Annotated in this window: 51 protein-coding genes; 17 read left to right on the forward strand and 34 right to left on the reverse strand. The window is 74.5% G+C overall.

Going from position 1 to position 46,349, the window contains the following annotated elements:
• The first annotated feature begins 267 nt into the window (after nt 1-267).
• Entirely contained in the window at nt 268-786 is a 519-nt protein-coding gene (locus AC0B61_RS33595; RefSeq protein WP_471745735.1) for an AAA family ATPase, read from the forward strand.
• A 76-nt stretch (nt 787-862) separates the two neighbouring features.
• Here AC0B61_RS33595 and AC0B61_RS33600 read toward each other — a convergent pair whose 3' ends face one another.
• Nucleotides 863-1,822, reverse strand: coding sequence for an SDR family NAD(P)-dependent oxidoreductase (locus AC0B61_RS33600; protein ID WP_471745737.1), 960 nt, complete (start codon nt 1,820-1,822; stop codon nt 863-865).
• Nucleotides 1,823-2,256: 434 nt separating this feature from the next.
• The gene (locus AC0B61_RS33605) at nt 2,257-2,799 is read right to left on the reverse strand and encodes a cysteine hydrolase family protein (protein ID WP_471745738.1); all 543 of its coding nucleotides are present in this window, start codon (nt 2,797-2,799) and stop codon (nt 2,257-2,259) included.
• Nucleotides 2,800-3,019: 220 nt separating this feature from the next.
• On the opposite strand from AC0B61_RS33605, the gene AC0B61_RS33610 reads away from it, so the two are divergent.
• Both AC0B61_RS33610 and AC0B61_RS33615 read left to right on the forward strand, forming a co-directional pair.
• Nucleotides 3,020-4,048 carry a phosphotransferase gene (locus AC0B61_RS33610; protein WP_471745740.1) on the forward strand — a complete coding sequence of 343 codons (1,029 nt, stop codon included), beginning with the start codon at nt 3,020-3,022 and terminating at the stop codon, nt 4,046-4,048.
• A 71-nt stretch (nt 4,049-4,119) separates the two neighbouring features.
• Nucleotides 4,120-4,956, forward strand: a complete 837-nt coding sequence (locus AC0B61_RS33615; RefSeq protein WP_471745742.1) for a hypothetical protein — start codon at nt 4,120-4,122, stop codon at nt 4,954-4,956.
• 401 nt (nt 4,957-5,357) lie between these two features.
• Here AC0B61_RS33615 and AC0B61_RS33620 read toward each other — a convergent pair whose 3' ends face one another.
• Nucleotides 5,358-6,161 carry a hypothetical protein gene (locus AC0B61_RS33620; protein ID WP_471745744.1) on the reverse strand — a complete coding sequence of 268 codons (804 nt, stop codon included), beginning with the start codon at nt 6,159-6,161 and terminating at the stop codon, nt 5,358-5,360.
• Nucleotides 6,162-6,310: 149 nt separating this feature from the next.
• Between AC0B61_RS33620 and AC0B61_RS33625 the strand changes: the two genes are divergently transcribed.
• Nucleotides 6,311-6,961 (forward strand): GNAT family N-acetyltransferase, encoded by a 651-nt coding sequence (locus AC0B61_RS33625; RefSeq protein ID WP_471745746.1) that lies wholly within the window; start codon nt 6,311-6,313, stop codon nt 6,959-6,961.
• 27 nt (nt 6,962-6,988) lie between these two features.
• On the opposite strand, the gene AC0B61_RS33630 is transcribed toward AC0B61_RS33625, so the two are convergent.
• Nucleotides 6,989-7,711, reverse strand: a complete 723-nt coding sequence (locus AC0B61_RS33630; protein WP_471745748.1) for an HAD family hydrolase — start codon at nt 7,709-7,711, stop codon at nt 6,989-6,991.
• Nucleotides 7,712-7,850: 139 nt separating this feature from the next.
• The gene (locus AC0B61_RS33635) at nt 7,851-8,195 is read right to left on the reverse strand and encodes an ArsR/SmtB family transcription factor (protein ID WP_471745750.1); all 345 of its coding nucleotides are present in this window, start codon (nt 8,193-8,195) and stop codon (nt 7,851-7,853) included.
• A 148-nt stretch (nt 8,196-8,343) separates the two neighbouring features.
• Here AC0B61_RS33635 and AC0B61_RS33640 point away from each other — a divergent pair, with 148 nt between their 5' ends.
• Nucleotides 8,344-9,525, forward strand: coding sequence for an MFS transporter (locus AC0B61_RS33640; protein WP_471745752.1), 1,182 nt, complete (start codon nt 8,344-8,346; stop codon nt 9,523-9,525).
• A 74-nt stretch (nt 9,526-9,599) separates the two neighbouring features.
• Here AC0B61_RS33640 and pgm read toward each other — a convergent pair whose 3' ends face one another.
• Together pgm and AC0B61_RS33650 are read right to left on the reverse strand one after the other, a co-directional pair.
• Nucleotides 9,600-11,240, reverse strand: coding sequence for a phosphoglucomutase (alpha-D-glucose-1,6-bisphosphate-dependent) (gene pgm / locus AC0B61_RS33645; RefSeq protein WP_471745754.1), 1,641 nt, complete (start codon nt 11,238-11,240; stop codon nt 9,600-9,602).
• Nucleotides 11,241-11,399: 159 nt separating this feature from the next.
• Entirely contained in the window at nt 11,400-11,699 is a 300-nt protein-coding gene (locus AC0B61_RS33650) for a YciI family protein (RefSeq protein ID WP_471745756.1), read from the reverse strand.
• 344 nt (nt 11,700-12,043) lie between these two features.
• Here AC0B61_RS33650 and AC0B61_RS33655 point away from each other — a divergent pair, with 344 nt between their 5' ends.
• Nucleotides 12,044-12,391 (forward strand): hypothetical protein, encoded by a 348-nt coding sequence (locus AC0B61_RS33655; RefSeq protein ID WP_471745758.1) that lies wholly within the window; start codon nt 12,044-12,046, stop codon nt 12,389-12,391.
• Nucleotides 12,392-12,451: 60 nt separating this feature from the next.
• Here AC0B61_RS33655 and AC0B61_RS33660 read toward each other — a convergent pair whose 3' ends face one another.
• Complete coding sequence (locus AC0B61_RS33660; protein WP_471745760.1) at nt 12,452-14,002, reverse strand: multicopper oxidase family protein; 1,551 nt, start codon at nt 14,000-14,002, stop codon at nt 12,452-12,454.
• A gap of 335 nt (nt 14,003-14,337) precedes the next feature.
• Here AC0B61_RS33660 and AC0B61_RS33665 point away from each other — a divergent pair, with 335 nt between their 5' ends.
• The 3 genes from AC0B61_RS33665 to AC0B61_RS33675 are packed head-to-tail and all read left to right on the forward strand — an operon-like array spanning nt 14,338 to nt 17,209.
• Nucleotides 14,338-15,831, forward strand: a complete 1,494-nt coding sequence (locus AC0B61_RS33665) for a pyridoxal phosphate-dependent decarboxylase family protein (RefSeq protein WP_471745762.1) — start codon at nt 14,338-14,340, stop codon at nt 15,829-15,831.
• Complete coding sequence (locus tag AC0B61_RS33670) at nt 15,828-16,514, forward strand: hypothetical protein (protein ID WP_471745764.1); 687 nt, start codon at nt 15,828-15,830, stop codon at nt 16,512-16,514. The genes AC0B61_RS33665 and AC0B61_RS33670 overlap by 4 nt, the downstream gene beginning before the upstream one ends.
• Entirely contained in the window at nt 16,511-17,209 is a 699-nt protein-coding gene (locus tag AC0B61_RS33675; protein ID WP_471745766.1) for a DUF6875 domain-containing protein, read from the forward strand. Before AC0B61_RS33670 ends, AC0B61_RS33675 begins: the two co-directional genes overlap by 4 nt.
• Nucleotides 17,210-17,426: 217 nt before the next feature.
• On the opposite strand, the gene AC0B61_RS33680 is transcribed toward AC0B61_RS33675, so the two are convergent.
• Nucleotides 17,427-18,641, reverse strand: a complete 1,215-nt coding sequence (locus tag AC0B61_RS33680; protein ID WP_471745767.1) for an RNA-guided endonuclease InsQ/TnpB family protein — start codon at nt 18,639-18,641, stop codon at nt 17,427-17,429.
• Nucleotides 18,642-18,691: 50 nt separating this feature from the next.
• On the opposite strand from AC0B61_RS33680, the gene tnpA reads away from it, so the two are divergent.
• Nucleotides 18,692-19,120, forward strand: coding sequence for an IS200/IS605 family transposase (tnpA, locus tag AC0B61_RS33685; protein ID WP_471745769.1), 429 nt, complete (start codon nt 18,692-18,694; stop codon nt 19,118-19,120).
• A gap of 316 nt (nt 19,121-19,436) precedes the next feature.
• Here the strand turns inward: tnpA and AC0B61_RS33690 are convergent, their stop codons facing one another.
• The 5 genes from AC0B61_RS33690 to AC0B61_RS33710 all read right to left on the reverse strand — a co-directional run bounded on the left by AC0B61_RS33690 (nt 19,437) and on the right by AC0B61_RS33710 (nt 22,361).
• A complete protein-coding gene (locus AC0B61_RS33690; RefSeq protein ID WP_471745771.1) occupies nt 19,437-20,282 on the reverse strand; it encodes a HEAT repeat domain-containing protein in 846 nt (281 codons plus the stop codon).
• Nucleotides 20,283-20,321: 39 nt separating this feature from the next.
• On the reverse strand, nt 20,322-20,861 hold the full coding sequence (locus tag AC0B61_RS33695) for a hypothetical protein (protein ID WP_471745772.1): 540 nt from the start codon (nt 20,859-20,861) through the stop codon (nt 20,322-20,324).
• Nucleotides 20,862-21,368: 507 nt separating this feature from the next.
• The gene (locus AC0B61_RS33700) at nt 21,369-21,836 is read right to left on the reverse strand and encodes an NUDIX domain-containing protein (protein ID WP_471745774.1); all 468 of its coding nucleotides are present in this window, start codon (nt 21,834-21,836) and stop codon (nt 21,369-21,371) included.
• Between the two features lie 76 nt (nt 21,837-21,912).
• Nucleotides 21,913-22,140, reverse strand: a complete 228-nt coding sequence (locus AC0B61_RS33705) for a hypothetical protein (protein WP_471745776.1) — start codon at nt 22,138-22,140, stop codon at nt 21,913-21,915.
• A gap of 23 nt (nt 22,141-22,163) precedes the next feature.
• A complete protein-coding gene (locus AC0B61_RS33710) occupies nt 22,164-22,361 on the reverse strand; it encodes a hypothetical protein (RefSeq protein WP_471745778.1) in 198 nt (65 codons plus the stop codon).
• 116 nt (nt 22,362-22,477) lie between these two features.
• Between AC0B61_RS33710 and AC0B61_RS33715 the strand changes: the two genes are divergently transcribed.
• Both AC0B61_RS33715 and AC0B61_RS33720 read left to right on the forward strand, forming a co-directional pair.
• A complete protein-coding gene (locus tag AC0B61_RS33715; protein ID WP_471745780.1) occupies nt 22,478-23,317 on the forward strand; it encodes a helix-turn-helix domain-containing protein in 840 nt (279 codons plus the stop codon).
• Nucleotides 23,307-23,513, forward strand: coding sequence for a DUF397 domain-containing protein (locus AC0B61_RS33720; RefSeq protein ID WP_471745782.1), 207 nt, complete (start codon nt 23,307-23,309; stop codon nt 23,511-23,513). The genes AC0B61_RS33715 and AC0B61_RS33720 overlap by 11 nt, the downstream gene beginning before the upstream one ends.
• Nucleotides 23,514-23,585: 72 nt before the next feature.
• Here the strand turns inward: AC0B61_RS33720 and AC0B61_RS33725 are convergent, their stop codons facing one another.
• The 16 genes from AC0B61_RS33725 to AC0B61_RS33800 all read right to left on the reverse strand — a co-directional run bounded on the left by AC0B61_RS33725 (nt 23,586) and on the right by AC0B61_RS33800 (nt 37,030).
• The gene (locus AC0B61_RS33725) at nt 23,586-23,996 is read right to left on the reverse strand and encodes a hypothetical protein (RefSeq protein WP_471745784.1); all 411 of its coding nucleotides are present in this window, start codon (nt 23,994-23,996) and stop codon (nt 23,586-23,588) included.
• 282 nt (nt 23,997-24,278) lie between these two features.
• A complete protein-coding gene (locus tag AC0B61_RS33730) occupies nt 24,279-24,647 on the reverse strand; it encodes a VOC family protein (protein ID WP_471745785.1) in 369 nt (122 codons plus the stop codon).
• 152 nt (nt 24,648-24,799) lie between these two features.
• Nucleotides 24,800-24,952: a hypothetical protein gene (locus AC0B61_RS33735; protein ID WP_471745787.1), complete on the reverse strand. Its 153-nt coding sequence runs from the start codon at nt 24,950-24,952 to the stop codon at nt 24,800-24,802.
• A complete protein-coding gene (locus AC0B61_RS33740) occupies nt 24,949-25,191 on the reverse strand; it encodes a hypothetical protein (protein ID WP_471745789.1) in 243 nt (80 codons plus the stop codon). The genes AC0B61_RS33735 and AC0B61_RS33740 overlap by 4 nt, the downstream gene beginning before the upstream one ends.
• 235 nt (nt 25,192-25,426) lie before the next feature.
• Entirely contained in the window at nt 25,427-26,353 is a 927-nt protein-coding gene (locus AC0B61_RS33745; protein ID WP_471745791.1) for an alpha/beta fold hydrolase, read from the reverse strand.
• On the reverse strand, nt 26,350-27,048 hold the full coding sequence (locus AC0B61_RS33750; protein ID WP_471745793.1) for a beta/alpha barrel domain-containing protein: 699 nt from the start codon (nt 27,046-27,048) through the stop codon (nt 26,350-26,352). The genes AC0B61_RS33745 and AC0B61_RS33750 overlap by 4 nt, the downstream gene beginning before the upstream one ends.
• Entirely contained in the window at nt 27,045-27,824 is a 780-nt protein-coding gene (locus AC0B61_RS33755) for a phosphoribosylanthranilate isomerase (protein WP_471745794.1), read from the reverse strand. The genes AC0B61_RS33750 and AC0B61_RS33755 overlap by 4 nt, the downstream gene beginning before the upstream one ends.
• Nucleotides 27,821-28,966, reverse strand: coding sequence for an acyl-CoA dehydrogenase family protein (locus AC0B61_RS33760; RefSeq protein ID WP_471745796.1), 1,146 nt, complete (start codon nt 28,964-28,966; stop codon nt 27,821-27,823). Before AC0B61_RS33760 ends, AC0B61_RS33755 begins: the two co-directional genes overlap by 4 nt.
• Nucleotides 28,967-29,145: 179 nt before the next feature.
• Nucleotides 29,146-29,520 (reverse strand): ectoine synthase, encoded by a 375-nt coding sequence (locus tag AC0B61_RS33765; RefSeq protein WP_471745798.1) that lies wholly within the window; start codon nt 29,518-29,520, stop codon nt 29,146-29,148.
• Nucleotides 29,514-30,389 carry a tryptophan synthase subunit alpha gene (locus tag AC0B61_RS33770; RefSeq protein WP_471745800.1) on the reverse strand — a complete coding sequence of 292 codons (876 nt, stop codon included), beginning with the start codon at nt 30,387-30,389 and terminating at the stop codon, nt 29,514-29,516. The genes AC0B61_RS33765 and AC0B61_RS33770 overlap by 7 nt, the downstream gene beginning before the upstream one ends.
• Nucleotides 30,382-31,413, reverse strand: coding sequence for a hypothetical protein (locus AC0B61_RS33775; RefSeq protein ID WP_471745802.1), 1,032 nt, complete (start codon nt 31,411-31,413; stop codon nt 30,382-30,384). The genes AC0B61_RS33770 and AC0B61_RS33775 overlap by 8 nt, the downstream gene beginning before the upstream one ends.
• A gap of 3 nt (nt 31,414-31,416) precedes the next feature.
• A complete protein-coding gene (locus AC0B61_RS33780; protein ID WP_471745804.1) occupies nt 31,417-31,701 on the reverse strand; it encodes an acyl carrier protein in 285 nt (94 codons plus the stop codon).
• Nucleotides 31,702-31,745: 44 nt separating this feature from the next.
• Nucleotides 31,746-33,479: an AMP-binding protein gene (locus AC0B61_RS33785; RefSeq protein WP_471745806.1), complete on the reverse strand. Its 1,734-nt coding sequence runs from the start codon at nt 33,477-33,479 to the stop codon at nt 31,746-31,748.
• Between the two features lie 5 nt (nt 33,480-33,484).
• The gene (locus AC0B61_RS33790; RefSeq protein ID WP_471745808.1) at nt 33,485-34,399 is read right to left on the reverse strand and encodes a MaoC/PaaZ C-terminal domain-containing protein; all 915 of its coding nucleotides are present in this window, start codon (nt 34,397-34,399) and stop codon (nt 33,485-33,487) included.
• The gene (locus AC0B61_RS33795; protein ID WP_471745810.1) at nt 34,396-35,631 is read right to left on the reverse strand and encodes a beta-ketoacyl-[acyl-carrier-protein] synthase family protein; all 1,236 of its coding nucleotides are present in this window, start codon (nt 35,629-35,631) and stop codon (nt 34,396-34,398) included. The genes AC0B61_RS33790 and AC0B61_RS33795 overlap by 4 nt, the downstream gene beginning before the upstream one ends.
• Nucleotides 35,632-35,818: 187 nt before the next feature.
• The gene (locus tag AC0B61_RS33800; RefSeq protein WP_471745811.1) at nt 35,819-37,030 is read right to left on the reverse strand and encodes an aminotransferase class I/II-fold pyridoxal phosphate-dependent enzyme; all 1,212 of its coding nucleotides are present in this window, start codon (nt 37,028-37,030) and stop codon (nt 35,819-35,821) included.
• 755 nt (nt 37,031-37,785) lie between these two features.
• Here AC0B61_RS33800 and AC0B61_RS33805 point away from each other — a divergent pair.
• The 3 genes from AC0B61_RS33805 to AC0B61_RS33815 all read left to right on the forward strand — a co-directional run bounded on the left by AC0B61_RS33805 (nt 37,786) and on the right by AC0B61_RS33815 (nt 40,559).
• Nucleotides 37,786-38,658, forward strand: a complete 873-nt coding sequence (locus tag AC0B61_RS33805; protein ID WP_471745813.1) for an AfsR/SARP family transcriptional regulator — start codon at nt 37,786-37,788, stop codon at nt 38,656-38,658.
• A 367-nt stretch (nt 38,659-39,025) separates the two neighbouring features.
• Nucleotides 39,026-39,382, forward strand: coding sequence for an ArsR/SmtB family transcription factor (locus AC0B61_RS33810; RefSeq protein WP_471745815.1), 357 nt, complete (start codon nt 39,026-39,028; stop codon nt 39,380-39,382).
• Nucleotides 39,383-39,533: 151 nt separating this feature from the next.
• A complete protein-coding gene (locus AC0B61_RS33815; protein ID WP_471745817.1) occupies nt 39,534-40,559 on the forward strand; it encodes a phosphotransferase family protein in 1,026 nt (341 codons plus the stop codon).
• Between the two features lie 547 nt (nt 40,560-41,106).
• Here AC0B61_RS33815 and AC0B61_RS33820 read toward each other — a convergent pair.
• Complete coding sequence (locus AC0B61_RS33820; protein ID WP_471745819.1) at nt 41,107-41,454, reverse strand: VOC family protein; 348 nt, start codon at nt 41,452-41,454, stop codon at nt 41,107-41,109.
• Nucleotides 41,455-41,748: 294 nt separating this feature from the next.
• On the opposite strand from AC0B61_RS33820, the gene AC0B61_RS33825 reads away from it, so the two are divergent.
• Nucleotides 41,749-42,111, forward strand: coding sequence for a hypothetical protein (locus AC0B61_RS33825; RefSeq protein ID WP_471745821.1), 363 nt, complete (start codon nt 41,749-41,751; stop codon nt 42,109-42,111).
• Here the strand turns inward: AC0B61_RS33825 and AC0B61_RS33830 are convergent.
• Entirely contained in the window at nt 42,104-42,874 is a 771-nt protein-coding gene (locus tag AC0B61_RS33830; RefSeq protein ID WP_471745822.1) for a hypothetical protein, read from the reverse strand. The genes AC0B61_RS33825 and AC0B61_RS33830 overlap by 8 nt on opposite strands.
• A gap of 989 nt (nt 42,875-43,863) precedes the next feature.
• On the opposite strand from AC0B61_RS33830, the gene tpx reads away from it, so the two are divergent.
• Nucleotides 43,864-44,364: a thiol peroxidase gene (tpx, locus tag AC0B61_RS33835; protein WP_471745824.1), complete on the forward strand. Its 501-nt coding sequence runs from the start codon at nt 43,864-43,866 to the stop codon at nt 44,362-44,364.
• Nucleotides 44,365-45,069: 705 nt separating this feature from the next.
• On the opposite strand, the gene AC0B61_RS33840 is transcribed toward tpx, so the two are convergent.
• Both AC0B61_RS33840 and AC0B61_RS33845 read right to left on the reverse strand, forming a co-directional pair.
• Nucleotides 45,070-45,825, reverse strand: a complete 756-nt coding sequence (locus tag AC0B61_RS33840; protein ID WP_471745826.1) for an SDR family NAD(P)-dependent oxidoreductase — start codon at nt 45,823-45,825, stop codon at nt 45,070-45,072.
• Nucleotides 45,822-46,217, reverse strand: coding sequence for a 3-oxoacyl-ACP synthase III family protein (locus AC0B61_RS33845; RefSeq protein ID WP_471745828.1), 396 nt, complete (start codon nt 46,215-46,217; stop codon nt 45,822-45,824). The genes AC0B61_RS33840 and AC0B61_RS33845 overlap by 4 nt, the downstream gene beginning before the upstream one ends.
• Nucleotides 46,218-46,349 lie beyond the last annotated feature (132 nt).

A 46,349-nucleotide genomic window follows, 5' to 3' on the forward strand; every position in this document is an offset into this window, starting at 1 on the left:
CCGCAACCCGGCATCCCGTCACGACGTCGGCAAGACCATCAAACGCGAACCCACGCTCCAGGCCCACCTCGCCGCGCGAGGTTAAACGTCAAGCTCAGGATTCGCTGTCGCAGGTCACAGAACGCCTGATTTCTCTCTGACCAGCGAGCTCATGAACATGCCACGGCCAACTGACCGGTGTCTACAAGAACATGGTCCGAGGCATCATCGTGCCGACGGTCGTGGTTTCGGATCGGGCGGTGGGCGCACGGCGCTAGCATCGGGGCCGTGATCGTATGGCTCAACGGTACCCACGGCGCGGGCAAGACGACGACCGGTGCGCTCGTGCACCCGCTGATCCCGGATTCGCGGGTGTTCGACGCCGAGAAGGTGGGCGAGACGCTCATGGACATCACGCCGGGGCTGCCCGGGACGGACAACTTCCAGCACTGGCCGCCGTGGCGGCCGCTCGTCGTCGAGACCGCCCGCCGTGTGCTCGACTACACCGGCGGCACGCTGGTGATGCCCATGACCGTCCTGGTCGAGGAGTACTGGCGCGAGATCAGCGCCGGGCTCGCCCGATACGGCATCCCGGTACGGCACTTCGTCCTCCACGCCGACCAGGCCACCCTGCGCCGGCGGATCGAAGGGGCTCCTGTCGGCCCTTCCCCGTTCCGGCTCAAGTACCTCGAGCCCTACGCCGAGGCGGCCCGTACGTGGCTGCACGCCGAGGCCGAGGTCGTCGACACCACGCACCTGACGCCCGCCCAGGCTGCCCTGCGGATCGCGGAGGCCGTCCGGAGTTGAGGCCGCCCGCCCCGGCCACGGCCGCCGCGCAAGCCCGGTATGGCCGGAGCCGGTTCCCGTCCTCGGGTGTCCGGGGTCAGGGCGCCGCGCGGAAGCCGAGGTTGCGGTCGGTGTCGGTCAGGGCGCGGCTGGCGTCCCAGAGGCGGGCGGCGACCGTGGTGTCGGTCAGCTGGCTGTAGGGGGGTTCCGGGCGTGGTTTGCCGCGCAGGCCGAAGACCCTCGGCCCCCAGAACTGCCCTCCCCGTACCTGCGGGTCGAGGACGGCCCGCACGGCGGGCCACGCTCCGGCGTACTTGCCCTGGACGAGGAGGCCGGCCGGCAGGCCGCTCAGCCGCTCGCCGGCGGTCGTCACGTGCACGGGCGGACGGGCGGGGGTGAGGGAGTCCAGCGCGCCGCCGGGGTGGACGACCACGCTGAGCACCGTGCTGTGGGCGGCCCGCAGGCGGCGGTCGAGTTCGAAGCCGAAGTACATCTGCGCCAGTTTCGAGCGGCCGTAGGTGCGCTTGGGCCGGTAGTCGGCGGTGGACTGCAGGTCGTCCAGGTCCAGGCGCTCGGACTTCGCCGCGAAGCTGCCGACCGTCACGATGCGGCCGGCCGGCGCGGCCGACAGCAGCGGCGCCAGCCACTGGGTCAGCGCGAAGTGGCCGAGGTGGTTGGTTCCGAACATGAGCTCGTTGCCGTCCGTGGTCTCCCGGCGCGGCGGCTCGTCGAGCGCGACGCCGGCGTTGTAGACCACCGCGTCGAGGTGGTCGAGGTCCAGCGTGTCCACGGACGTCCTGAGGGACGACAGGTCGGCGAGGTCCAGCTGGAGGTGGCGCAGGCGCGCGCCGCGGACGCGGGAGCGGATCGAGGCCATGGCGGCTTCGGCCTTCGCGGGGCTGCGACTGCCGAGGACGATGTCGGCCCCGGTCTCGGCGAGCTGTTCCGCGACGAAGTAGCCGATCCCCGCGTTGGCGCCGGTGACCAGGAACGTCCTGCCCTCGGCACGTGGCAGGCGGTGGACGTCCCATCTCTGGGGCTGGGGTTCGGGGGTCATCGGCGGCGGGCTCCTCACGCTCGGGGCGACCGGACGGGTACGGGCGGGTACGGACAGGTACGGGCGGGTACGGGCGGGTACGGGCGGGCCGGAGCGCTCGTGCGGGGCGGCCCGCCCACACCTGACGATCGCAGCAGCCGCCTGCAGGGCGCCGACACATCGCTGTCACCGCACCGGCAGCCGCACCCCGCCCCTTCCCGCGGACGGCTGCGGACGGCTGCGGACGGCTGCGGACGACAGTGGACGGCTGCGGACGAGGCGTCGCGGCGGAGCACCTGGGCGTGGGTCCGGCCGCCCTGCGCGTGGAGCGGAGGAAGGGGACGGGATTCGTGCAGTCCTGCGGCACGCCGAGGCGTCCCGGGGTAGGTGAGGCGGGCCGTGTCCGCCTTCTGCTTCGGGCTTCCAGCCGGTGTCGGTCGGGCCGGGGTCGGGGCTCAGGCCGGGGTGGTGGCGAGGAGGGCGTCGGTGTCGGTGACGGTGGCGCCCAGGTCGCGGAAGGCCTGGAGGGCGGCGGTGTGGGCGGGGGCGGCGAGGGCGGTGACGGCGTCCTCGACGACGGTGGTGGGGTAGCCGAGGGTGACGGCGGTCCGGACGCTCTCGCCGACGCCGTACTCGGTGGTGATGCCCGCGATGACCAGGGCGGTGGCGCCGAGGCGGCGCAGGCGGTCGGCGAGGTCGGTGCCTTCGAAGGCGTCGATGCCGTACTTGGTGACGACCTCGTTGCCGGGGCGGGCGTCCACCTCGGGCTCGAAGCGGTTGAACTCGGAGTCGGGGCCGCCGTCGCTGCCGTCCATCCGGGCGTAGCGGACCAGGACGACGGGCAGGCCGGCGCTCTCGAAGGCGTTCTTCAGCCGGGCGGCGGAGCGGACCACGGCGGCGCCGGTGAGCGGGGCGGAGGGGCGGTTGACGATCCAGTGCTGGAGGTCGACCAGCACCAGGGCGGTGCCGGGGGCGAGGGCGCCGGGGGTTTCGGTCATCGAAGGGCTCCGTGGGAAGTGGTGGGCGGCCGGGGAGGGCGGGTCGCCCGGCGGTGTGCCCGGCGGGTGCTGCAGCCGCTCGCCGGCGGTCGCGTCCCTGGCCGCCCCCCGGGGGCCTGGAATGGTCCGGGCTTGACGCTACCTCAGTCCCGCCGGCGCCCTGCAGGCGGGGAACCGGCCGCCCGGCCACAGCCGTTGGCCCCCGTGCGAGGATGGGGCCATGGAATCAGAACTGCCGTTCGGGGAGACGCTGCGGGCCGAACTCGGCACGCCGCGGGGGGCCCGCCCGCTGGACAGCAGTCCGAGGTCGCGGGTGTGGCGGGTGGAGCTGTCCGGGACGCCCGTGGTGGTCAAGCAGTTGGTCGACGGCCCGGAGGCCGCCGAGCGCTACGCCCGCGAGGTGACGGCGCTGCGGCTCGCGTCGCGGGTGGAGCCGGCCGTGGTGCCGCGGCTGCTGGGCACCGATGCCGACGAGCGGGTCCTGGTCCTCGAACACCTCGACCACCGGCCGCCCGCCGAGGACTGGCTGGTCGACTACGCCTCGGCGCTGGCCCGCCTGCACGCGGCCACCGGCCCCGGCGACGCGGGCGCGCTGCCCGCCTGGCGCGGCCCGACGCCGGGTGACGTCGACTCCTTCCTCGCCTTCGCCCAGAGCACGGGCGCGAGCGTTCCGCCCGGCGTGCGGGGCGAGTTGGACGCCCTGCTGGAGCGGCTGCGCGACCTGCCCGGCCACGCCCTGCTGCACGGCGACCCGTGCCCCGGCAACGACATGCACACCAGCGGCGGCGTGCGGTTCATCGACTTCGAACAGGCGTCGCTGGGCAGCGGGCTGGTCGAACTCGCCTACCTGCGCATCGGTTTCCCGACCTGCTGGTGTGCCACCGCCCCGCCCGCCGCGCTGCTGGACGCGGCGGAGGCCGCCTACCGGGCGGCGTGGCGCGGCGCGACGGGGTCGGAGGTGGGCGGCGGTGTCGCCGACGCGTGCGCGGGCTGGCTGCTGCGGGGGGACGCGCTGGTCCAGCGGGCCGAGCGCGGGAGCGTCGACCACCTGGCGAGGATCCCGGACCAGGACTGGACGTGGGGTACGGCGACGGCCCGCCAGCGGCTGCTCCACCGCCTCGGCGTCGTCGCCTCGATGGCCGACGACGACGGCGGACTGCGGGGCCTGGGGCAGCTGGCCGCGGCCGTGCGCCAGGGCATGCTCGCGCGGTGGCCCGGGCTGCGGCCACTGCCGGCGCGACGGCCGTAGGCGGCCGCCCGTTCCGGGTTTGTGGGCGAATCCGCTGGCAGCGGCGGCCTGCGGGCGGCGACACTGCACGGATGGACACTCCCGTACCGGACCTGCGCGTCCGCGATGTCGTGCCCGACTACGCGGCCATGCACCCCCTGGTCGCCGACCTGCTGCTGCCCGAGGGCGCGTCGATGCCCGTCATGAGCGCGCTGGAGACCTCCCGTGAGCTCATCCGGCATTCCTTCTACCGGTACGAGTTCGCCACCGTCGCCGTCACGCACGCCCTGTGCGCCGTGGAGCAGGTCCTCGCCGAGCGGCTGGCCGTCGACGCCCCGCTGGAGGAGCTGATCCGGCGGGCGAGCGGGGCGGGGCTCGTCTCGGCTTATCTCGCAGGCGAGTTGGAGCGCGGCGTACGGCTGCGCGAGCGGCTCGCGCGGGGCGCCTCGACCAGCGCCGCCGTCAATCCGGTCAGGGCCGTGGACCTGCTGCGCGCCGTGTTCGACACCGTCGCGCAGGTCCTGCACCCGCCCACCGCGGCGGGCGCAGCCGCAGGAACGGCGGGACCGGCGGAGACGGCGGGACCGGCGGAGACGGCGGGACCGGCGGAGGGCGGGCCGGGCGGGCCGCGGGACCGGCTCGCCCGGCTGTGGGAGGAGCACCGGCGCGCCCCGTTCCCCGCGAGCTTTCGCGGCGTGGGCATCGAGGGCGCGGACCTGGTCCTGCTGGACGCCGACGTCGCCGCCCTCGTCGAGCGGGAGCTGGACGGCGGACTCGACGGCGGCGGCGTCGCCGACCTGTGGGCGTGCGTCGCCGGCCTCGGCCGGGCCGTGCCCCTGCTCAACGAGGAGTACTGCGCCGCCTACTTCACCCGGCTGCGCACGCTCGCCGAACTCGCGGCGGCACGCCACCTGCCCGACGCGACCTGACCGCCGCCGCCGCCCCGGCCCTGCCCCTCCCGGCGACCCGCCGGGCGGGGACACGCACCCGGGCGGGGGCAGCCGGAGAGGATCGGGGTCAGGCCGGGCGGGTCTGCGCCCAGGTTTGACATCCTCTCCGCCCCAAAGGACGGAGATTCCCGCCTGCCCCGCCGTTGACCGGCTCGGCTTCGGGTGGGTTCCTGCTTCTTCGCGCTGCGCCGGGATGAGTCCCGGTCTTACCCGCGATCGAGACCACCACGGACTCCACGGTCCAGGGCCAGGAGCCGTCCACTCTGCTGGCGCGGGCGGTCACCGGGATCGTCACGCCGGACCACGTCTACGACGGGGCCGTCGTCACGCGCTAGCAGTCACGCGCTGGAAGCCGGGTGCTGGAAGCCGGGCGCCGGGCGTCAGGCGGGCACCTGCGGGCGGGCCGGCCGGGCTTCGGGGCCGCCGTTCGGGGTGTCGGCCGGTCCGCTGGCGGGGGCCGCTGCCGCCGCCCGCCGGTAGGCCGCGTAGAGCAGCACGGCGACGACGGTCCCCTTCACGGCGCCGCCGGCCAGCGACGCGGCCTGCAGCAGCGGGTAGGAGGACGGCCTCGGGTACACCCCGGCGGCGGTCAGCGGCAGGGCCGTCAGTGCGGCGGACGCCAGGGCGTTCAGCACCACGACCGGCAGCACCCACGCGACCGTGCGCCAGGAACCGTGGGTCAGGCGCCAGGCCCGCCGCACGCCCCGGCCTTCCAGCAGCACCGCCATCGGCAGCAGTGCGGCGGCGAACGCCAGGTACAGGGAGGCCAGCACGATCGCCTTCCACGCGGGCGAGAAGACCAGCCCGGCGTAGGCCTCGGCGTCGACGTCGACGATCAGCCCCAGCACGCCCGTCACGTTCACCAGCACCAGCCAGCCCCACAGCCGCCCCACCCGCGCCACGTCCGGGCGCAGCGCCGACGCCAGGCCCCGGCCGCCGTCCAGGACCCGCAGTGCGGCGCTCCAACACCAGGCGGCGGCAAGGCCCTTGACAGCCAGTGCGGCGACGTCGCGGGTGTGCCACAGGCCGGCCTCGCTGAGGTGTTCCCACAGTTTCAGCTCGCCCCAGCCGACCGCCGCGAACGCCAGGTGCACGGCCAGTAGCCGCCATCCGCACTCCGCTGTCTTCCCCCGTACCAGGGCCCACCCTCGGGCGGTGGCCCCGTCCATCAGCTCAGTCGTCATCGCCGGGGACTCTAGCCCACCCGTCCGCGCGTTCGCACGCCCGGCCGGGGGTGGGGGGCGGGGCCGGGGGTGAGGCTGGGGTGGGGCTGGGCGTGAGGCGTGGGGAAACCTCGGTGCGGGGGCCGACCTTCGCCGGGCACACTGTGCCGATGCTCATCGACCACTGGCCCCTGACCGGACTGCGCGTGGCCACGCCCCGCCTGGAGCTGCGGCTGCCCACCGAGGACGAGTTGGGCGAGGTGGCCGACCTCGCCGCCCGTGGCGTCCACCCGCCGCAGGTGCGTCCCTTCCTCTCCCCGTGGGGTGAGCTGCCGGGTGCCGAGCGGGCCCGGCACGTCCTGCAGATGCACTGGCGGCGCCGGGGCCGCTGGACGCCGCAGGGCTGGGCGCTGGACCTGACGGCCTTCCACGAGGGCTCTGCGGTGGGTGTGCAGGACATGCGGGCCACGGACTTCGGGGTGCGCCGCGAGGTCGTCTCCGGCTCGTGGGTGGGCCTGGAGTACCAGGGACGCGGCCTGGGCACCGAGATGCGCGCCGCGATGCTGCACCTGGCGTTCGCCGCGCTGGGCGCGCACTTTGCGACCTCGGTGTCCTTCTCCGACAACCACTCCTCCCTCGCGGTCTCCCGCAAGCTCGGCTACCGGCCCGACGGCATCAGCCGCGACGTGCTGGACGGGCGGGTGGTGGAGTCGCAGCGCCTGCGCCTGTCCCGCGAGGACTGGGCGCGCTGCCGGCGGACGCCCGTGACCGTCACCGGTCTGACGGACGGCTGCCGGGCGCTGTTCGGCGCCGACGGCTGACGGGCGGGGAGGTCGGCGGGGTCCTGCTCACATCCCGGCCAGGGCGGCGGGCAGGGCGGCGAGGGAGTGCAGGACGCGGATGCCGGGGGCGGGCGGGGCGCCGGAGGCGGTGCGGTCGAGCCAGAAGGCGTGCAGGCCGGCGTCGCGGGCGCCGAGCGCGTCCAGGTCGTACTTGTCCCCCACGTAGGCGACTTCGTGCGGGGCCAGGCCCAGGCGCTCGCAGCCGGCCCGGAAGATGCCGGGGGCGGGTTTGGCCTCGCCGTGCTCGTCGGAGCAGACCAGCACGGCGTCGTCGAAGTGGCCCATCAGGCCGACGGTTTCGAGCTTGCGGCGCTGGTGACCGGTGGAGGAGTTGGAGACGATCCCCAGCCGATGGGTGGGGGCGAGCGCGGCCAGCACCGGGGCGGCGTCGGGGAACGCGGCCCAGGCGGCGTCGCGGTGGGCGGCGTAGCCGGCGAACCAGGTGGCCGCCTGTCCGTCCGTCAGGGCCTCGGCGCCGTGCTCGCCCAGGCGGGCGAGGAAGCGCCGGGTGCGTTCGTACTGCTGGCCGGTGAACGTCAACTCCCCGGCCAGGAACCGCGCGTACTGCACTTCCATGACCTCGCGCCACAGCGTGAGCGCCGCCTCGGGGGCGGCGAAGCGCTCCAGCAGGCCGACGTCGCGCAGGTGGGCGAGGAGGCCGGCCTCCTCCGATCCCGAGTAGTCGAACAAGGTGTCGTCGACATCGAAGAGCACACCCCTGACCGGCACGATCCGTCCTTCCGCCTTCCCCCGTCTCGCCCCCGCCCGGTGGGGGGAGTCCGCCGCAAGGCTACGGCCGCGCCCCCCGGTTCCGGCAAGCCTCAGTGCGGCGGGCCGGGCGGCCGGGGCGGCCGTGGGGCGGCGGGGGTCAGCCGGCGGGGGTGGGGGCGGCGGTCAGAAGGGCGTCGAGCAGGCCGGGGAAGCGGGTGTCGAGGTCGGTGCGGCGCAGGCTGACGAAGCGGTTGCGGCCGGCGACGCGGGTGGTGGTCACGCCGGCTTCGCGCAGCACGCGCATGTGGTGGGAGACGGTCGACTTGTGGAGGTGGTCCAGGCCCAGGCTGCGGGGGTCGCAGGAGTGCTCGGCGTCGTCGGCGTAGCTGAGCAGCAGGGTCATGCGGACCGGGTCGCCGAGGGCGTGCAGGACGGTGACGAGGTCGATGTCGGCGGTGGCGGGCTGGGGAAGCCGCTCGTCGTCGCTCATGGCGCTGTTCATGGCGCTCGGCCTCCGGGGCGCGGGGATGGGCTGGAACGGATGGTTTGACAATCATCCACCCATCCCCGAGTGTTTGACGAGCGTCAAACTGTTGCATGTCCGTCCAACAATCCGTCCGTTCGGCCGTTCCGCCCTGGGGGGCTCTCCCGTGCCCGTACGTCTGCTCCTGCTCGCCCTCGGCACCTTCGCCATGGGCACCGACTCGATGGTCGTCGCCGGCATCCTCGGCCCGATCTCCGCCGACCTGGGGGTGTCGGTGCAGGCCGCCGGCCAGCTGGTCACCGTCTTCGCGCTCGGCTACGCGCTGCTGGCCCCGGTGCTGGCCGCGCTCACCGCCCGCTGGCCGCGCCGCAAGCTGCTGCTGACCGCCCTGGCGGTGTTCAGCGCGGCCAACGCGCTCAGCGCGATCGCCCCCGACTACGGCCTGCTGCTGGCCACCCGGGTGCTGGCGGCGGCCGGCGCCGCCCTCTACACGCCCACCGCCAACGCGGTGGCCACCACCCTGGTCGCCCCCGAGCGGCGCGGACGGGCGCTGGCGACCGTGCTGGGCGGGATGACGGTGGCCACCGCGCTCGGGGTGCCGCTGGGCACCTGGGTGGGGCGCGCCGACTGGCGGATGACGATGTGGCTGGTCACCGCGCTGGGCCTGGCCGCGCTGGCGGGCCTGGCGGCGCTGCTGCGCGGCCTGCCCGCCCCCGCCGCCACCCCGACCCTCCGGGCCCGCCTGGCGCCGCTGGGCCGGCCCCGGGTGCTGGGCGCCGCCGCCACCACGCTGGTGTTCTTCCTCGCCTTCCAGAGCGTCTACATCTACCTGGCCACCGCCGTCGCCGGCGCCACCGGCGGCGACGCGGACCGGCTGAGCCTGATCCTGCTGACCACCGGCGTCATGTCGGTGGCCGGCAGCTGGCTGGGCGGGCGCCTGGTGGACCGCGCGGGGGTGCGGCGGGTGCTGCTGACCGGCTCGGCGGTGGCGGCCGCGGCGTTCGCCGCGCTGCCCTGGCTGGGGCGCAGCATGGCGGGGGCGCTGGTGTACGCGGCGGTGGTGCCGCTGGCGGGGTGGGCGGTGTCGGTGGCGCTGCCGCACCGGCTGGCGTCGATCGATCCGGCGAGCGCGCCGCTGCTGATCTCGCTGAACAGCAGTGCGCTGTACCTGGGGACGGCGGCCGGGGGTGTGGCGGGGTCGGCGGCGATCGCGGTGCTGGGCGGGCGGTGGTTCCCGTTCGCGGCGGCGGTGCTGGCGGTGGCGGCGTGCGCGGTGGCGGCGGCGACCACGCGCGATGAGCGCCCGCCCGTCCCGGCGGACGCGGGGGCGGTCCCGGCGCGGGTGTGAGGCCGTAGGCGCGTGCCCGTACCGCCACCCCGTACGGCCGCCCCCGCGCGGGGGCGGCCGTACGGGCGTACCCGTCAGCTTCCGAGGACGTCGCCGACCAGGGCGCGGGCCTCGTCCTGGACGCGGGCGAGGTGGTCGGCGCCGTGGAAGGACTCGGCGTAGATCTTGTAGACGTCCTCGGTGCCGGAGGGGCGGGCGGCGAACCAGGCGTTGTCGGTGCAGACCTTGATGCCGCCGATGGCCGCGCCGTTGCCGGGGGCGTGGGCGAGGACGGCGGTGATCTTCTCCCCGGCGAGTTCGCCGGCGCCGACCTGCTCCGGCGACAGGCGCGCGAGGCGGGCCTTCTGCTCGCGGTCGGCGGGGGCGTCGACGCGGGCGTAGGCGGGGGCGCCGTGGCGCTCGGTCAGTTCGGCGTAGTAGGTGCTGGGGGTGGTGCCGGTGACGGCGGTGATCTCGGAGGCGAGCAGGGCGAGGAGGATGCCGTCCTTGTCGGTGGTCCACACCCCGCCGTCGCGGCGCAGGAAGGAGGCGCCGGCGCTCTCCTCGCCGCCGAAGCCGATCGAGCCCTCCAGCAGGCCCTCGACGAACCACTTGAAGCCGACCGGGACCTCCACCAGGGTGCGGCCGAGGTCGGCGGCGACGCGGTCGAGCATCGAGGAGGAGACGAGGGTCTTGCCGACGCCGGCGTCGGCGGGCCAGTCGGCGCGGTGGCGGTAGAGGTAGTCGACGGCCACCGCCAGGTAGTGGTTGGGGTTCATCAGCCCGCCGTCGGGGGTGACGATGCCGTGCCGGTCGGCGTCGGCGTCGTTGCCGGTGGCGATGGCGTAGTCGGCGCGGCGGCCGATCAGGGAGGCCATCGCGGACGGGGAGGAGCAGTCCATGCGGATCCTGCCGTCCCAGTCGAGCGTCATGAACCGCCAGGTCGGGTCGGTGACGGGGTTGACGACGGTCAGGTCCAGGCGGTGGGTCTCGGCGATGCGCGCCCAGTAGGCCACCGACGCCCCGCCCAGCGGGTCGGCGCCGATGCGCAGGCCCGCCGCGCGGACCGCGTCCAGGTCCAGGACGGCGGGCAGGTCCTCGACGTAGGCGCTCAGGTAGTCGTGGCGGGCGGTGGTGGCCGCGGCCAGCGCCCGCGCGTAGGGGACCTTGCGCACGCCGCGCAGGCCCTCGCGGATCAGCTCGTTGGCGCGGTCCTGGATCCAGCCGGTGGCCTGGGAGCCGGCCGGGCCGCCGCTGGGCGGGTTGTACTTGAAGCCGCCGTCGCGCGGCGGGTTGTGCGAGGGGGTGACGACGATGCCGTCGGCCAGCGCGCGCGGGCTGCGCCGGTTGTGGGCGAGGATCGCGTGCGAGACCGCCGGGGTGGGGGTGTAGCCGTCGGCGGCGTCGATCAGCACGTGCACGCCGTTGGCGGCCAGGACTTCCAGGGCGGTCGCCTTGGCCGGCTCGGACAGGGCGTGGGTGTCGGCGCCCAGGAACAGCGGGCCCGCGACGCCCTGTTCGGCGCGGTGCTCGCAGATCGCCTGCGTGGTCGCCGCGATGTGGTCCTCGTTGAACGCCGCGTCCAGCGACGAGCCCCGGTGCCCCGAGGTCCCGAACGCCACCCGCTGGCCGACCTCCTGCGGGTCCGGGTGCAGCGTGTAGTACGCCGTCACCAGCCGCGCCACGTCCACCAGGTCACCGGGCTGCGCCGGCTGCCCGGCCCGTGCGTGTGCCATTCGTCTTCTCCCGCCGATGTCCGACTGTGGGTGCCGTACCCGTCCTTGCCCCGTGCCACCGATCGTAGCCAGAACGCGGACGCGACCGTGCCCCGAACCGCGCACGGCGGTACGGGGCACGACGGCACACCAGAGCGCCCGGGCCCGGGCGGCTTCGGCTCAGGCGGGCAGCTGCTGGCGGTGGGCGTCCAGGACGGGGGCGGTGGTGGTGGCGAGGAACTCCGTCACCCGGTACTCCGTCAACCCGGCTTGCACGAACGGGTCGGTGGCCACCAGCGCGTCGATCGCGGCCCGGTCCGGCCCCGCCGCGATGATGATCCCGCCCTCGCGCGGCACCTTGCGCCCCGAGGCGAGGAAGGTCCCCGCCGCGAAGTGCTCCTGCAGCCACGCGACGTGCTGCGGCAGCGCGGCGTCGATCTGCTCCAGCGGGGCGGTGTAGTTCAGCTCCAGTACGAACATGCGCCCAGGCTAGACCCGGGCCGGCCGGCGGTCCCGGCGGGGGCGGTCACCGCGGCGGCGAAGGCGGGGACGGCAGCGGGGACGGCGGCGGCGGGGCGGCTTCGCACTCCGGCCCCGGGAGGGTGCCGACCCCAATCCTGCCAGGTCGGGCAAGGGTTGCGGTAGGACGCAGCCCACCCTTTCTCCGCCTTGCCGCGCGGTGGGCGCGGGCCGCAGACTCGTGCGACATCCCACCCCCTGTTGACGGCCTGACGCGCCGGCGCCCCCTTTGCGGGCGGCCGGTGCGTGCTGCCGTCGTGCCCGGGGGCGGGTGATGCCAAGCGGGTCGACGAAGGGGGACACACATGAGCGGGACGGGCGTGCACAAGGACCTGGTGCTGAAGGCGCGGATGCGGCTGCTGAGCCACAACGAGCGGATCCTGCACGGGGAGGAGGGCCTGTGGGTCTACCGGGCGCTGGTCACGGTGAGCCCGGACGCGTACGCCTTCAAGCTGGCGTTCGTGCTGCGGGAGGAGGCCGAGGGGGCGCGGGTGGCCGGGCTGCCCGGGGCGCGGGCGGCGCTGCTGGAGCAGGCGCGGGCGGCGGCGGCGCGCATCCCGGCCGACGCGCCGGCCTACCAGGTACGGATGTGGGACTACACGGTGGCGGAGCTGCGGCAGTTCGAGCTGCGTCCGGGGCGGGCGGCGCAGTAGGCGCTCCGGGCGCCGACCGCTCGCGGCGCCCCGGGCCCTGGGACTCCGGGGCGGTCGGTGTCAGCTGATCTCCATCTGCGCCATCATGCCCATCGCCGAGTGGTCGAGCAGGTGGCAGTGGTACGGGTAGCGGCCGCGGTAGGAGTCGAAGGCGGCTTGCAGGCGCACGCTCTCACCGGGCATCAGGCGCACGGTGTCCTTGAGGCCGGCCTCCTCGGGGCCGGGCGCCTTGCCGTTGCGGGCCAGGACGCGGAACTGCACCAGGTGCAGGTGGAAGTTGTGCGGGACGTCGGTGTTGGCGTTGACGACCGTCCAGATCTCCGAGGTGCCGAAGGCCACCGCCGCGTCCACCCGTGCCGGGTCGTACGCCTTGCCGTCGATCAGGCCGCGCGGGGCGGCGCCGGGGTTGTCCTCGACCTTCAGCACCACGGTGCGCTCGCGGGCCGCCGGGCCCAGGGCGGGCAGGGTGCGCAGCCGGTCGGGGACGCTGCTGGGGTCGGGGGCGGAGCGCACCACGTCGAAGCGCAGGACCTGGCCGACGTGTTCGGCGGGGCCGGGGGGCAGGGAGTTGGTGAGGACCACGGAGGTGCCGACCCGGTAGCGGGAGAAGTCGATGACGACGTCGGCGCGTTCCCCGGGTGAGAGGTCGATCGTGTCGGTGGTGTGGGGGCGTTCGAGCAGGCCGCCGTCGGAGCCGATCTGGGTGATGGGGCCGGCGTCGGCCAGGCGCAGGGAGAAGAAGCGCAGGTTGGAGGAGTTGAGCAGGCGCAGCCGGTAGCGGCGGGCGGCGACCTCGACCTTGGGCCAGGGGCGGCCGTTGGCGAGGATGGTGGTGCGGTTGAAGGGGTCGTCCATGCGGTAGACGAGGGCGCCGGAGGCGTCGAAGCGGGCGTCGCGCAGGGCGATGGGCAGGTCGTAGCGGCCCGAGGGCAGGGGCAGGGCGCTCTCGGTGGCGTCGGTGATCAGGTAGGTGCCGGCCAGGCCCCGGTAGACGTGTTCGGACTCCATGTGGTGGGCGTGGTCGTGGAACCACAGGCTCGCGTGGGGCTGGTCGTTGGGGTAGGTGTAGGTGCGGGTGGCGCCGGCGGCGAGCAGGTTCATCGGGCCGCCGTCGCTGTCGGCGGGTACCCGGGCGCCGTGCAGGTGGACGGAGACGGCGTCGTCCAGCAGGTTGGTCTGGCGCACGATCACCGGCCGTCCGGAGCGGGCGCGGATGACCGGGCCGGGGAAGGCGCCGTTGTAGGTGAGGACCGGGGTGCGGTGGCCGGGCAGGATGCGGGCGGAGGAGGGGAGCATGGTGACGGCGTAGGTGTCGGCGCCGTCGTCGGTGGAGACCGGGCTGAGGACCGGGGGCAGTGGCAGCGCGGTGGTGAACTTCCCGGCCAGGGCGGGGCCGGCGTCCGGGCCGGGGTCGGGGGCGTCGGTGCCCGGCGGGTGGGTGTGCGCGCCGGCGGCGGCTTCGGTGTCCCGCACGGAGGAAGCCGCGTCGGCCGAGGCGGCGGCATCGGCGGCGGAGGCGGCGGAGGCGGCCGGGCGGAGCGTGGTGCGCGCGAGCAGGACCCCTCCCCCGGTCGCCAGGGCGGCGCCGATCATCCTGCGTCTGGTCACCATCGCGCGTTCCTCCCGCATGCTGCTCCCCCGCCCGGCCCGGCGGGTGCCGGGGCGGCCGTGTCCGGGCTTGTCCGGGGGTGATTGCAGCAGTGCCGCCTTGCGTGCCGTTGGGGTCCGGCTGGGGCGGCGCGCGCGGTGCGGGGCCGGTACGCCGGGGGCGGGTGCCGACGGGGCGGGGGCGGGTGCGGGCGGGGCGGCGCGGTGAGCTGGGCGTGTTGCGGGCGCCTTGCGCGGCGCCTCCACCGTGGCTCGGGACGCACTCGAGGAACGCTCGCAACACCAAGGAGCCCCGGGCCCGGCGGGCTCGCGGGGCACTCGAAGGGAAGGGCCGGAGCGTGGACCTGCGGTACTGGCTGCCGAAGGCGGCCGAGGTGGCCGAACGGTGGGGGGATCGGTTCGGGGCCTTCGCCGCGCACCCCTCGCACCTGGTGGACGAGGCGGACTTCACCGCCGCGTTCGAGCGCTTCGCCAAGCGCCTGGAGCACAACTACCCGTTCTTCCACCCGCGCTACGCCGGGCAGATGGTCAAGCCCCCGCACCCGGCGGCGCTGGTCGGCTACCTGACGGCGATGCGCTTCAACCCCAACAACCACGCCTACGAGGGCGGCCCGGCCACCAACGACATGGAACGCGAGTGCGTGGCCGCGCTCGCCGCCATGTTCGGCCTGCCCGCCCACGTGGGGCACCTGACCAGCAGCGGCACCATCGCCAACCTGGAGGCGCTGTACGTGGCGCGCCAGAGCCACCCGGGGCGGGGCGTCGCGTACAGCAGCCAGGCCCACTACACCCACAGCCGGATGTGCCACGTGCTGGGCGTCACCGGCCACGCGGTGCCCGCCGACGCCGAAGGGCGCATGGACCCCCAGGCGCTGGAGGCACTGCTGCGCACCGGCCGGGTGGGCACGGTCGTCGTCACCTGCGGCACCACCGGGCTCGGCGCGGTGGACCCGGTGCACGAGGTGCTGGCGCTGGCCCGCCGGTACGGGGCGCGGGTACACGTGGACGCCGCCTACGGCGGGTTCTTCACGCTGCTGGCCGGCGACCGGGCCCAGGCCGCGGCGCTGGGCATCGACGCCGCGCCGTGGCAGGCGATCGCCGGCTGCGACTCGGTGACCGTCGACCCGCACAAGCACGGCCTGCAGCCCTACGGCTGCGGCGCGGTGCTGTTCGCCGACCCGGCCATCGGCCGCCACTTCGCCCACGACTCCCCGTACACCTACTTCACCGACGCCGACCTGCACCTGGGCGAGATCAGCCTGGAATGCTCCCGCGCCGGCGCACCGGCCGCCGCCCTGTGGCTGACCCTGCAACTGCTGCCGCTGACCGCCCAGGGCCTGGGCGCGGGCCTGGCCGCGAGCCGGCGCGCCGCCCTCGCCTGGGCCGACCGGATCGAGGCGAGCGGCGAACTGACCCTGCACCAGCGCCCGCAGCTGGACATCGTCACCTACTTCCCCACCCCCGCCGGGGCGCCCACCCTGTCCGCGATCGACGCCGGCAGCGAACGCGTGCTGCGCCGGGGCATGGCCGACGAACACGACCCCGTGTACCTGAGCGTGCTGCGCGTGGACGCCGCCGACTTCGCCCGCCGCCACCGGGGCGTGACGGCGGACGCCGACGGGGCCCGGGTGCTGCGCAGCGTGCTGATCAAGCCGGAGGCCGAGGCGTGGGTGCCGCGCCTGCACGCGCGCGTCGCCGCCCTGGCCGCCGAACCGCCCGCCGCCGCTCCCGTGCCCTCCCCTGTTCCCTCCCCTGCCTCCTCTTCCGTTCCCTCTCCTGCTCCCTCTCCTGTCCCCTCGTCCGTCCTCTCGCCCGAGGAGAGTGTCCGTTGACCACCGCCACCGCCCCGCCCGACGCCGCGGGCACCGCCGCGCGGCCCGCCGTACGCACCGCCGTACGCCAGGCCCGCCTTGACGAGGCGCCCGCCCTGGCCCGGCTGCTCGCCGACGCCTTCGCCGACGACGCGCTGATGCTCTGGGCCTTCCCCGACCCCGACCACCGCGCGCGGGTGCTGCCCGCCTTCTTCCGCGTCCACGTCGAGCAGTGCCTGGCCCACCAGGGCGTCCTGGTCGCCCACGAGGACACGGCGTACGGGCGGCTGCTGGGGGCGCTGCTGTTCCTGCCCCCGGGCGTGTGGGAGGACCCGGGCCAGGCCGACGGCGCCGCCACCCGCGCCCTGGCCGAGGCCGTCGACGCCGGACACCACGGCGAGTGCGCCCGCCGCCTGGCCGCCATCACCGCCCTGCAGGCGCGCCGCCACCCGCGCCACCGCCCCCACCACTACCTCGCGTTCGTCGGGGTGCGCCCCGAAGCCCGCACCGCCGGCGCCGCCGGGGCGCTGCTGGACGCCGTCCTGGCGCGGGTCGACGCCGCCGGCCAGGCCGCCTACGCCGAGACCAGCTCCGAGGGCGGCGCCCACCTGTGCACCACCCACGGCTTCACCCGCTTCGGCGAGGCCATCGCCCTGCCCGGCGGCGGCCCGCGCCTGGCCCCGATGTGGCGGGGCCCCCGATGACCGCCCCCGCCCCCGCCCCCGCCGGGGCCGGTGTCCTGCGCCTGTTCAGCGCCGAGCGCATCGACGCCGGCGACGCCGCCGCCCACCCCGAGGCCGCCGAAGTCCTCGACTGGGCCCGCCGCTTCCTCACCACCGCCCACCCCGACCTGGGCCGCAGCGGCCCGGTGTGCCCCTACACCCAGCCCTCGCTGCGCCGCGGCCTGTTCCACATCGCCGTCGCCGACGACGACACCGACGACAGGGACAGCGGGGGCAGCGGGGGGTGTGACCTGCCGGCGCTGGTGAGCGAACTGCGCGCCCGCTACGAGGAGTTGCTGGCGGAGCTGGCCGAGGAGTCCGACCGCGAGCTGCTGACCGTCCTGCTGGTCCTGCCCGGTGTGGACCGCGCGGACTCCACCGCGCTGGACGAGGCGCAGCGCAAGGCCAAGGACGGTTTCGTCGAACAGGGCCTGATGATCGGCCAGTTCCACCCGGTGTGCGAGGAGCCGGGCCTGTGGAACCGCTCCTTCCGTCCGCTGCGCGCGCCGGTGCCGCTGCTGGCGGTGCGCAAGCTGCTGGTGTTCGACCTGCCGTTCCTCACCGGCGACGAGACGCACCTGGACCACTACCTGGCCCGCTTCGCGCCCGAGGTCCCGGCCCGCATCCGCGACCAGCTGGTCACCAGCGTGCGCGCCCACCAGCGGGCCGCCGCCTGAGGCCGCCCCTCCCCCCCCTTGCGCGCGCGGAGCCGGCCGGCGCCCGGCTCCGCGCGCGCCCCCTCCCACCCCGGCCACCGCCCGGTTCGGCTCGCCGGGACAGGCCTGCTTCCCGTACGGGCAGCGCCGTAGCGCCGACTCCCTCGTCGCGACCCACGCGACGCGCGCGGGGATGCTGGTCGTGACTCCTCCTCCTCGTGAACGAGGGGGCTTCTCGCTAGGCCGGGTTGGCGTCGCGACGGACCAGCCCGGCCCGTAGAACGTTGACGGCTCCCACTGTGTCAGCGTGCGCCGTGTGGCCGCAGGCGACGCAGTGGAACTTCTCCTGGGTGGGCCGGTTCTCCTTGGCGGTGTGCCCGCATTCGGGGCACCGCCGGGAGGTGTTGCGGGGGTCCACGGCGATCACTTCCCGACCGGCGCTCTCAGCCTTGCTGGTGAGGATCGTGAGGAACACCCCCCAACCGGTATCGTTGATCGACTTGTTGAGTCCGGCCTTGGCCGCCGCCCCGTTGGGCAGGAACACGCCCGGCGTTCCGGGGTCGGGCTTGGGCGCGGGCGTCCTGGTCATGTTGCGGATCTTGAGGTCTTCGTGCGCGATGAGGTCGTGCGCGCGGACCAGGGCGAGAGCGGTCTTTTGGGCGTGGTCGAGCCGCTGGCGGCGGACCTTGCCGTGCAGGGTGGCGACCTTCTCCACGGCTCGCTGGTGGTTGCCGGTGCGCTTGTCTCGGCGCACGCGCGGGAACCGGGCGAGGGCCTGCTGCGCTGCTTCGAGCTTCGCGGCTGCTGTGCGGCCGTGGCGCGGATTGGGGACGAATCCGCCGCCCGAGTCGGCGAGGAAGTTCGCTATGCCCAGGTCGATCCCGACGACGCTGCCGGTCGGCGGCAGCGGTTCGGGCCGTTCCTGTTCGGCGGTCAGCACGACGAACCACTTACGGCCTTCGCGCTTCACACTCACGGTCTTGACCCTGCCGACCACCGGCCGGTGCTGGTTGACCTTGACGTGCCCGACGCCCTGGAAACGGACGCGGGTCACGGGGTCGTGCGGCGTGCTGTTCCACCGGCAGCCGTCCCCGTCCTTGGGGAACTCCACTGTGTCGAACCAGTTCACCCCGCGAAAACGCGGGTAGCCGGGCGTCTCCCCGGACTTAACCCGGCGGAAGAACGCCGTGAATGCCTTGTCCAGGCGGCGAAGCGTGGCCTGCTGCGAGGAGAACGACCACCGGCCCTGACGCTGCGGATCGAACGCCCGGATCTCCTTGAGCTGCGCCGACTGCATTCCGTACTTGATGCTCGTCTTCGACGGGTGTCGGTAGGCGTCCCGGCGTTCCTGCAAGGCCCCGTTGTAGAGGGAGCAGTGGTCACGCAGCATCTCACTGAGAGCCTGCGCCTGGCCCACGGTGGGCCGCATGAGGAATTTGTACGCACGGATCATCCGGCCTGCCCCCTTTCAGCGCTGACAGCGGATCATACTACGCTTGGGGTATGTCACCACGCTGGGAGCCAAACCCCGATATCCGTACCGGGCGGCACGTCGCCTACAACCTGCACGCACATTTGGTGTTCGTCACGAAGGACCGCAAAGGAGTATTCGATGACGCCATGCTCAAGAGGTGCGAGGAGATCATGCGGGAGGTCTGCTCCAGCTTCGAGACGGAACTGAGGGAGTTCAACGGCGAGACCGACCACGTGCATCTGCTGGTGCACTACCCGCCGAAGATCGCTCTGTCCAAGCTGATCAACTCGCTCAAGGGCGTCAGCTCCCGATACCTTCGTGCCGAGTACACCGGGCATATCAACCGCATCGGACTCGGCTCGGCCTTCTGGTCCCGCTCCTACTTCGCGGGTTCCTGCGGTGGCGCACCGCTCAGCATCGTCCGCCAGTACATCGAAGGGCAGAAGCAACCGATCTGACCGTCACCCCGGAACCGCAGGGAACTCCGCCGCTTCGAGGCTCCGGGCCAAAGGATGCATTCCCTCCCCGGCTAAAGCCGGGGATACCACCCTGCGAGATCGGGGATGGACGGAGGGGGAACGCCAGGCGGCCCTGGGGCGCATCCGCGCCTACCTCGCGAGCCGGACGGAGACCGCCGAGGGCGAGTTCACCCTCCCGATGCTGACCTGCGTGCTGCGCCTGCGGAGGCTGTGAAACGGCGACGGGGTCGGCGGACCGCCGTCGAGGACGGCGGCGGTGAGGCGCGGGCGGACCGTCCCGGCCGGCGGGAGGAGGTCAGCGCGCCTGCGGATCCGGGCCGGCGCTGCGGCGCGGCGCGGTGGAGCACGCGGTGATGGCCTCGTCGAGGTCCCGCGCCTGCCCGTCGTCGCCGGGCGCCTGCTGCTGCTTGAGCCCGCGCAGGACGGGAAGCAGCTCCGGCGCGGCCAGCACGGCGGCGGCCACGAGGAGGTTGTCGGCGGGGTCGGGGCCTTCCAACGCCGCGCCCAGCGCCGCCACGATGCTCCGGTCACCGCGCTCGGCCAGGCCGAGCAGCGCCTCCCCGACCGTTTCCGCGTCGGGATCGGCCACCCGCTCCCACAGGGCGCGGCGGATCTGCTCGTCGTCACCCGTCGTTTCCAGCCGCAGGCCGAAGGTCGCCCAGTCACGGACGCGATGCGACCGGTCGCCACTGAGGCGGATCAGCGCGGCGACGGCTTCGGGGCGGGCGGGCTCGCCGGCGACGGACGGCAGCGTGAGCGCCACCGCCTCGCGGACCTCGTCGTCGTGGTGGTCCACCTGCGCCAGCACGGTGGCGAGGCTTCGGGGGTCGGCGAGGTGACTCAGTGCCACCACCGCCGACTCGGTCACGACGGGCCGCGGGTCGGCGCAGGCTTCGATGACGACCGGCAGGGTCTCCTCCAGGAACGGGCGTCCGGCAGCCCAGCCGAGCTGGCCCAGCACGTTCAGGCCGATCATCCGCTCGTGCAGGTCCGCGCCGCCGGCCAGCACGCGCGCGGCGTCGAACGCCGCCCGGTCCGAACGGGCGTGGAACTCGCCGACGACCTGCCAGTAGTCGTGCTCCTCCCGGTCCAGGAGCGCCGCGGCGCGCAGCACGTCGAGATCGTCATCGTCACCGGCCATGCCCTGGAGGATAGCCAGAGGACCCGGGTGCCGCTCGGATTATCGGAACGCCCGTTCGTGGGCGCGGGTGTGGGCGTGGCCGAGTTCGCCCCAGACGCAGAAGCCGTCGTCACTGACGAACGCCAGGGGGATGCCTCCCTGGATGAGCCGCCATCGGCGCGCCGCCACGAGCCAGCCGGATGCCTGGCCGAGCTGGGCGATCACCACCGGCGGGTACACGCCGGGGAGCATGGTCATCTCGGCGGTGCGGCTTCCCCCCTGGCGGGTCACGCGCAGGAAGTGCCGGGCCTCCACCGTGGCCGACCCGGGTCGGCTGCCCGGGACGGTCGTCTCCTCGCGTACGGCGGCTTCGAGTACCACCCGGACGGCCGGGACCTCGCCGTCCCGCGCGTCCTTGCGCACCACGTTGATCCGGCGGACGTCGAAATCGGCGTGTTCGCCCAGCCGGTACATGAGGACGAACAGCACGGCGAAGGGCAGTGCCGCCGCCAGCCGCGAACAGGGCATCTCCCACTGGAGGTACCGTTCCGGGCGGCCTGACTTGTCGACGTACCCGCCGAGCTCCGAACGGTCGAGCACCGCCAGGACCCGCAGGACGTCGTCGACGTTCGGTACGTGACCGAGGGCGGCCCCGCCGTGGCGATCACGTCCCAGCGTGGTCGCAGCAGGTCGGGTTCGAGGACCAGCAGGAGCGGAGAGGCCAGGGCGAACAGCAGGCTCGAGCACCCGAGCGCCCTGGTGCACGGCGTCGAGACGTGAGGAAGGCGGGGCAAGGTGGTCACGCGGCCGATCGTCCCGAGAAGGTGATCACCGGGAGGTGGATTCCCTGTGCTCCGACCCTGCCCGGACATCCCTCGGGCCCGTCACCGGATGAATCGACCGCAGGGGACCTCACACCCCGGCCCCGTGGAGTCGGCCGTCTGGTGAGACCGCCACCGTTCGGTACGAGACCGTTCGCGGTTCGAGCGGCCGGTCCGTGCGCGGTGGCGTGTCGTCACGCCCAGTCCTCGGGTTCCCAGGCGAGGAGCAGGTCGAGCAACTCCCGGTCGCCGTCGAGGTGCAGGCAGTCCTGCTGCCGTCCAGGCGTCAGAGCGTGCGTTGGCCGTGGAGGAGGACGGGCAGGGTGCGGTTGGCCAACGCCTCGGTGACGCGGGCGCACTGGGAGGGCGCCATGACGTCGGGCAGGTCACGGACGGCGACGAAGCGGGCACCCAGCAGGCCACTGCGCTGCTGCGGCGGCACCGTCAGAGGCGTGTCGTCGCGGACCGTGCCGCCGTCGAAGACCAGGTTCAGGCGCTCCAGGTGGCGGTCGGCCGGGGTGAAGTCGACCGCCACGACATCGGTCAGGCGCAGGTGCAGACCGGTCTCGGCGTGCAGGTGCCGGGCGGCGGCCACGTTCGGCGGCTCGTTCGGCTTCGCGGAGCCGCCCGGCAGGATGAGGCCGTCCATGTAGTCCGGATCCACGAGGAGGACGTCCCCGCGCCGGTTGCGGACGAGGACCAGGCAGCCGAGCCGGCACACCGGCGGCTTGGCGAGAAGGCGGGGATCGCGCATATCGGGGGGTCACTTCCTGAGAGCGGCGAGCAGCATGAGGGAGAAGCCCGCCCACCAGAGCAGACGGGCCAGGGCGTCAGTCGTCATACGTCAGGCGCTCGTACCGCAGCCCCTTCCGCAGAAGGTCGACCACCCGCAGCAGGTCGAGCGGACGGGCCGTACCGAGGTCGACCAGGTAGTCGCCCGTGATCCGGCCGTACTCCCAATCCACCTCGACGGAAGGCCACTTGACCCCACCGAGGGCGAGGACGGACACCAGGTCCTCCACCACGGAGGCGGCGTGCCGGCGCTGCTCGGCTGTCACACGGGAGAGGATGGAGGACACGCTCACTCCCCCGGCCGCTTGTGGACCTCGAAGAGGCGCCACGTACTGTAGGCATCACCGAAGAAGGTGAACTCCTGCGGCTCACCGGCCGGTTGGCGCAGCCACTCCCCCGTCGTCTCGTTACGGACCCGGTAGCGCCGGGCCTCGGGGTCGAAGCGCACCCCGTACCCGTGGAGGCGGGGAACTTGATCTTGGTCCATGGGGGGAACCCTCCGCAATCGATGTTTCACGTTCTGTGCACATGGTGGCCTGGAGTCACCTAGCATCGGAAGCGTCAAACAACTTGATTTCGTGGGCACGTTGTTTTGGAGCGACCATGGTGAACATCAAGGAGATCGACCCGGCGTCCGGCCCCTGGGCCCCCTTCGCGGTCCAACTCCGCAACTCACGCAGGGCGAAAGGCCTCAAGCAGTTCCAACTCGCCCGCAAGTGCGGAGTCAGCGCGTCGTACGTCTCGTTCGTTGAACTTGCGCGTCGACCCCCGAGTGAAAAGTTTGCTACCAAAGCCGACGAAGTCCTGGAAACGGGCGGGACTTTGATGCTGATGTGGTGGCAGCACAAGCACACCGCGTTGGTACCGGGCTTCCCCGAGTACGCCAACTACGAGAACCGGGCCGCAGAGGTCAGGCTGTTCTCGATCGGCATCATGTCTGGACTGCTGCAAACCCAGACCTACGCCGATGCTTGGGAAGCGGCCAACATCAGGCGCGGAACTGCAACTTCCGAACAAGCCGAGGAACGGGTCAACTTCCTCATGACTCGCCAACAGTTGCTGACCCGCACACCGGCGCCCCTGCTCCACGCAGTTCTCGACGAGAGCTGCCTGCGCCGACCTGTCGGCGGGACGGAGGTGATGATCGAGCAGCTGCTGCACCTTGAGCAACTCGCCACGGCCCCGAACATCCTCCTCCAGGTGGCCCCGTTCTCTCTGGGAGAGGACCGCCCGTTCACACTTCCTGTGATTCTCCTGACCATGCCCGACCGCAAAGTACTCGGATACACAGAAACCGAGCTGCGTGGATACCTCGACCGCGATATCAACACTGTCCTTCCGCTTGCCAGGGGCTACGATCGGCTGCAGATCGAGGCACTGAATCAGGCCGCATCGATGGAGATGATCCGAGCGGTACGGAAGGACTATGAGGATGCACGTTGACCTGACCAACGCTGGTTGGCGAAAGAGCACCTACAGCGGCGGGTCGAACGGCTGCGTGGAGGTCGCCGACGGCTTCACCGGCCTCATGCCCGTGCGCGACTCCAAGGACCCCGACGGCCCGGCCCTCACCTTCTCCTCCCACGCCTGGCAGTCCTTCGTCACCGCCGTCCGCACCGGCGAATTCGACGCCCGCTGAGGCTGTTTGTGCGCCGCCGTCCCGGGCCGGGGCGGCGGCGCACACGTACCGTGGGGGCCGGCCGCAGGGGTGTCAGCTCTTGACGTACCAGTCGGTGACGAATCCCTTGTGGGTGCGGTCGCGGGACCAGGTCGTGACGCCGTCGGAACCGAGGGCGTTGATGGTGAAGTTGAGGTCGTTGAGCTTCTTGCTGAACGTCACCTTGCCGGTGAAGTAGCCGCCCAGCGAGTTCCAGCCGCTGGTGGTGGTGCGGAACCAGACGGCGTGGTCGAGGCCGATCACGAAGTCCACCCAGTCGCCGGAGTTCAGCGGCCACAGGCTCTCGCCCTCGCCGTAGGCGCCGCCGCAGTAGAAGCTGCCGTTGTCGAATCCGTGCTTGCTGGTGCAGACCAGCGGCAGGTCGCCGGCGTGGGCGGGTGCGGCGCCCAGGGCTGTGGTGGCGAGCAGGGCGAGGGTGGCGAGCGCGGTCCTGGTCTTGTGCATGGCGGCCTCTTACGGGTGCGAACGGGTGGGTTGGGTGCCCGATCATCGCGCAGGAACCGGTGCTTGATCAACTTCTGGCACCGCCGAATGTCCGCACACAGACAGCCCTTGTCCTGAAAGGCGTTCCAGACGCCCCCGGACGGGAATTGACCGGCGGCTGGGTGAACCCGGCGCCCCTCTCGGGCCGTTGTGCGCCGCCATCGCCCGGCGTGGGAAGTCGACCCCGCCGACTTCCCACTCCCCCGGCTCCCCCGCTGCGGCAGGAGGCTCGGCGGCGCAGCGTCATCGGATCGGGATCGGCTGGGTGAGGTTCAGCGGGTTGCCGTCCGGGTCCTGGATGTGGGCGACGCGCTGTCTCCACGGCATGTCGTTGGGGCCTCCGGCGACCGAACCGCCCAGCGCCTCCACCCGGGTGAGCGTGTCGTCGACGTCGTCGACACCGATGCTGAGCAGGATCCGCGGCGGCGCTCCGGTCCCGGGGTCGGGCTTGGCCACCAGGCCGAGGTCGGTGTCGCCGATGCGCAGGCCGAGGTAGAAGGCCGGGCCCTGGTCCGGTACCCGGAAGACCTCCTCGGCGCCGAACAGTGCCGTGTAGAAGGCGAGCAGGACGTCCTGGCGGGCGGTGAGGATCACCGGCTGGATGGTGGACATGGGCCCTCCTGTCGAGAACGGTCGTGTCCCTGGGTAGACCGTTGGAGGGCGGTGAACTCATCGGCAAACCGGCCCCGTCGGACGACCCGCACCCGGTGCACGAGCAGCCACAGCAGCCACGGCAGCCGCGGTGGCGGTGCCTGCGCCGGGGGTCAGGGGGTGTCGCGTTGCGGTTGCCGCGCCTGGTCCTCGCGTGGCCGCAGGCGGGCGGGGGCCCGTCGGGCTTCGTCGCGGACGCCGGTGTCCTCGTCGGCTGCCAGTTCGTGCAGCCGTGCGTCCAGCCCGTCCAGGCCTTCGGCCGTCATCCGGTCGGGTCGCAGTCCAGGGCGGTCTGGATCTCGTCCGCGGTCCAGGTCGAGGCCGCACGGCTGAGGGCCGGCAGGACGCAGCGCAGGCCGGTGGTGTCCCTGCGGGTGAGGAGGGCGTGGGCGGTCTCCTGGGTGGCGGCGGTGTCGTGGGTGTCCAGGAGGAGGCGGTGCGGGACGTCCGCCGTCTCGCCGATCCGGTCCGATGTCGCGAGCCGTCGCCCGGCTGCGGCGCGCACGGCCCAGGACGGTGAGTCGGCATCGCGTGCGGCCGCGGCCGGTTCTTGGTCGTCGGGGGTGGCCGTGCCCGCACCCTGTCAGGAAGCGGGCCGGTCCCCGATCGCCTTGTCGGCCTGGCCGCTGCCCGGCTTCGGTCTGCGCGGCCCTGGGCCGTCGGGGGCGGGCGCTGCCGATCGCCGACGCGGCACCCGTGCCGGCCGGCCCGGCCGCAGGGGGCCTTGGCCGTGGGCCGGGTCAGCCGGCCCCGGCCCCGGCCCCGGCCAGGGCGGGGGCGGGGGCGGGGGTGGGGGTGGTGGCGGCTCGGGTGAGGCAGTCGTCGGTGAAGGCCAGGGCGCGCAGGTGGTAGGGCCGGGCGGCGTGGCCCAGGGAGAGGTTGTGGCCGGCGCCGTGGGCGGTGGTCAGGCGGGCCAGGCCCGGGGGGAAGGCGGCGGTCAGGGCGGTGCGGTCGGCGGCGTCCAGGCGCCACCAGTGCTCGTGTTCGGCGAGGGTGAGGCGCACGGGCACGCGCACGCGGGCGGCGAGGGCGCGGTAGCGCTCGGGCCAGGTGGCCAGTTCGCGGGATTCGAGGGCGGGGACGGGGGTGAGCAGGGCGCGGGCGGCGTGGAAGGTGCCGGGCGGGTAGAGGGCCAGGGGGCCCCAGTTGAGGCGGCCGCCGCCGGCGAGGTCGTCGGGGCGCTCCCAGGCGCCGGGGGCGTAGTGCTGGGCGAGGCCGTTGAGGTCGGCGCCGAGCAGGGGCAGGCGGGGGTCGTGGGGCCAGTGGGCGGCGAGGTGCAGGGCGATCTTGCCGCCGAAGGAGTGGGCGAGGAGTTGGACGCCGGCGCCGACGGGGTGGGCGCGGGCGTAGTCGGTGAGGGCGGCGTGGAGGGTGGCGCCCTGGTCGGCGATGAGCTGGCCCTGGGGCAGGCGGTGGGCGGAGGCGCCGTGGCCGGGGCGGTCCAGGGCCAGCACGGTGTAGCCGAGGTCGGCGGCGAGGGTGAGCAGGCTGGTGTCGGGGTGGGCGGGGCCGGCGAAGTAGGCGGCGCGCATGCCGCGGCCGTGGATGGCGAGGATGACGGCTTTGGGGGCTCGGTGTTCGGGTTCGGCGACCAGCGCGGACAGGGCGGTGCCGCCCGCGTCGAGGACCAGGGAGCGGGTGCGGGTGCGGGCGGCGGCGGCGCTCATGCGGGCGCTCCGGTGCGGGCGTCGTCCAGGGCGGTGAGCCAGGCGGTGAGGTCGCCGGCGCGCATCAGGGAGGTGCCGATGAGCAGGGCGGCGTAGCCGGCGTCCAGGAGGCGGGCGGCGTCGGCCGGGTCGGTGATGGCGGAGGCGGAGACGGGCAGGCGGCAGCCGGCGGCGCGCAGGGCGGGCAGCAGGCGCAGGCTGCGGGTGAGGTCGCCGTGGTCGCGTTCGCGGGTGCGGATGTCCTTGTTGTTGACGGCGACGACGCAGTCCTGCAGGTCGGGCAGGGGGTCGAGGTCGCGGGCGTCGGTGATCTCGACGAAGGGGGTCAGGCCCAGGTCCAGGGCGCAGGCGACCAGGCGTCGCAGGGAGGCGGCGGGCAGCAGGGCGGCGGTGAGCAGGACGGCGGCGGCGCCCATGGCGTGGGCGGCTTCGAGTTGGGCGGGGCGGGTGAGGAAGTCCTTCTGCAGGACGGGCAGGGTGGTGGCGGCGGTGACCTCGCGCAGCAGGCGGGTGGTGCCGCCGAACCAGCGGCCGGTGACGACGGACAGGCAGGGGGCGCCGGCCTGTTCGTAGCGGGTGACGAGGTCGGTGACGGTGCGTTCGCCCAGGAGGTCGGCGCCGTGGGGGTCGCGGAGTTTGACTTCCATGACCAGGGGGCGGGCGGCGGTGAGCAGTGCGTCGGTGAAGGCGGTCATGCGGGGGTCTCCTGGGGGCGCGGGTGCCAGGCGCGGGTGAGGGCGGTGACGGCTTCGCGGGTGAGGCGGCCCGTGCGGTCGCGGGCGGCGGTGTCGATGTCGGCGCCGGCGTAGAGGGGGTGGTCGGTGACGGTGCGGTAGGTGTCGCGGTTGGCGGTGTCGAGGCCGCCGGCGAGGAGGAAGGGGGTGCGCAGGCGTGGGAGGAGGGCGTGGACGTGGGCGGGGTCCAGGGGTTGGCCGGTGGAGCCGATGCGGCCGTCGTCGGTGACGGTGTCGAGGAGGAACAGGTCGCATCCGGCGCGTTCGAAGGCGGGGGTGAAGGCGCGTTCGAGGCAGCGTCCTTTGGCGAGGTGGAGGACTTTGACGAGGACGGCGTAGGGCAGTCGTTCGCGCAGGTCGGCGACGAGGGCGGGGCTCTGGTAGGCGTGGAGCTGGATCCAGCGGATGCCGGTGGCGCGGGCGAGGCGGGCCAGGTGGCGGGCGTCGTCGAGGAAGGTGACCAGGACGGGTTCCAGGCCCAGGCGGATGGCGGTGGCGGCGAGGTCGGCGAGGTCGTCGACGGGCAGGTCGGCGGGGCCGCCGGGGATGCCGTGCCACAGGCCGACGAGGGTGGGGCCGGTGTCGGCGAGCAGGGCGAGGTCGGCGCGGGTGCGGGCGCCGCAGACTTTGAGGTGGCCGGAGCGCACGGGGCCAGGCCCGACGGCAGGGGCGGGAGCGGTCGCGGCGGTCGCGGTCGCGGTGGGGGCGGTCGCGGTGGGGGCGGTGGGGGCGCTCATGTGCCCAGTCCGAGCATGGCGGCGATGCGGTTGTACTGGATCTCGTTGCTGCCGGAGTAGATGGTGCCGGCGACCGCGTTGCGGACGTCCTTCTCCAGTCCGTACTCGGACATGTAGCCGTTGCCGCCGAAGACCTGGACGGCGGCGAGGGAGGTGGCGAGGTTGGATTCGCTGGTGAGGAGTTTGGCGATGGCCATGTCGATGGTGACGTTGTCGCCGGCTTCGAGGCGCTGGGCGGTGTCGTAGAGCCATTTGCGGGCGGTTTCGAGGCGGATCTTGGTGTCGACGACCTTGTTGGCGACGGACTGGTAGGAGCCGATGGGCTTGCCGAAGGACATGCGGGTCTTGGCGTAGTCCAGGCAGCGTTCCAGGCGGTGCTGCATCTCGCCGGTGTTGACGATGAAGGAGTAGAGGATCTCGCGTTTCATGACGTGGTCCAGGACCATGAAGCCGCCGCCGACGCGGCCCAGGACGCGGTCTCGGGGGACGCGGACGGCGTCGAGGTAGAGCTCGGAGAGCGGGGAGGTGCGCAGTCCCATCTTCTTGATGGGGTTGCCGCAGGTCAGGCCGGGGGTGTCGGCGTCCAGGAGGAAGGCGGTGACCCCGAGGGCGCCGCCCTGGGGGTGGGTGCGGGCGTAGACGACGATGACGTCGGCGACGGGGCCGTTGGAGACGAAGGTCTTGGCGCCGGTGAGGACGAAGTGGTCGCCTTCGCGGACCGCGCGGGTGCGCATCCGCATGGCGTCGGAGCCGCTGTCGGACTCGGTGATGGCGTGGGCGCCGATCGCCTCGCCGGAGGCGATGCGCGGCAGGTAGGCCTCTTTGAGGGCGGGTGAGCCGAAGGCCTGCAGGGGCACGCCGGTGGAGGCGATGGAGGTGGTGACGGAGAAGTTGAGGCCGCCGTCGCGGCAGGCGTGGCCGAGGCCTTCGAGGACGTACATGGTGGTGAGCAGGGACTGGCCCAGGCCGCCGTAGCGTTCGTCGAAGGGCAGGGAGAGGATGCCGCTCTTCTGGATCAGGCGCCACTTGTCGTGGGAGAAGGCGCCCTGTTCGTCGCCTTCGATGTGGCCGGCGCTCAGGTCGTCGCCGAAGCGGGCCAGGCCTTCGCGCAGGGCCTTCTGGTCGGCGTTCCAGCGGATCACGGTGTTGCCGCCTTCCTCCCGGGCCCGCCCGTGTGGGGGCCCGGGGTGGCAGGCCGGCGCTCGGGGCGCCGGCGCTCGTCTGAACAGCAGGTCCCGCCTGGGGCCCGGGGGCCTCGCCCAGGGGCCGTGCCCGGGGGCTCGGCCTGGGGGCCGTGGCCCAGGGCTCGGCCCGGGGGTTTTCAGTAGGCGGAGGAGGAGTGGGCGTCGAGCTGGTGGACCTCGTCGCCGCGCAGGGCCGGGGAGAAGACGCAGACCAGGCGCAGGTCCTCGTGGGGGGAGGCGACCAGGTAGTGGGCGTCGTGCCGGTCGAGGGCGTAGAGGCGGCCGGGGGTGATGGGGTGGGAGGTGCCGTCCATGTCGATGACCTCGCCGGAGCCGGCGATGCAGTAGCAGGCCTCGAGGTGGTTGCGGTACTCCAGGCGGGACTTGGTGCCGGCGTTGACGATGGTGTCGGTGAGGCTGTAGCCGAGGCCGTCGCCGGCCACCAGGAAGCGGCGGGACAGGCCGTTGCCCCACTCGACGGTCTTCACGTCGGCGATGTCGCGGATCAGCATGCGGTGTGGTCCTCTCGGGTGGTGGTGCGGGCGGGTGTCGAGGTGGTGGTGCGTCCGCCGGGGGCGTCCCGGTAGGGGGGACGGGTGGGGCGGAGGTCGGTGAGGAAGGCGCGCAACTCCGCTACGGGGTCGAGGCCTTCGGTGTGGGCGTGTTCGAGGCGGGCGACGGCGGCGGAGCCGGTGATCGCGGCGTCGGCGCCGCTGTCGGCGACGGCCGCCAGGTCGGCGGCGGTCCTGACGCCGAAGCCGACGGCGACCTGGACGCCGGGGGCGGCCGCGCGCAGGGCGGTGACGGTGCCGGCGAGGGCGCGGTGGCCGGTGGCGGGGGCGGTGCCGGAGCGGCCGTAGTGGGCGACGAGGTAGACGTAGGCACCGGTGGCGTCGCGGGCGGCGGCGGTGCGGACCTCGGGGGTGGAGGCGGGGTAGCAGGTGGTGACCTGCGGGAGGCCTTCGGTGCGCAGGGCGTGCTGCCAGGCGGGGCGCAGGCGTGGGGGCAGGGCGTGGACGAGCAGGGCGGCCGCTCCGGCGCGGGTGATGGCGCGGGCGGTGGCGGCGGGGTCGCGGTGGCGCAGGCTGTGGCTCCAGTCGGCGAGCAGGGCGACTTTGAGGCGGGTCAACCGCGGTGTGAGGTCGGCGAGTTCGGCCAGGACGGTGTCCAGGGTGGTGCCGGCCTGGAGGGCGCGGGCGGCGGAGCGGCGGATGACGGGGCCGTCGGTGGGCGAGTGGGGGAAGGGGACGGCGAGTTCGAGGACGTCCACGCCCTGGGTGTCGAGCATGAGGGCGAGGTCGGCCAGGCGCCCGGGGGGGTCGCCGGCGTTGAGGAACACCGCCAGGCCCGTCCCGCCGGGGGGGAAGAGGGGCTCAGACACCGGCTGCCTCCCGGTGGCGGGCGCGCAGGCGTTCGGCGAGGGCGCGGGGGGCGCCGTCGGCGAGCGCGTCCAGGGCGGTGGTGTAGGCGGGTGCCCAGCGGGTGTGGCGGCCGCCGGCCAGGGCGAGGGCGGCCGCGTTGAGGGCGATGGTGTGGGTGGCGGTGGCGCCGGCCTGCCCGGCGAGGGCGCGCAGGAAGTGGCCGGTGAGGTCGTCGGGGTGGGGGGCGAGGTCGGCGAGGGTGCCGGTGGCGGGGGCGACGGAGCCGGCGGGCAGGTGGATCGCCCCGTCGGGGGTGTGCAGGGTGTTGTCGGCGAAGGGCAGGAGTTCGTCGGCGCCGGCGCTGTTGTGGGCCAGCCACACGGTGCGGCCGGCCGCCGTGGGCGCGAGGTGGCGCAGCGCGTCCAGGGAGGCGGTGGTGCTGGTGCCGGTGAGCTGGGCGGTGACGGGCACGGCGGCCAGGACCGGGCCCAGGGTGTTGAGGAAGGCGCCGAAGGGTTTGAGGGTGAGGGGGTAGAGGATGCGGGCCAGGCGGGTGAGGGCGGGCGGGTAGACGTGGGGGCCGGCGAAGGCGATGCCGTGGTCGGCGAGGTGGTCGGCGGTCGCGGCGTGGCTGGAGGTCAGGGTGATGCCCAGGCGTTCCAGGAGGTCGATGGAGCCGGTGGTGCCGGTGTAGGCGCGCGATCCGGTCTTGACGACGGGCACGCCGATGCTGGCGGCGGTCAGGGCGGCGGCGGTGGACAGGTTGAAGGTGGCCGGGCCGCCGCCGGTGCCCACGATGTTGACGCTGGCGGGGTGGGCGGGGCCGGGGTGGGGGGCGCGTTCGGTGAGGGAGGTGGTGAGGGCGGCGAGGGTGCCCGGGTCGGGCAGGCGGGTGGTGAGGCTGGCCAGCAGGGCCGCCGCCTGGGCCCGGTCGCTGTCGCGGGCCGGACCCAGGGGGCGGTGTTCCAGCTGGTCCCACCACGAGCGCCAGGCGTCCAGGGGCACCGGGCGCCCGGCGAGGAGTGCGGTGAGGGCCGGGTGCATCGCTCAGCCGCCCACCGTGGCAGTGGCCGCGGTGGCGGTGGCGGCGGTGCGGCGTTCGGTGATGAAGGCGTCGATCGCGGTGACCGAGCGGAAGTTGTTGGGGTCCAGGTCGGTGTCGTCGACGGGCAGGGCGAAGTGGTCCTCGACCCAGGCGATGAGTTTGAGGACGCCGAGGCTGTCGATGACGCCGTCGGAGAGCAGGTCGTGGTCGTCGGCGAGCTGCTCGGGGGTGACGTCGGGCAGGAACTCCTCGATGAGGAAGCGCTTGATCTGGGTGACGTTGCTCATGGCGGCAACTCCCTTGCGTGAGTACGGAAATAGGGATGCGGGTCTTACGGCGCAGGCGTGGTCGTGGTCGGTGTTACGGGTGCGGGTGTGGTCGTGGGGGTGGTCGTGGGGGTGGGGGTGGTCGCGGGCAGGACGGCCTTGCGGTCGACCTTGCCGGTGGCGGTCTTGGGCAGCGGGGCGTCGTGGACGGCGAGTTTCTCGGGGACGGCGGCGCGCGGCAGGTTGCGGGCCAGGTACTCGCGCAGGGTGAGGGTGTTGAGGGCGCAGCCGGGGGCGCGTTGGACGGCGGCGTGCAGGCGGTTGCCGGTCAGCGGGTCGGGCTGGGCGGCGACGGCGGCTTCGCGGACCTCGGGGTGGGCGAGCAGGACGCGTTCGACCTCGGCGGTGTTGACGGCGGTGCCGCGGACCTTGACCTGGAAGTCGGCGCGGCCGGTGAGGTGGACGCGGCCCTGCTCGTCGCGGGTGACGAGGTCGCCGGTGCGAAACCAGCGCCGGCCCGGTCCGGCGCCTTCGGGCCGGGTGGTGAAGCGGCCGGCGTCGCGGGAGCGGTCGAGGTAGCCGGCGGCCTGGAAGGGGGTGGAGACGTACAGTTCGCCGCTGCCCGCACCGTGCAGGGCGGTGCCGTCGGGGGTGGCGATGAGGGTGCGGACGCCGGGCAGCGGCGTTCCCAGGGGTACGGGCAGGGCGGCGGCGTCCAGGCGGTCCAGGCGGTGCAGGAGGCTGTCGTTGGTCTCGGTGCAGCCGTAGATGTTGTACAGCCGGGCGGCGGGCAGCAGGGCGGGCAGGGCGGCCAGGGTGCGGGCGTCGATGGCGTCGCCGGTGAACGCGGCGTGTTCGACGCTGTCCAGGACGGTGTCGGTGCGGGCGGCCTGGACGAGCAGGGCGTAGGCCAGGGGGACGGCCTGCAGCACGTGCGGGCGGTGGCGGGTGAGTTGGGCGAGCAGGTGGCGGGCGTTGAGGGCGTGGGCGGGGTCGATGAGCAGGCAGGTGCCGCCGGCGGCGAGGGTGGCCCACACGTCGAGCAGGGCGAGGTCGAAGTTCAGGGGCGCGTAGTTGGCGACGGTGCGGCCGGGGCCGAGGTCGAAGGTGTCGTGGGCCCAGGCGGTGAAGCGGTCGACGCGGCCCTGCGCGAGCGGGACGATCTTGGGCAGGCCGGTGGAGCCGGAGGTGGTGAGCAGGAAGGAGGTGCCGGCCGCCAGGGTGGGCACCGGGGCGGGCCGGGCGGGGACGGGCAGGTCGGGGGCGTCCTGGCCGCGGGGGGTGAGCAGGCGGCGGGCGCCGGCCTGGGCGAACAGGGCGGCCAGCAGGGCCGGGGCGAGCTGCGGGGAGGGCAGCAGGAAGGGGCGGCGCTCCATCAGGCAGGCCAGGACCAGGGCGATCGCGGCGGGTGACTTGACGGCGAGCAGGCCCACCGGTTCGCCCGGGGCGAGGTCCAGCGCGGCCAGGCGGGCGCGTTCGGCGTGGGCGAGGGCGGCGAGTTCGCCGTAGCTGACGCTCTGGTCGTGCCACAGCAGGGCGGGCGCGTGGGGCCGGGTGCGGGCGTGCGCGGTGAACGCGTCGGGCAGCGTCAGCGGCGCCACGGCGGACGCGGCGGTGTCATCGGCCAGGGCGGGCGCGGCGGGCGCGGCGGTCTCGGCGGCCGGGGTGGTCCCGGCGGCCGGGGTGGTCCCGGCGGCCGGGGTGGTCCCGGCGGCCGGGGTGGTCCCGGCGGCCGGGGTGGTCCCGGCGGCCGGGGTGGTCTCGGCGGGTGTGGCGGTCATGGCGGGTGTGGCGGTCATGGCGCTCACTCCCCCGCCGGTGCGATGCGCGCCCAGCCGGCCTTGACGGCGGTGCCCGCGTCGGTGGCGAGGGTGAAGCGCACCACCGTGGCCCGGTCGTAGGGCTGCAGGGTCAGGCGCAGCGGGGTGTGGGGGTGGGTGGGGGCGGCGAAGCGGGCGCCGAGGGCGGTCAGGCGGGCGGGGTCGCCGTCGGCGTGGCGGTCGGTGATCTCCTCGGCGGCCAGGGCGAGGAGGTGCATGCCGTGGGCGATGGCGGCGGGGAAGCCGGCGGCCCGGGCGGCGGTGTCGTCGAGGTGGATGGGGTTGAGGTCGCCGGAGGCGTGGGCGTAGGCGGCGGTGTCGGCGGTGGTGAGGGTGTGGGTGAGGGTCAGGGGCGGGGCGTCGGGGGTGGTGCCGGGGTGGGTGGGCGCCGGGAGGGTGCCGTGGGGGTCGGTGCCGGTGGCGCCCAGGAGCAGGGCGGCGGTGGCGAGGTCGGCGACGGGGGCGCCGGTGGCGGCGTCGGTGAGGCGGGTGGTCAGGGCCAGGCGGGTGCCGCGGGCCTCGCGGCGCACGGCGGTCACCTCGACGTGGACGTCGAGGTCGCCGGCGGTCAGGGGGGTGTGGGTGTGGATCTCCTGGGCGAGGTGGACCACGCCGGTGAATCCCGCGTCGCCGGCGGTCAGGGCGGTGACGGTGTGCCGGGCCAGGGCGTGGGCGGCGACGAAGGGGTGGGCGGGGGCGGCGCCGGGGCGGGCGGGCGGGCCCAGGCCGGTGCGGGCGGCGGCGCGGTAGGCGGCCAGGTCCTGCTCGGTGACGGTCAGCCGGATGCGGTGCGCCGGCCCGGCAGGCGCGGGCGTTGCGGCCGTCGTGCCCGTGGGCGCGGGCGTCGCGGGCGTCGCGGGGGCGGGTGTGGTCGTGGGTGTGGTCGTGGGTGTGGTCATAGCGGGGTCACCACCAGGGTCGAGTTGTGGCCGCCGAAGCCGAAGGAGTTGGACAATGCCGCGCCGTTGCGCACCGGGCGGGCGGCGGTGTGCACGACGTCGAGGTCCAGGCCCTCCTCGGTCTTCTCGTGGTTGGCGGTGGGAGGTACGTGCCGGGTGTTCATGGCCTGGACGGCGGCGATCAGCTCGACGGCGCCGGCGGCGCCGATCAGGTGGCCCACGGCGCCCTTGGTGGAGGTGACCGGCACGCCGTGGGGCCCGAACACGGCGCGCAGGGCGGCGGCTTCGGCGCGGTCGTTGTGCACGGTGGAGGTGCCGTGGGCGTTGACGTGGGCGATGTCGGCGGCCGTGAGGGCGGCGTCGGCCAGGGCCGCCCGCATCGCGGCCACCGCGCCGGCGCCGTCGGGACGCGGGTTGGACAGGTGGTAGGCGTCCGAGCTGGAGCCGTACCCGGCGAGCAGGGCGTAGGGGCGGGCGCCGCGGGCGCGGGCGTCGTGCAGGCGCTCCAGGACGAGGAAGCCGGCGCCCTCGCCCATCACGAAGCCGTCGCGTTCGGTGTCGAAGGGCCGTGAGGCGCGGGCGGGGTCGTCGTTGCGCTGGGAGTGCGCGCCGAGGTTGCCGAACGCCGCGAGGGTGACCGGGGTCAGCGTCGCCTCGCAGCCGCCGGCGACGACCACGTCCGCGCGTCCGCTCTCCAGCAGCAGCGCGCCGTGGCCGATCGCGTCCGCGCTGGAGGCGCAGGTCGTCGCGATGGTCAGCGCCGGCCCGCTCCATCCCAGGCGCATGGCGATCTGCGCGGCGGCCGCGTTGGGCATCGTCACCAGCGGCATCAGCGGGGACACCCGCAGCGGCCCGTGCCCGGCGTACAGGGCCGACTCGCGGTCGCTGGTGGTGCGCCCGCCCACCGCGTTGCCGACCACGATCGCGCTGCGCCCGGGTTCCGGCTCGGGACGGCCGGCGTCCCGGTGGGCGGCCAGCGCCGCGAGGGTGCCGTAGAGGGCGAACGGGTCCAGGCGGCGGGCGTCCTTGGCGGGCACCGGCCCGTCCTGGGGCAGGGCGCTCACCCGGCAGCCCAGGCGCACCCGGTGACGGGCCAGTGCCGGGTCGCTCAGGGCGGTGGCGGTGGAGCGCCCGGAGACGACGGTGCGCCAGAACTCCTCCACGGTGTGGCCGGCGGGACTGACCACGCCGAGGCCGGTGACGGCGATCGGCGGGCGGGTACGGGGGGCCATGGCGTCCTCTCCTCTCTGGGGGCGGGCGTACAGGGGCAGGGCGTACAGGCGGGCGCGGGCGCGGGCCGGGCGTGCGGGGCGTACGGCGGGCGGGCGTACGGGGCGTACGGGGCGTACGGCCGCCGGGCGTGCGGGGCGTACGGCGGGCGGGTGGTGCGGTTGCGGGCCGTGCGCGGCGGGGGGTGGGTCAGATCAGGCCGGTCTGGGCGGCGGCGGTCAGGAACGCCTCGGCCGCGAAGTCGATGTCGGCGGCGGTGTGGCGGGCGGTGACCGCGATGCGCAGGCGGGCCAGGTCGTTGGGCACGGCGGGGGTGACGACGGGCAGGCCGATGACGCCGGCCTTGCGGCAGGCGGTGGCGTAGTCGTAGGCGGCGTCGTCGCTGCCGGCGATGACGGGCAGCACGGCGGTGCTGGAGTCCATGGTGGAGATGCCGGCGGCGTTCAGGCGCGTGCGCAGGCGGGCGGCCTGGGTCTGGATGTGGGTGACGCGCTCGGGTTCGCGGCGCAGGATCCGCAGGGACTCCAGCGCGGCGCCGGTCTGGGCGGGGCCCAGGGCGGCGGAGAAGAGGAACGGGCGGGCGGCGTAGCGCAGGTGGCCGATGAGGTCGTGGCTGCCGGCGACCCAGCCGCCCATGGAGGGGACGGCCTTGGAGAGGGTGCCGAGTTTGACGTCGACGCGCACCCGGTGGCCGAAGTGCTCCTCGATGCCGCCGCCGGCGGCGCCGATGACGCCCAGCGCGTGGGCCTCGTCGACCATCAGCAGGGCGTCGTAGCGGTCGCAGACCTCGCGCAGCTCGGGCAGCGGGGCGATGTCGCCGTCCATGGAGTAGACGCTGTCGACGATCACCAGGCGCACCCCGGTGGGGGAGGCGGCCTTGAGGCGGCGTTCCAGGTGCTCGACGTCGTTGTGGCGAAAGCGGGTGACGGTGGCGCCCGACAGGCGGCAGCCGTCGACGATGGAGGCGTGGTCGTACTTGTCGATCAGGACGGTGTCGCCCTGGCCGACCAGGGCGCCGACGGTGCCGACGTTGGCGGCGTAGCCGGATCCGAAGACCAGGGCGCGCTCGCGGCCGGCGAACCGGGCGATCTCGGCCTCCAGTTCCTCGTGCAGCGGGATGGTGCCGGCCAGGGCGCGCACGCCGTGGTTGCCGGTGCCGTAGACGTCGACGGCGGCCTTCGCGGCGGCCACCACGCGCTCGTCGCCGGCCAGGCCCAGGTAGCTGTAGCCGGACATCATGAGCAGGCGCTCGCCGTCCAGGTCGCAGTAGGCGCTGTCGCGTTCCATCGTGTAGGCGACGAAGCTGTTGCGCCGGGAGGGGTCGGACTCCAGCGCGGCCACCCGGGCATTCGTTGCGGCGAGCTTCGGCTCCAGGCGGTCCCATGCTCCGGTGGCGTTCACGGGCGTTTCTCCTTCACGGCTTCACGGCTTCACGGACTTCACGGTGGTCACGGACTTCACGGTGTTCACGGGGTGCGCTGTCTTCACGGGGTGCGCTGTCTTCACGGGGTGCGCGGTGCTCACGGGGTGCGCGGTCTTCACGGTGCTGACGGTGCTCGCGGTACTGACGGTGCTCGCGGGTTTCTCGGTGTGCGCTGTTTCTCGGTGTGCGCTGTTTCGTGGTGTTCGCGGGCGGTCGGCGTCGCGCTGCGGGCCGCCGCCCTTTTCCGCGTCCCCGGTTCGTTTCCGGTTTCCGTCCGGTTCACTGTCGGGCGGATTCCGGTTTCTTTCCGTCGGGAGCGGTGCGGGAGGTGGCGCGGGCGGCTTCGGGCGGGTTTTCTCGAAGCGTTCACGCGGGGTGCTCAAGGATGGCTACATTTCTACGCCAGGATGCGCAAGGCGTCCGCAATAGCCGCTTTACCGGCCTGCGGTAACGCTCTGACGTGCGGAAACACTGCGTCCACGACGCATCGACCGGCCGGCGGGTATGTTTTCGCGGCCGGTGTTGACACCGCGCCTCGCGGCGAATGTATGGTCGAAAACCGCTGAAACCCGAACGGCTGGTCGGCGGTGAATCGTTCCGGTCCAGGTTTTTCATGCTTTCCCATGCCGACGGCCCGGCACGGGCCGTCACTTCCGCTTTGGCTCAAGGGGGTTGGAGCTACGTTGAACGGCTTCAGGGAAGACAGTCCGTCCGAAAGATCGGGGGCGCGGCGATGCTGATCCGCCTCACCGGTCTGGTGGCGATCGAGCACGAGGACGGTGCCCCGCAGCACCTGTCCAGCGCCCAGGCGCAGGTGGCGTTCGCGCGCCTGGTGCTGGAGCGTTCCGGCGGCACCAGCCGCGACCAGCTGGCCGACACCATCTGGCCCGACGGCCTGCCCGACACGTGGGCCTCGGCGCTGCGCAGCGTGGTGAGCCGGGTGCGGGCCTTCGTCACCGACCCGGGGCAGGGCCCCGGTGCCACGCCGCTGATCGCCCAGGGCGGGCGCTACGTGCTGCGCCTGCCCGCGGACGCGGCGGTGGACCTGGAGGCCGCGGCCTCGGCCGTGGGCGAGGCCGGCGAGGCGCTGGCGGCGGGCAGCCACGCGGTGGCCCAGCAGTTGGCCGCCGGGGCGCTGGCGAACCTGCGCGGCTCGTTCCTGCCCGACCACGAGGGCGAGTGGGCGCAGGGGGTGCGCGAGCACGTGGACGAACTGCGCATCAGCGCGCTGGAGACCGCGAGCCTGGCGGCCTCCGTCCTCGGGGAGGAGCACCACGCGCTGCGCTGGGCGGAGGAGGCGGTGCGCCGCGCGCCGTTCCGGGAGAGCGCCTACCGCTGCCGCATGGAGGCGCTGGCGGCCTGCGGCAACCGGGCCGAGGCGCTGCGCTGCTACCAGCAGTTGCGCCGGGTGCTGGCCGAGGAGCTGGGCATCGATCCGGCCGCCGAGACCCAGGAGCTCTACCTCGCGCTGCTGCGCAGCCCCGCTCCCGTGCCGCCCGCGCCGGCGGCGGTGCGGGCGGTGGACCCGGTACTGATGGGCATCTTCGAGCCGCTGGCCCTCACCCGCCTGCCGCGCCCGGCGCCCAACCCGGTACGCGCCGCCTGAACGGCCCCGCGGCGGGCGGCAGTTGGGCGGCCCTGCGGCGGGCGGCCGCCGAACGGCCCTGCGGCGGGCGGCGGTTGGGCGGCTGTGCGGCGCGCGGCCCCGCGGCGGGCGGCGGCTGCCGGCTGCCGCCCGCCGTGCCCGCCGCGTGCGGCGCCGTGCGGCGCCCGGGCGCGGGTGCGCGCCCCGCCCGGGCCCGGGTGCGCGCCCCGCGAGTGCGCCCCTGCCCCGGCGGGCGTGTTGCGCAGGTGTTGCGGTGGGCGTGGCAGGCGGGCCGGGCGTAGTAGCGTCGGGGCGTGAAGTCGCGCGCACGGCGCGGTTCTTGACCACGGGACGGACGGGGGTCGAGCGGTGGGAAGGGGTGGTGGGTGTGGGACGGGCACGCGTGGCGGCGCGGGTGATCGAGCACCCTGGTGTGGAGGACGTGAGCGTCCAGCAGGTACTGGACGCGCTCGCTGATCCGGCCCGCAGGTCGGTGGTACGCACACTCGCGCACTCGGGGTCCGACCTCAGCTGCGGTTCCTTCGAGCTTCCGGTCGGCCGCTCCACCTCCAGCCACCACTTCAGCGTGCTGCGCGAGGCGGGACTGCTGCGCCAGTACTACGTGGGCACCACCAAGATGAACGCGCTGCGCAGCGAGGAACTGGAGGACCGCTTCCCGGGGCTGCTGGCGGCGGTGGTGGCCGCCGCGGACGCCGAGGCCCGCCGAGACGGCGTGACGGCGTGACGAACCGGCAGCCGGCCACGGCACGTAGGTAGACGCCCGCAGCCCACCCGGGCCCGGGCCCGGGTGGGCTGCCCTGCGGCGCGGCCCGTGCGGCGGTCCGCGGGCGCCCCGGCGCCGGGGCGCCCGCGGGCCGGGCGTAGGCTGTCCGCCCGTGATCGGGAACGACGGCGGCCGCCCGGACGGCGCCGACACGGACGGCAGCGGGGACGACGGCGGCGGGGGCGGCGGCGGGGGTCGGGGCTGGGCCGCGACCGTGCGGTGGGTCCAGGACGCGCTCGCGCCCGGCGAGCGGATCGCGAAGGTGACCGCCCTGCAGGGCGGGTGGACCTCGCGGATGCGCCGCCTGGACGTGGAACGCCCCGGCGGCGCCGACCCGTACGCGCTGGTGCTGCGCTCCTTCGTCAAGCCGTTCTACCGCCGCCACGCCCCGGCCCTGCTGGCCCGCGAGGCCGGCGTGCTGCGCCTGCTGGAGGACGGTGGCGTGCCGGCCGCGCGGCTGCGCGCGGTGGACGCGCACGGCGCCCGCTGCGACCACCCGTCGCTGGTGATGACCCATCTGCCGGGCCGGGTACGGGTGGCCGAGGACCAGGACGTCGCGCGGCGCGCGGACCTGCTGGCCGCCCAACTGGCCGCCGTCCACGCCGTCCAGGTCACCGTGGACCGGCGCCCGCGCGTCTGGCAGGCGTGGACCGGGCCCGAGCGCGTCCAGGTCCCGGCCGGCACGGCGCGCCCCGGACTGTGGGCGCGGGCGGTGGAGGGGATCCGCCGCGAGGCGCCCCGCTACCGCCCGTGCTTCCTGCACCGCGACTTCCACCCCGGCAACGTGCTGTTCACCGGTGCGGGCGCCACCCTGGCGGTCAGCGGCGTCGTCGACTGGGTGGAGACCTCCTGGGGCCCGGCCGACCTCGACGTCGCCCACTGCTCCACCACCCTGGCCCTGCTGCACGGCCCCGCCGCCGGCCTGGCCTTCGCCGACCGCTACCGCACCGCGGGCGCCCCCCTCGCCGACGACGGCGACCACCTGTACTGGCGCCTGCTGGACGCCCTCGCCTTCGCCCCCGACGCGCACAAGGTCGCCGGCCCCTGGCGCGACCTGGGCCGCACCGACCTCACCCCCGCCGTCCTGACCACCCGCCTGGAGGACTACCTGCACGCCCTCCTCGACCACCACACCTGACCACCCGGCCACCAGCGCGCCGCACCCGGGCAGGGCATGGGCCACACGGCGAGGGCACTCTCCCCAGGCCGTCACACCGCAGGACCGGCCGTCCGGACCGCGAGAAGCTCGGCGCGACGCCCGCCTCGGATTTCCCGGCCGGGCGCCTCGCGCAGGCGGGCGGCGAGGACGACCCGGACTCCGGCGCCGAAACCGGTGACCGTGATAGCGCCGGCGCCGGGAACCGTCCCGCACCGCGCCGAACCGGCCGCGCAGCGGACCGGACACAGCACCGAGCCGCAGCGGGAGCGTCCGGACACGGCCGCACGGCACCCGCCCCCTGCCGGCCCCAACACTCCCACCGGGCACCGACCTTGGCGCGGTCCTCCGCCGTCCCGCTCCGCACCAGGAGGCGCGGACCACCACCTCGGCGAGCGGGCCGCTTCCACCGGTAGCTCGCCGTACGGGCGAAGCCGTACGCGCAGCCGGCGGGGCCCACCGCCGGTGCTGCCGCGTGCGCAGCCCCGGCACGGGGGCGGCGGTGTGCCGGTGCGGGCGGGCGGGGGTGTCAGCGGTGGCCGAGCACGTTGACCACCCGTCCGCTGGGGTCGCGGACGAAGAACCGCCGTACGCCCCACTCCTCGTCCTGCAGGGGGTGGAGGATCTGCGCGCCGCTGTCGCGCATGACCGTGTAGGCCGCGTCCACGTCGTCCACCTCGATGCTCAGGTCGGGGTCGACCGGCGCGGTCCTGTCGCCGGTCATCACGCTGATCTGCGCCGCCGGGCTGGACGGGGAGGCGAGCGTCACGATCCAGCCGTGGTCCATGACCTCCTCCAGGCCCAGCAGGCCGTAGAACTCCCGGCTCTCCCCCACGGCCTGCGAGCGGATGTTGGGCACGACACGGCGAACGGCCATCGATGACTCCCCACGGGAACGAACCTGTCCTGGCGTCCCCAGGGGTACTACGCCACGTCCGCCGCCGCACGCCCTTTCGGTGACGCGCCCTCGAAACGCCGGACACTCCAGGCGGTCCGGACACTCCAGGCGGTCCGGGCGCGCAGGGCGGGGCGGGCGCGCAGGGCGGGGCTGCCGGCCCCCTGCGACACGCCGGGTTCACTCGCACGAGTGATTGTTGCTCTGAGCGCATCAGTGGACACTCAGCGTATCCGGGTGGCTCGTGGGAGCTGTCCCGGCGCGAGGGGAGCCGTCATGGCCGCAGCCGAGTCTTCCACCTCCCAGGCCCCGCACATCGCGGGCAGTTCACAGCTCCCCGGTACGGACCGGCCCCTCGCGGTGACCGGCGGCAACGTCGGCGCGGTGTGGCGGGGGTGGTGGACGTGGACCCCGGGCAACGGCACGTTCAACCTGCAGATCCCCTGGAACGTCATCGGGGCCGACTCGACGGTCGTCGTCACCGCCGGCGAGATCGACGGCAACGGGCACCGGCTCGTCGGCGCCGCGCCCTTCCAGGTGTCGAGCATCGCCCCCGGCAACGGCGTGGTGACGTTCAAGATCAGCATCGGCTGGAACAGCCCGCTGCCGATGCGCACCGACGTCGTGGTCCTCAACTGAGCACCGGCCCCCGTCCCGTGACGGGGGCACTCCCCCACCGGGCCCCGCCCGGCACACCCGGGCCGAGGAGGGGCCGCCCGCCCTCATCGCCACGCGGACGGCCCGAAGCCCGGACGCACCGCCTCGCCGGGGCGGTGCGTCCGGGCTTCGGGCGTGGCGCCGCGCGGGGAGGGCGGTTGCCACGGGTCGCACCGCGTGGGCGGGCGGGCGTCGGGTTCGGCGGCGAGGACGACCGGGGCGCCGGTGACGTCGGTGGGGGCGGGGGCGGCCCGCGCCGCGCCGGTCCGGCCGTGCAGGGGATCGGAGGGAGCATCGAGCCGTACCGGGGGGCGTCCGGGCAGGGCTGCACGGCGCCCATCCGGTGGTGGCCCCAGCGCTCGTACCGGGCGCGGACGATGGGGTGGGTCTCCTCCACGAGGAGGCGGGAGCGCTCCTCGACGCGGTGGGAGCGCAGTTCCGCGCCGGGGGTGAGGGCGATGCCGCTTCCCCGCCACGGGGCGCGGACCATCACCTCACACAGGGCGAAGGCCCGGGTGCCGGTCTCCACGAGGTCGTCGGCCGGCGCCTCAGTGAGCAGACCGTTCCACCGGCAGCCGGCGGTGCGGGCGAAGCCGTACCCGCAGCCGACGGGCTCTCCGTCGACCTCGCCCAGCGCGCAGCCCCGGCGCGGGGCGGCGGCGTGTGCGTGCAGGCGCGCGGTGAACCGGTCGACGGAGAAGCACGGGTCGGTGGCGGCCTGCGTCTCGTAGACCTCGGCGTACACGTCGATCGGTTGCTGTTCGACGCGGGCGAAGTCCGCGTGGGTGCAGGAGGCGACGGTGAGCGTGGGCGGCGTCCACAGGCGGGTCCGCTCCTGTCAGCCGGCGGTCATCTCGTCCTGGCGTTCTCCGAAGGCCTCGCTCTGCGGAAGGCCTGCTCCGGCCACGGTGGTGCGAAGCCTCCAGACAGGCGGCCCAGCGAGGGCAGGTGACGTCGTCGAGGTCCAGGGCCCGGGTCGGCGGCAGCTGCTGTGGCCTGCTCGGGGCGGCCGGCCGCCAGGTGGCAGTCGGCCGAAGGCGTCGCGGGTGGCTTCACCGGAGGCCGCCCCGCCCGGCGCGAGGCGGCCGTACAGCAGAACACGGCGACGGTAGCCGCGGCCTTGCGGGTGGCTTCCAGGGCGGCGCGGGCGATGGCGACGGCCTCCATGGCACGGCCGGGCTCCCGGAACCGGCGGGGACCTGGAGGACCGGAAGCGGGCCGCCTGGAACAGAGGCCGCCGACCAGGAGGACGGCCCTCGGTCCCGCGTCGAAGGCACAGGCGGCGCGGACTGGCGCGGATTGGCGCAGGTGGCGCGGATTGGCGCGGATTGGCGCGGATTGGCGCGGATTGGCGCGGGCTGGTCGCCACGGTCGAAGGAGAACCCTCCGGCGCAGGCGTCGAGTTCGCCGGGGCTCCACCTGGTGCGTGCGGCGTCGCCCATCCCCATCCGTCCGGTGGCCGGGAGCGGGGGACGGCGGGGAACGGCGGGCAGCTGCCGCGAACCCGGGCGGGCGGGCGGGCGTCCCGATGGCGCGGCCCGGTCCGCCGCCGCACCCCGCGCGCCGTCGGGACGCGTGCCCGCCGGGCGCCCCGCGCCGGCCCCGCGCAGGCCCGGTGCGGGCCCGGTGCGGGGCCGGCGGTGTCCGGTCGGTGGTCACCCGGCGGGCCGTTGCGGGGCGGGCAGTAGGATCGGCGGCGTTGCACACCCGTATACCGCTGGTAGGAGGCTTTTCATGGCTCAGGTCACGCTGAAGGGGAACCCGGTCGAGGTCGGCGGCGCGCTGCCCGCGGCCGGCAGCCAGGCGCCGGCGTTCACACTGGTCGGCGCGGGGCTGGCGGACACCTCGCTGAAGGACTTCGCGGGCGCACGCAAGGTCCTCAACATCTTCCCCAGCATCGACACCCCCACCTGCGCGACGTCGGTACGCACCTTCAACGCCCAGGTCGGCGCGCTGGAGAACACCGTGGTGCTGTGCATCTCCGCGGACCTGCCGTTCGCGCAGGCCCGCTTCTGCGGCGCCGAAGGCCTGGAGAACGTCAAGACCCTCTCCACCGTGCGCGGACGCGACTTCCACGACGCCTACGGCGTGGCCATCAACTCCGGCCCGCTGGCCGGCCTGACCGCGCGTGCCGTCGTCGTCCTGGACGAGAACGACACCGTCCTGCACACCGAACTCGTCGCGGAGATCGCCGACGAGCCGAACTACGAGGCCGCGCTCGCCGCCCTCAACTAGCCCACCCCGCACACCCCTTGCGCGCCCGTTGCGCCCAACGGGCGTCAACGCCGGCCCGCCCCCGGTCTGCCGTCCCGCCCCGGCAGGACGGCACCAGGGGCGGGCCGCCGCCGTTTCCAGGCGCTTCGGACCCCATCCAGGCCGCCTCGGGCTTCGCCTCGGGCCGCCTCGAGCTGCCATTCGGGGCGCTTTCCGCTTCCCGGGGGGCTTGCCCAGCCGGGACGACACCCCCCGCCCTATGCCCGTCATCCCGCGCCAAGTCCGCGACAAGGACCTGCCGCTGCCGCCGTGTCGCGCTGTCGCGCTGTGGCGGTGTGGCGCTGTGGCGGTGTCGCGGGAGTAGCCGAGCGGTCGTGAGGTGCGGCGCTCGGCCCCTGTGCCCGACCCCCACCGCCCTGGGCAGTGCGCCTGCGGGCGGCGCCGGGCCACCGTCCGCGGCGCACCCGGACGTCACGGCGTATCCCCGCCACCGGGGCGCCGCCGCCACCCAGGCGAAGCCCAGGCGCCCCGGGACCGGGGCGTGCCCGGCGCCGCCCCCGGGCCCACCGCGGGCTCACCGCAGATCCCGCAGGGCATCCGCCCACACCCCGACAGGCCCGCACCCCGCCCCCGGGCGGTGCGGGGTGCGGCGCCGCCCCCGGCCCCGCGGGCGGTGGCCCGGGGACAGGGGGCGGTGGCCCGGGCCCCGGGGGCCGGGGCCGGGGGTCAGGTGATGGAGGCGCCGGAGTCGATGCTGACGACCTGGCCGGTCATGCAGTCCTGGTCGAGGAACAGGGTGATCGAGCGGGCGACCTCGCCCGGGGTGACGAACCGCGGGACGGGGACCTTCTCGCGCATGCCGGCCACCACGTGCTCGGGCAGGGTGTCGGTCATCCCGGTGATCATGAAGCCGGGTGAGAGGGCGTTGACGGTCACCCCCCGCCGCCCGCATTCGGCCGCCAGGGTACGCGTCAACCCGATCAGACCGGCCTTGGACGCCGCGTAGGCGGTCTGCCCGGCGGTGGCGATCAACGCCGACGGCGACACGATGTTGACGACCCGCCCCCACCGCGCCCGCAGCATCGCCGGCACACACGCCCGCGCGGTGTGGAAGGAACCGACCAGGTTCGTGTCGATCACCCGGCGCCACTCCGCCGGGATCTGCATCGCCATCAGCGCGTCCTTGCGGATCGCCCCGTTGTTGACCAGCACGTCCACCGGGCCCAGCGCCGCACGCACCTGCTCGTACATCGCGCTCACCGCCTCCCAGTCCGCCACGTCCCCGGTGACCAGCACATGCTCGTTGGCCAACCGGTCGGCGACCTCCTGCGCCCCGGCCCGCGAACTGTTGTAGTGCACCGCGACCCGGCACCCCGCCGCGTCCAGGGCCAACGCCAGCTCCCGGCCCAGCCCGCCCGAAGCCCCGGTGACCAACGCCACCGGCGCCGGCGGACGCACCCCGAACGCCTCCCTGCCGCTCACCGCGCCCCTCCCCACTCCATCAGCACCGAACCCCACGTCATCCCCGCACCGAACCCGGCCAACAGCACCGTGTCCCCGTCCTTGATCCGCCCCGCGTCCAACGCCTCCGACAACGCGATCGGAATCGACCCCGACGCCGTGTTGCCGTAACGCTCCAGGTTCGTCACCAGCCGGTCCGCGGGAATCCCCGTATGCGACAACACCGAGTTGATGATGCGGATGTTCGCCTGATGCGGCACCACATGGTCCACGTCCACCGCGCTGACCTTCGCCTGCTCCAGCGTCTCGCGGATCGTACGCACCGTGTACCGCACCGCGTTCAGGTAGATCTCGTTGCCGTTGATCTGCGCGTAGTGCAGCCCCTGCGCCACCGTCTGCGCACTGGTGGGCATCCGCGAACCACCCGCCAACACCTTCAGACCTTCTTTCACGAGCCGTCCGCACCCAGGTTCCACGCCCGGATCCGCTCCACCGCGCCCGGCTGCAACACCACCGCCCCCGCCCCGTCACCCACCAGGATCGAC

This window comes from Kitasatospora sp. NPDC023385 (assembly GCF_055664045.1).

What these genes read in the sequence shown, in the direction of transcription:
- AC0B61_RS33600 (WP_471745737.1), bottom strand. Translation starts at nt 1,822, where the DNA reads ATGACCCCCGAACCCCAGCCCCAGAGATGGGACGTCCACCGCCTGCCA.
- AC0B61_RS33605 (WP_471745738.1), bottom strand. Translation starts at nt 2,799, where the DNA reads ATGACCGAAACCCCCGGCGCCCTCGCCCCCGGCACCGCCCTGGTGCTG.
- AC0B61_RS33610 (WP_471745740.1), top strand. Translation starts at nt 3,020, where the DNA reads ATGGAATCAGAACTGCCGTTCGGGGAGACGCTGCGGGCCGAACTCGGC.
- AC0B61_RS33615 (WP_471745742.1), top strand. Translation starts at nt 4,120, where the DNA reads ATGGACACTCCCGTACCGGACCTGCGCGTCCGCGATGTCGTGCCCGAC.
- AC0B61_RS33620 (WP_471745744.1), bottom strand. Translation starts at nt 6,161, where the DNA reads ATGACGACTGAGCTGATGGACGGGGCCACCGCCCGAGGGTGGGCCCTG.
- AC0B61_RS33625 (WP_471745746.1), top strand. Translation starts at nt 6,311, where the DNA reads ATGCTCATCGACCACTGGCCCCTGACCGGACTGCGCGTGGCCACGCCC.
- AC0B61_RS33635 (WP_471745750.1), bottom strand. Translation starts at nt 8,195, where the DNA reads ATGAACAGCGCCATGAGCGACGACGAGCGGCTTCCCCAGCCCGCCACC.
- pgm (WP_471745754.1), bottom strand. Translation starts at nt 11,240, where the DNA reads ATGGCACACGCACGGGCCGGGCAGCCGGCGCAGCCCGGTGACCTGGTG.
- AC0B61_RS33650 (WP_471745756.1), bottom strand. Translation starts at nt 11,699, where the DNA reads ATGTTCGTACTGGAGCTGAACTACACCGCCCCGCTGGAGCAGATCGAC.
- AC0B61_RS33655 (WP_471745758.1), top strand. Translation starts at nt 12,044, where the DNA reads ATGAGCGGGACGGGCGTGCACAAGGACCTGGTGCTGAAGGCGCGGATG.
- AC0B61_RS33660 (WP_471745760.1), bottom strand. Translation starts at nt 14,002, where the DNA reads ATGGTGACCAGACGCAGGATGATCGGCGCCGCCCTGGCGACCGGGGGA.
- AC0B61_RS33675 (WP_471745766.1), top strand. Translation starts at nt 16,511, where the DNA reads ATGACCGCCCCCGCCCCCGCCCCCGCCGGGGCCGGTGTCCTGCGCCTG.
- AC0B61_RS33680 (WP_471745767.1), bottom strand. Translation starts at nt 18,641, where the DNA reads ATGATCCGTGCGTACAAATTCCTCATGCGGCCCACCGTGGGCCAGGCG.
- tnpA (WP_471745769.1), top strand. Translation starts at nt 18,692, where the DNA reads ATGTCACCACGCTGGGAGCCAAACCCCGATATCCGTACCGGGCGGCAC.
- AC0B61_RS33690 (WP_471745771.1), bottom strand. Translation starts at nt 20,282, where the DNA reads ATGGCCGGTGACGATGACGATCTCGACGTGCTGCGCGCCGCGGCGCTC.
- AC0B61_RS33700 (WP_471745774.1), bottom strand. Translation starts at nt 21,836, where the DNA reads ATGCGCGATCCCCGCCTTCTCGCCAAGCCGCCGGTGTGCCGGCTCGGC.
- AC0B61_RS33710 (WP_471745778.1), bottom strand. Translation starts at nt 22,361, where the DNA reads ATGGACCAAGATCAAGTTCCCCGCCTCCACGGGTACGGGGTGCGCTTC.
- AC0B61_RS33715 (WP_471745780.1), top strand. Translation starts at nt 22,478, where the DNA reads ATGGTGAACATCAAGGAGATCGACCCGGCGTCCGGCCCCTGGGCCCCC.
- AC0B61_RS33720 (WP_471745782.1), top strand. Translation starts at nt 23,307, where the DNA reads ATGCACGTTGACCTGACCAACGCTGGTTGGCGAAAGAGCACCTACAGC.
- AC0B61_RS33725 (WP_471745784.1), bottom strand. Translation starts at nt 23,996, where the DNA reads ATGCACAAGACCAGGACCGCGCTCGCCACCCTCGCCCTGCTCGCCACC.
- AC0B61_RS33730 (WP_471745785.1), bottom strand. Translation starts at nt 24,647, where the DNA reads ATGTCCACCATCCAGCCGGTGATCCTCACCGCCCGCCAGGACGTCCTG.
- AC0B61_RS33735 (WP_471745787.1), bottom strand. Translation starts at nt 24,952, where the DNA reads ATGACGGCCGAAGGCCTGGACGGGCTGGACGCACGGCTGCACGAACTG.
- AC0B61_RS33745 (WP_471745791.1), bottom strand. Translation starts at nt 26,353, where the DNA reads ATGAGCGCCGCCGCCGCCCGCACCCGCACCCGCTCCCTGGTCCTCGAC.
- AC0B61_RS33750 (WP_471745793.1), bottom strand. Translation starts at nt 27,048, where the DNA reads ATGACCGCCTTCACCGACGCACTGCTCACCGCCGCCCGCCCCCTGGTC.
- AC0B61_RS33755 (WP_471745794.1), bottom strand. Translation starts at nt 27,824, where the DNA reads ATGAGCGCCCCCACCGCCCCCACCGCGACCGCCCCCACCGCGACCGCG.
- AC0B61_RS33765 (WP_471745798.1), bottom strand. Translation starts at nt 29,520, where the DNA reads ATGCTGATCCGCGACATCGCCGACGTGAAGACCGTCGAGTGGGGCAAC.
- AC0B61_RS33775 (WP_471745802.1), bottom strand. Translation starts at nt 31,413, where the DNA reads ATGCACCCGGCCCTCACCGCACTCCTCGCCGGGCGCCCGGTGCCCCTG.
- AC0B61_RS33780 (WP_471745804.1), bottom strand. Translation starts at nt 31,701, where the DNA reads ATGAGCAACGTCACCCAGATCAAGCGCTTCCTCATCGAGGAGTTCCTG.
- AC0B61_RS33785 (WP_471745806.1), bottom strand. Translation starts at nt 33,479, where the DNA reads ATGACCGCCACACCCGCCATGACCGCCACACCCGCCGAGACCACCCCG.
- AC0B61_RS33790 (WP_471745808.1), bottom strand. Translation starts at nt 34,399, where the DNA reads ATGACCACACCCACGACCACACCCACGACCACACCCGCCCCCGCGACG.
- AC0B61_RS33795 (WP_471745810.1), bottom strand. Translation starts at nt 35,631, where the DNA reads ATGGCCCCCCGTACCCGCCCGCCGATCGCCGTCACCGGCCTCGGCGTG.
- AC0B61_RS33805 (WP_471745813.1), top strand. Translation starts at nt 37,786, where the DNA reads ATGCTGATCCGCCTCACCGGTCTGGTGGCGATCGAGCACGAGGACGGT.
- AC0B61_RS33820 (WP_471745819.1), bottom strand. Translation starts at nt 41,454, where the DNA reads ATGGCCGTTCGCCGTGTCGTGCCCAACATCCGCTCGCAGGCCGTGGGG.
- AC0B61_RS33825 (WP_471745821.1), top strand. Translation starts at nt 41,749, where the DNA reads ATGGCCGCAGCCGAGTCTTCCACCTCCCAGGCCCCGCACATCGCGGGC.
- tpx (WP_471745824.1), top strand. Translation starts at nt 43,864, where the DNA reads ATGGCTCAGGTCACGCTGAAGGGGAACCCGGTCGAGGTCGGCGGCGCG.
- AC0B61_RS33845 (WP_471745828.1), bottom strand. Translation starts at nt 46,217, where the DNA reads ATGCCCACCAGTGCGCAGACGGTGGCGCAGGGGCTGCACTACGCGCAG.